Source organism: Halomarina ordinaria (assembly GCF_030553305.1).
GTDB lineage: Archaea > Halobacteriota > Halobacteria > Halobacteriales > Haloarculaceae > Halomarina > Halomarina ordinaria.
In genome coordinates this window covers 2079859-2134103 of the sequence record NZ_JARRAH010000001.1, presented here as the reverse complement: position 1 = coordinate 2134103, position 54245 = coordinate 2079859, and the positions used below count along the sequence as shown (strand labels likewise).

The 54245-nt window shown below is 69.8% G+C and carries 58 protein-coding genes (1 of these 58 running past the window's edge); 36 read left to right on the top strand and 22 right to left on the bottom strand.

Annotated features, from left to right (window positions below; genetic code table 11):
- The first annotated feature begins 70 nt into the window (after window positions 1-70).
- Complete coding sequence (locus tag P1Y20_RS11495) at window positions 71-1075, top strand: AAA family ATPase (RefSeq protein ID WP_304448799.1); 1005 nt, start codon at window positions 71-73, stop codon at window positions 1073-1075.
- A gap of 37 nt (window positions 1076-1112) precedes the next feature.
- Here P1Y20_RS11495 and P1Y20_RS11490 read toward each other — a convergent pair whose 3' ends face one another.
- Window positions 1113-1241 carry a rubrerythrin-like domain-containing protein gene (locus P1Y20_RS11490; protein ID WP_304448798.1) on the bottom strand — a complete coding sequence of 43 codons (129 nt, stop codon included), beginning with the start codon at window positions 1239-1241 and terminating at the stop codon, window positions 1113-1115.
- Window positions 1242-1321: 80 nt separating this feature from the next.
- On the bottom strand, window positions 1322-2293 hold the full coding sequence (locus P1Y20_RS11485) for a methyltransferase domain-containing protein (protein WP_304448797.1): 972 nt from the start codon (window positions 2291-2293) through the stop codon (window positions 1322-1324).
- Between the two features lie 121 nt (window positions 2294-2414).
- Between P1Y20_RS11485 and P1Y20_RS11480 the strand changes: the two genes are divergently transcribed.
- Both P1Y20_RS11480 and P1Y20_RS11475 read left to right on the top strand, forming a co-directional pair.
- Window positions 2415-2975 (top strand): TATA-box-binding protein, encoded by a 561-nt coding sequence (locus P1Y20_RS11480; protein ID WP_304448796.1) that lies wholly within the window; start codon window positions 2415-2417, stop codon window positions 2973-2975.
- Between the two features lie 6 nt (window positions 2976-2981).
- Complete coding sequence (locus P1Y20_RS11475; RefSeq protein WP_304448795.1) at window positions 2982-3377, top strand: DUF7473 family protein; 396 nt, start codon at window positions 2982-2984, stop codon at window positions 3375-3377.
- A gap of 3 nt (window positions 3378-3380) precedes the next feature.
- Here P1Y20_RS11475 and hisG read toward each other — a convergent pair whose 3' ends face one another.
- Window positions 3381-4226 (bottom strand): ATP phosphoribosyltransferase, encoded by an 846-nt coding sequence (gene hisG / locus P1Y20_RS11470; RefSeq protein WP_304448794.1) that lies wholly within the window; start codon window positions 4224-4226, stop codon window positions 3381-3383.
- A 49-nt stretch (window positions 4227-4275) separates the two neighbouring features.
- Entirely contained in the window at window positions 4276-4437 is a 162-nt protein-coding gene (locus P1Y20_RS11465) for a DUF1059 domain-containing protein (protein WP_304448793.1), read from the bottom strand.
- Window positions 4438-4530: 93 nt separating this feature from the next.
- Between P1Y20_RS11465 and P1Y20_RS11460 the strand changes: the two genes are divergently transcribed.
- From P1Y20_RS11460 to hjc, 4 genes are all read left to right on the top strand, one after another.
- Window positions 4531-5823, top strand: coding sequence for an amidohydrolase (locus tag P1Y20_RS11460; protein WP_304448792.1), 1293 nt, complete (start codon window positions 4531-4533; stop codon window positions 5821-5823).
- Between the two features lie 114 nt (window positions 5824-5937).
- Window positions 5938-6666 carry a hypothetical protein gene (locus P1Y20_RS11455; protein ID WP_304448791.1) on the top strand — a complete coding sequence of 243 codons (729 nt, stop codon included), beginning with the start codon at window positions 5938-5940 and terminating at the stop codon, window positions 6664-6666.
- Window positions 6667-6752: 86 nt separating this feature from the next.
- Window positions 6753-8114, top strand: a complete 1362-nt coding sequence (locus P1Y20_RS11450; protein WP_304448790.1) for an adenosylhomocysteinase — start codon at window positions 6753-6755, stop codon at window positions 8112-8114.
- Between the two features lie 159 nt (window positions 8115-8273).
- The gene (gene hjc, locus P1Y20_RS11445) at window positions 8274-8699 is read left to right on the top strand and encodes a Holliday junction resolvase Hjc (RefSeq protein WP_304448789.1); all 426 of its coding nucleotides are present in this window, start codon (window positions 8274-8276) and stop codon (window positions 8697-8699) included.
- Between the two features lie 26 nt (window positions 8700-8725).
- Here hjc and P1Y20_RS11440 read toward each other — a convergent pair whose 3' ends face one another.
- Window positions 8726-9421 (bottom strand): SWIM zinc finger family protein, encoded by a 696-nt coding sequence (locus P1Y20_RS11440; protein ID WP_304448788.1) that lies wholly within the window; start codon window positions 9419-9421, stop codon window positions 8726-8728.
- A 141-nt stretch (window positions 9422-9562) separates the two neighbouring features.
- Here P1Y20_RS11440 and P1Y20_RS11435 point away from each other — a divergent pair, with 141 nt between their 5' ends.
- Window positions 9563-9775, top strand: a complete 213-nt coding sequence (locus P1Y20_RS11435; protein ID WP_304448787.1) for a DUF7472 family protein — start codon at window positions 9563-9565, stop codon at window positions 9773-9775.
- Window positions 9776-9778: 3 nt separating this feature from the next.
- Here the strand turns inward: P1Y20_RS11435 and P1Y20_RS11430 are convergent, their stop codons facing one another.
- A complete protein-coding gene (locus P1Y20_RS11430) occupies window positions 9779-10759 on the bottom strand; it encodes a DNA primase (RefSeq protein ID WP_304448786.1) in 981 nt (326 codons plus the stop codon).
- 219 nt (window positions 10760-10978) lie between these two features.
- Between P1Y20_RS11430 and P1Y20_RS11425 the strand changes: the two genes are divergently transcribed.
- The gene (locus tag P1Y20_RS11425) at window positions 10979-11647 is read left to right on the top strand and encodes a helix-turn-helix domain-containing protein (RefSeq protein WP_304448785.1); all 669 of its coding nucleotides are present in this window, start codon (window positions 10979-10981) and stop codon (window positions 11645-11647) included.
- A gap of 380 nt (window positions 11648-12027) precedes the next feature.
- Entirely contained in the window at window positions 12028-12618 is a 591-nt protein-coding gene (locus P1Y20_RS11420; RefSeq protein ID WP_304448784.1) for a DUF7474 family protein, read from the top strand.
- Here the strand turns inward: P1Y20_RS11420 and P1Y20_RS11415 are convergent.
- Together P1Y20_RS11415 and P1Y20_RS11410 are read right to left on the bottom strand one after the other, a co-directional pair.
- A complete protein-coding gene (locus tag P1Y20_RS11415) occupies window positions 12615-12851 on the bottom strand; it encodes a hypothetical protein (RefSeq protein ID WP_304448783.1) in 237 nt (78 codons plus the stop codon). The two genes, P1Y20_RS11420 and P1Y20_RS11415, sit on opposite strands and share 4 nt — an antisense overlap.
- A 150-nt stretch (window positions 12852-13001) precedes the next feature.
- A complete protein-coding gene (locus tag P1Y20_RS11410; protein ID WP_304448782.1) occupies window positions 13002-13745 on the bottom strand; it encodes a DNA polymerase sliding clamp in 744 nt (247 codons plus the stop codon).
- Window positions 13746-13885: 140 nt separating this feature from the next.
- On the opposite strand from P1Y20_RS11410, the gene P1Y20_RS11405 reads away from it, so the two are divergent.
- Window positions 13886-14656 (top strand): RlmE family RNA methyltransferase, encoded by a 771-nt coding sequence (locus tag P1Y20_RS11405; RefSeq protein ID WP_304448781.1) that lies wholly within the window; start codon window positions 13886-13888, stop codon window positions 14654-14656.
- Between the two features lies 1 nt (window position 14657).
- On the opposite strand, the gene P1Y20_RS11400 is transcribed toward P1Y20_RS11405, so the two are convergent.
- The 4 genes from P1Y20_RS11400 to tatC (P1Y20_RS11385) all read right to left on the bottom strand — a co-directional run bounded on the left by P1Y20_RS11400 (window position 14658) and on the right by tatC (P1Y20_RS11385) (window position 18382).
- Window positions 14658-15392: a queuosine precursor transporter gene (locus P1Y20_RS11400; protein WP_304448780.1), complete on the bottom strand. Its 735-nt coding sequence runs from the start codon at window positions 15390-15392 to the stop codon at window positions 14658-14660.
- Window positions 15385-15564 (bottom strand): ribbon-helix-helix domain-containing protein, encoded by a 180-nt coding sequence (locus tag P1Y20_RS11395; protein WP_304448779.1) that lies wholly within the window; start codon window positions 15562-15564, stop codon window positions 15385-15387. Before P1Y20_RS11395 ends, P1Y20_RS11400 begins: the two co-directional genes overlap by 8 nt.
- Window positions 15565-15609: 45 nt before the next feature.
- On the bottom strand, window positions 15610-16008 hold the full coding sequence (locus P1Y20_RS11390) for a hypothetical protein (protein ID WP_304448778.1): 399 nt from the start codon (window positions 16006-16008) through the stop codon (window positions 15610-15612).
- A gap of 193 nt (window positions 16009-16201) precedes the next feature.
- Window positions 16202-18382 carry a Sec-independent protein translocase TatC gene (tatC, locus tag P1Y20_RS11385; protein WP_304448777.1) on the bottom strand — a complete coding sequence of 727 codons (2181 nt, stop codon included), beginning with the start codon at window positions 18380-18382 and terminating at the stop codon, window positions 16202-16204.
- Between the two features lie 88 nt (window positions 18383-18470).
- On the opposite strand from tatC (P1Y20_RS11385), the gene tatC (P1Y20_RS11380) reads away from it, so the two are divergent.
- Both tatC (P1Y20_RS11380) and P1Y20_RS11375 read left to right on the top strand, forming a co-directional pair.
- A complete protein-coding gene (gene tatC / locus P1Y20_RS11380; protein ID WP_304448776.1) occupies window positions 18471-19535 on the top strand; it encodes a twin-arginine translocase subunit TatC in 1065 nt (354 codons plus the stop codon).
- Between the two features lie 61 nt (window positions 19536-19596).
- Window positions 19597-20250, top strand: coding sequence for a histidine phosphatase family protein (locus P1Y20_RS11375; RefSeq protein WP_304448775.1), 654 nt, complete (start codon window positions 19597-19599; stop codon window positions 20248-20250).
- A 4-nt stretch (window positions 20251-20254) separates the two neighbouring features.
- Here the strand turns inward: P1Y20_RS11375 and larE are convergent, their stop codons facing one another.
- On the bottom strand, window positions 20255-21103 hold the full coding sequence (larE, locus tag P1Y20_RS11370; RefSeq protein WP_304448774.1) for an ATP-dependent sacrificial sulfur transferase LarE: 849 nt from the start codon (window positions 21101-21103) through the stop codon (window positions 20255-20257).
- A gap of 112 nt (window positions 21104-21215) precedes the next feature.
- Here larE and P1Y20_RS11365 point away from each other — a divergent pair, with 112 nt between their 5' ends.
- A complete protein-coding gene (locus P1Y20_RS11365; RefSeq protein ID WP_304448773.1) occupies window positions 21216-23189 on the top strand; it encodes a MutS-related protein in 1974 nt (657 codons plus the stop codon).
- Window positions 23190-23261: 72 nt separating this feature from the next.
- Window positions 23262-24383 carry an ORC1-type DNA replication protein gene (locus P1Y20_RS11360; RefSeq protein WP_304448772.1) on the top strand — a complete coding sequence of 374 codons (1122 nt, stop codon included), beginning with the start codon at window positions 23262-23264 and terminating at the stop codon, window positions 24381-24383.
- A 272-nt stretch (window positions 24384-24655) separates the two neighbouring features.
- On the opposite strand, the gene P1Y20_RS11355 is transcribed toward P1Y20_RS11360, so the two are convergent.
- The gene (locus P1Y20_RS11355; RefSeq protein WP_304448771.1) at window positions 24656-25195 is read right to left on the bottom strand and encodes a CDP-2,3-bis-(O-geranylgeranyl)-sn-glycerol synthase; all 540 of its coding nucleotides are present in this window, start codon (window positions 25193-25195) and stop codon (window positions 24656-24658) included.
- 97 nt (window positions 25196-25292) lie between these two features.
- On the opposite strand from P1Y20_RS11355, the gene P1Y20_RS11350 reads away from it, so the two are divergent.
- On the top strand, window positions 25293-26132 hold the full coding sequence (locus P1Y20_RS11350; protein WP_304448770.1) for a proline dehydrogenase family protein: 840 nt from the start codon (window positions 25293-25295) through the stop codon (window positions 26130-26132).
- A 3-nt stretch (window positions 26133-26135) separates the two neighbouring features.
- Here P1Y20_RS11350 and P1Y20_RS11345 read toward each other — a convergent pair whose 3' ends face one another.
- Window positions 26136-26783: a DUF502 domain-containing protein gene (locus P1Y20_RS11345; protein WP_304448769.1), complete on the bottom strand. Its 648-nt coding sequence runs from the start codon at window positions 26781-26783 to the stop codon at window positions 26136-26138.
- 50 nt (window positions 26784-26833) lie between these two features.
- A complete protein-coding gene (locus tag P1Y20_RS11340) occupies window positions 26834-26992 on the bottom strand; it encodes a DUF7556 family protein (protein WP_304448768.1) in 159 nt (52 codons plus the stop codon).
- A gap of 317 nt (window positions 26993-27309) precedes the next feature.
- Between P1Y20_RS11340 and P1Y20_RS11335 the strand changes: the two genes are divergently transcribed.
- The 10 genes from P1Y20_RS11335 (at window position 27310) to P1Y20_RS11290 (ending at window position 39222) form a co-directional block, all read left to right on the top strand.
- Window positions 27310-29202 carry an ABC transporter substrate-binding protein gene (locus P1Y20_RS11335; protein ID WP_304448767.1) on the top strand — a complete coding sequence of 631 codons (1893 nt, stop codon included), beginning with the start codon at window positions 27310-27312 and terminating at the stop codon, window positions 29200-29202.
- A 165-nt stretch (window positions 29203-29367) separates the two neighbouring features.
- Window positions 29368-30438: an ABC transporter permease gene (locus P1Y20_RS11330; RefSeq protein ID WP_304448766.1), complete on the top strand. Its 1071-nt coding sequence runs from the start codon at window positions 29368-29370 to the stop codon at window positions 30436-30438.
- Between the two features lies 1 nt (window position 30439).
- Entirely contained in the window at window positions 30440-31942 is a 1503-nt protein-coding gene (locus P1Y20_RS11325) for an ABC transporter permease (RefSeq protein ID WP_304448765.1), read from the top strand.
- Window positions 31939-33288, top strand: a complete 1350-nt coding sequence (locus P1Y20_RS11320) for an ABC transporter ATP-binding protein (RefSeq protein ID WP_304448764.1) — start codon at window positions 31939-31941, stop codon at window positions 33286-33288. Before P1Y20_RS11325 ends, P1Y20_RS11320 begins: the two co-directional genes overlap by 4 nt.
- A complete protein-coding gene (locus P1Y20_RS11315; RefSeq protein ID WP_304448763.1) occupies window positions 33281-34858 on the top strand; it encodes an ABC transporter ATP-binding protein in 1578 nt (525 codons plus the stop codon). The genes P1Y20_RS11320 and P1Y20_RS11315 overlap by 8 nt, the downstream gene beginning before the upstream one ends.
- Window positions 34859-35314 carry a DUF7555 family protein gene (locus tag P1Y20_RS11310; protein ID WP_304448762.1) on the top strand — a complete coding sequence of 152 codons (456 nt, stop codon included), beginning with the start codon at window positions 34859-34861 and terminating at the stop codon, window positions 35312-35314.
- 53 nt (window positions 35315-35367) lie between these two features.
- Window positions 35368-35961: a DUF7529 family protein gene (locus tag P1Y20_RS11305; protein ID WP_304448761.1), complete on the top strand. Its 594-nt coding sequence runs from the start codon at window positions 35368-35370 to the stop codon at window positions 35959-35961.
- A gap of 67 nt (window positions 35962-36028) precedes the next feature.
- Window positions 36029-36877: a CBS domain-containing protein gene (locus tag P1Y20_RS11300; RefSeq protein WP_304448760.1), complete on the top strand. Its 849-nt coding sequence runs from the start codon at window positions 36029-36031 to the stop codon at window positions 36875-36877.
- Window positions 36874-38646: a glycine--tRNA ligase gene (gene glyS, locus P1Y20_RS11295; protein ID WP_304448759.1), complete on the top strand. Its 1773-nt coding sequence runs from the start codon at window positions 36874-36876 to the stop codon at window positions 38644-38646. The genes P1Y20_RS11300 and glyS overlap by 4 nt, the downstream gene beginning before the upstream one ends.
- 3 nt (window positions 38647-38649) lie before the next feature.
- Window positions 38650-39222, top strand: coding sequence for a diacylglycerol/polyprenol kinase family protein (locus P1Y20_RS11290; RefSeq protein ID WP_304448758.1), 573 nt, complete (start codon window positions 38650-38652; stop codon window positions 39220-39222).
- Window positions 39223-39231: 9 nt separating this feature from the next.
- Here the strand turns inward: P1Y20_RS11290 and P1Y20_RS11285 are convergent, their stop codons facing one another.
- The gene (locus P1Y20_RS11285) at window positions 39232-40011 is read right to left on the bottom strand and encodes an SDR family oxidoreductase (protein WP_304448757.1); all 780 of its coding nucleotides are present in this window, start codon (window positions 40009-40011) and stop codon (window positions 39232-39234) included.
- Between the two features lie 130 nt (window positions 40012-40141).
- Between P1Y20_RS11285 and P1Y20_RS11280 the strand changes: the two genes are divergently transcribed.
- The 4 genes from P1Y20_RS11280 to P1Y20_RS11265 all read left to right on the top strand — a co-directional run bounded on the left by P1Y20_RS11280 (window position 40142) and on the right by P1Y20_RS11265 (window position 45266).
- On the top strand, window positions 40142-40642 hold the full coding sequence (locus P1Y20_RS11280; protein WP_304448756.1) for a cation:proton antiporter regulatory subunit: 501 nt from the start codon (window positions 40142-40144) through the stop codon (window positions 40640-40642).
- Window positions 40635-41819, top strand: coding sequence for a cation:proton antiporter (locus P1Y20_RS11275; protein ID WP_304448755.1), 1185 nt, complete (start codon window positions 40635-40637; stop codon window positions 41817-41819). Before P1Y20_RS11280 ends, P1Y20_RS11275 begins: the two co-directional genes overlap by 8 nt.
- Window positions 41820-41867: 48 nt before the next feature.
- Complete coding sequence (locus P1Y20_RS11270) at window positions 41868-42776, top strand: AEC family transporter (protein ID WP_304448754.1); 909 nt, start codon at window positions 41868-41870, stop codon at window positions 42774-42776.
- Window positions 42777-42842: 66 nt separating this feature from the next.
- Window positions 42843-45266 carry a DEAD/DEAH box helicase gene (locus P1Y20_RS11265; RefSeq protein WP_304448753.1) on the top strand — a complete coding sequence of 808 codons (2424 nt, stop codon included), beginning with the start codon at window positions 42843-42845 and terminating at the stop codon, window positions 45264-45266.
- Between the two features lie 9 nt (window positions 45267-45275).
- Here the strand turns inward: P1Y20_RS11265 and P1Y20_RS11260 are convergent, their stop codons facing one another.
- Entirely contained in the window at window positions 45276-45881 is a 606-nt protein-coding gene (locus tag P1Y20_RS11260) for an Sjogren's syndrome/scleroderma autoantigen 1 family protein (RefSeq protein WP_304448752.1), read from the bottom strand.
- Between the two features lie 158 nt (window positions 45882-46039).
- Here P1Y20_RS11260 and mdh point away from each other — a divergent pair, with 158 nt between their 5' ends.
- Complete coding sequence (mdh, locus tag P1Y20_RS11255; protein WP_304448751.1) at window positions 46040-46954, top strand: malate dehydrogenase; 915 nt, start codon at window positions 46040-46042, stop codon at window positions 46952-46954.
- A 25-nt stretch (window positions 46955-46979) separates the two neighbouring features.
- Here mdh and P1Y20_RS11250 read toward each other — a convergent pair whose 3' ends face one another.
- Both P1Y20_RS11250 and P1Y20_RS11245 read right to left on the bottom strand, forming a co-directional pair.
- Window positions 46980-48047 carry a Brp/Blh family beta-carotene 15,15'-dioxygenase gene (locus P1Y20_RS11250; RefSeq protein ID WP_304448750.1) on the bottom strand — a complete coding sequence of 356 codons (1068 nt, stop codon included), beginning with the start codon at window positions 48045-48047 and terminating at the stop codon, window positions 46980-46982.
- Window positions 48038-48799: a lycopene cyclase domain-containing protein gene (locus P1Y20_RS11245; RefSeq protein WP_304448749.1), complete on the bottom strand. Its 762-nt coding sequence runs from the start codon at window positions 48797-48799 to the stop codon at window positions 48038-48040. Before P1Y20_RS11245 ends, P1Y20_RS11250 begins: the two co-directional genes overlap by 10 nt.
- Window positions 48800-48984: 185 nt before the next feature.
- Between P1Y20_RS11245 and P1Y20_RS11240 the strand changes: the two genes are divergently transcribed.
- Window positions 48985-49809: a bacteriorhodopsin gene (locus P1Y20_RS11240; RefSeq protein ID WP_304448748.1), complete on the top strand. Its 825-nt coding sequence runs from the start codon at window positions 48985-48987 to the stop codon at window positions 49807-49809.
- A gap of 35 nt (window positions 49810-49844) precedes the next feature.
- On the opposite strand, the gene P1Y20_RS11235 is transcribed toward P1Y20_RS11240, so the two are convergent.
- Window positions 49845-50096, bottom strand: a complete 252-nt coding sequence (locus P1Y20_RS11235) for a ferredoxin (RefSeq protein WP_304448747.1) — start codon at window positions 50094-50096, stop codon at window positions 49845-49847.
- 128 nt (window positions 50097-50224) lie between these two features.
- Between P1Y20_RS11235 and P1Y20_RS11230 the strand changes: the two genes are divergently transcribed.
- Complete coding sequence (locus P1Y20_RS11230; RefSeq protein WP_304448746.1) at window positions 50225-52477, top strand: ATP-dependent DNA helicase; 2253 nt, start codon at window positions 50225-50227, stop codon at window positions 52475-52477.
- The gene (cgi121, locus tag P1Y20_RS11225; protein ID WP_304448745.1) at window positions 52477-52968 is read left to right on the top strand and encodes a KEOPS complex subunit Cgi121; all 492 of its coding nucleotides are present in this window, start codon (window positions 52477-52479) and stop codon (window positions 52966-52968) included. The genes P1Y20_RS11230 and cgi121 overlap by 1 nt, the downstream gene beginning before the upstream one ends.
- 48 nt (window positions 52969-53016) lie before the next feature.
- Here the strand turns inward: cgi121 and P1Y20_RS11220 are convergent, their stop codons facing one another.
- Window positions 53017-53634: a MaoC family dehydratase gene (locus P1Y20_RS11220; protein ID WP_304448744.1), complete on the bottom strand. Its 618-nt coding sequence runs from the start codon at window positions 53632-53634 to the stop codon at window positions 53017-53019.
- A gap of 183 nt (window positions 53635-53817) precedes the next feature.
- Between P1Y20_RS11220 and P1Y20_RS11215 the strand changes: the two genes are divergently transcribed.
- Window positions 53818-54126, top strand: coding sequence for an AbrB/MazE/SpoVT family DNA-binding domain-containing protein (locus P1Y20_RS11215; protein WP_304448743.1), 309 nt, complete (start codon window positions 53818-53820; stop codon window positions 54124-54126).
- Window positions 54119-54245, top strand: partial view of a hypothetical protein gene (locus P1Y20_RS11210; protein WP_304448742.1) — the beginning only. The gene runs 518 nt beyond the window's last position; the window shows 127 of its 645 coding nt (coding positions 1-127); its start codon is at window positions 54119-54121; its stop codon lies off the right edge, out of view. The genes P1Y20_RS11215 and P1Y20_RS11210 overlap by 8 nt, the downstream gene beginning before the upstream one ends.

Genomic DNA, 54245 nt, shown 5'->3' with positions numbered 1-54245 from the left:
CACGTCCGCCGGGAAGCGTCCCACGGTCGACGACCGACCGATTCATAGCCGTCGGGCGGCCAGGTCGGGTATGGACGGCCCGCTGTGGACCGAGACGCACGCGCCGACGCTCGAGGAGCTCCCGCAGGCGGAGGTGCGCGACGCGGTCGGGCGGGCGGTCGACGAGCCGATGAACCTCGTGTGCTACGGGCCGCAGGGCGCCGGCAAGACCGCCGCCGTCCGCGCGCTGGCGCGGGAGGCCCACGACGACACGGACAACGACCTCGTCGAGTTGAACGTCGACGACTTCTTCTCCCGGACGAAGACGGAGGTGAAGAACGACCCGCGCTTCGCGTCGTTCCTCGTCGGGCGCTCGCGCATGTCGAAGCGCGACATGATACACCACGTCCTCAAGGAGTCGGCGGCCTACGCGCCCGTCTCGGGGTCGTACAAGACCCTCCTGCTCGACAACGCGGAGACCATCCGCGAGGACTTCCAGCAGGCGCTGCGCCGGGTGATGGAGCGCCACCACCGCACCACGCAGTTCGTCATCGCCACCCGTCAACCCTCGAAGCTCATCCCGCCGCTCCGCTCGCGCTGTTTCAGCGTCCCCGTGCGGGCGCCGACGCACGACGAGGTGGTGTCGGTGCTCCGGACCGTCGTCGAGCGCGAGGACGTCGAGCACGACGACGACGGCCTGGAGTACGTCGCGGGCTACGCGAACGGCGACCTCAGGCGGGCGATACTCGCGGCGCAGACGACCGCCGAGACGGCGGACGCGGTGACGATGAACGCGGCCTACGAGGCCCTCGGCGACGTCGGCCTCACGGGGACCGTCGAGGAGATGCTCGCCGACGCCGAGGCGGGCGAGTTCTCCGCGGCTCGGAACACGCTCGACACCCTCCTCGTCGACGAGGGCTACAGCGGGCAGGAGATACTGAGCGACGTGCTGCGGGTCGCCCGCTCCCGGCACTCGGGAGCGGAGCTCGCGCGCCTGCACCGCCTCGCCGGCGAGGTCGACCTCGACCTCGCGGAGGGGGCGAGCGACCGCATCCACCTCGCGCACCTGCTCGCCGAACTCGGACGCTCGGCCTGAGAGGGAGCGCGGAGGAGCGGGGAAGTCGAACGCGTCGTTACTCGTTTCGCGGGACCGCGAGGTTCCGCAGGTAGCCGCCACAGCCCGGACAGCGCCGGCCGTGGTCGTCGGTCCGGTAGCGCTTCAGGCACCCCTGACACTCGTAGTAGGGCTGGTCACTGCTCATGCAACGGGGTAGACGTTCGAGGTGTGTTAACACTTGCTGTACCCCACCGCGTGGCCGACAGTCACGGCCGGCGACGACAGTCAGGGAGCGTCGCGAGAGAGGACGAGCACGTGGCGGTCGAGCGAGCGGTGGACCCGACGGCTGAAGCGCGCCTCGACGGCCCAGCCGGCGGTCTCGGCCGCCTCGCACCAGGAGCGGTCGGCGACGAGGACGCATCGCGGGGCGACCCGGCGCGCCTCGGCGAGGGCCTCGCCGACCAGTTCGTCGAGGCCGCCGACGACCTTCGACTGCCGACCGTAGGGGGCGTCGAAGACGACGGCGTCGACGCTGTCGTCGCGGAGGGGGAGGTGCGTGGCGTCCCCCTGAAGGGTCCGGGCGCGGTCGGCGCCGAGGTAGTGCGCCAGGTTCTCGCGGGCACCGCGGGTCATCTTCGCCTGAGCGTCGAGGCCGAGGACGTCGGCGCCGACGAGTCCCGCCTCGACGAGGACGCCGCCGGTGCCGCACATCGGGTCGAGGAGGCGAGTCCCGGGGCGAGCGCCGGCGAGGTTGACCAGCGCCCGGGCGAACATCGGGTCCATGCTCCCCGGCTGGAAGAAGGGGCGGTCGGTGGGGCGCCGGGCGCTGAAGTCGCGGGGCGTCTCGACCGCGAGCCACCCCAGCGCGCAGGTGTCGCCCGCGAAGTACGCCCGGAGTTCGTGGTCGGGGGCGTCGAGGTCGACGGCGAACCCGCGGGCGACGAGGACGCTCCCGAGTTCGCGCTCGGCGCGCCGGGTGTCCACCTCGCACCCCCGGAGCGCGCTCGCGCGGACGGCGACCGTCCCCTCCCTGTCGATGCCGGCGGCGTCGAGCAGGGCGCGGGCGCTCTCGACGCTCGCGTCGGTCGTCCCGACGAGGTCACAGACCCGGCGGGTGTACGCGAGCGACGCGACCCGGTCGGCACAGCCCCGGGCGGTGGCGAGGGCGGGCGCGAGCGACCGGACGTCGGAGCAGGCGCTCGCGGCCTCGGCGCGCGCGAAGGCGTCGTCCTCGCCGACGAGTTCGAGCAGGTACACGGAGGGGAGTCGCCGACGCGGTCGCTTGAGCGTACCGGATGCCCGAAGGTTCCATCCTCGACCTGTCAGGACATCCCCCTCATATTTATAAAGGTTAAATACGTGTTTTAAGTCGAAACACATGACCGACCCCAAGGAAACCATCAACATCGAGAACGTGGTGGCCTCGACCGGCATCGGCCAGGAGCTGGACCTTCAGAGCGTCGCGATGGACCTCGAAGGGGCCGATTACGACCCCGAGCAGTTCCCCGGCCTCGTCTACCGGACCCAGGAGCCGAAGTCCGCCGCGCTCATCTTCCGGTCGGGGAAAATCGTCTGTACGGGGGCGAAGAGCACCGACGACGTCCACGAGAGCCTCCGCATCGTCTTCGACAAGCTCCGCGACCTCGAGATTCAGGTCGACGAGGACCCCGAAATCGTCGTCCAGAACATCGTCACGAGCGCCGACCTCGGGCGCACGCTCAACCTCAACGCCATCGCCATCGGGCTCGGTCTGGAGAACATCGAGTACGAGCCGGAGCAGTTCCCCGGCCTCGTCTACCGCCTCGACGACCCCGACGTGGTCGCGCTGCTGTTCGGTTCCGGGAAGCTGGTCATCACGGGGGGGAAACAGCCCGTCGACGCCGAACATGCCGTCGACAAGATCGTCTCGCGTCTCGAGGACCTCGGCCTGCTCGAGTAAGCGAGCATGACACTTTCTGGTGCGGTCGGCGCGCCGGTACTCCAGGACGTAGTGCCGACCGCGGGCGGCCCGCTCGCGGTGCTGGGGACGTTCGTCGTCCTCACCCTCCTGTTCGCGCTCACCGCCCACATCGCCGCCCGGTACGTCCTCGGCGACGTCCCGTACTCGCGGGCGCTGCTGGTCGGTCCCGTCCCCGCGGGAGTGACGCTCCTGCTCCAGCAGTACCCCACGTGGGCGATGATACTCGTCGGACTGGTCGGCGACTTCCTCGCCATCCGCCTCGTCTACCGCGTCCGGGCGAAACTCGGGACGCTCATCACCGTCGTCCACTACGCCGTGACGGTCATCCTGAGCCTCACCGTCACGAACCTGCTGTTCATCCTGTCGAGCGCACCCGGGTGACCGTCACTCCACGAGACGTTCGATTTCGGTCACGAGGATGCCGCTCGCGCCCTGCTCGCGGAGCTTCGAGATGGTCTCGAAGACGTCGCGCTCGTCGACGACGACGTGGACCGCGAGCATGTCGTCGCCGGCGATGTCCATCACCGTCGGCCCGCCGAGACCGGGGATGACCGCCTTCACGTTGTCGAGGCGGTCGCGGGGGACGTTCATCATCAGGTAGCGCTTGCCGGCGGCGGCGAGCACCGACTCGAGGGCGGTGCGGACCTGCCGGACCTTCTCGCTCTCGACGGCGTCGGGGTGGGCGAACAGGCGGACGGAACTGGCCATCACCTCGCTGACGACACCGAGTCGGTTCATCCGGAGGGTCGTCCCCGTGCTCGTGATGTCGACGATGGCGTCGGCGATGTCGACGTGGGGGGTGAGCTCCGTCGCCCCGGAGACCTCCGCGACCGACACCTCGACGCCGCGCTCGGCGAAGAACTCGCGGGTGATGCGGGGGAACTCGGTGGCGACGGTGCCCCCGTCGAGGTCGGCGACCGACTCGACGGCGTCGTCCTCGGGGGCGGCGAGGACGAGGCGGCACTGGCCGAACCCGAGGTCCAGCAGGTCGACGAGGTCCGTGCCGGACTCGCGCTGCATGTCGAGACCCGTGACGCCGACGGCTGCGGCACCGTCGGCGACGTACTCCGGGATGTCGGCGGCGCGCGCGAAGAGGACGGTGACGTCGGGGTCGACCGTCTCGGCGTACAGTTTCCGGTCCGCGCCGTCGACGAGGTGGAGGCCGGCGCGTTCGAGGAGGTCGATGGTCGGGTCGTGCAGGCGGCCCTTGTTGGGCACGGCGATTCGCATACCCTCCGTCTCGCGGGCGCCGGGGAACTGTCTTTCCCTCGCTCGACGCTCAGACCGTCCGGATACCGTTTCGGACGCGCTGGGCGTCGAGGTCCGTCTCGGGGTGCTCGCGCTGCGTGTGGTCCTCGATGCTGTTCAGCACCTCGCTCTCCGTGGCTCCCTGCGCGGTGAACGAACAGCCGTCGACGGCGCAGTCGAACTGGTAGGCCATACCCCGACGGACGTCAGTGGCCGGGGAAAGCGTCCTGCCTGCCCATCCAGGTCGCTTCGGTGGATTGACGCCCCGCCCCCGGATAGTCGAGGTATGACGACCCTCGGAATCACCGACGGCCGCGTCCTCCGACCCGACCTGTCCGTCGAGGAGGCGGACGTCCTCGTCGACCGGGAGGGGGGCGAGGTACTCGACGTCGGCCCCGACGCCGGCCGGGACGCCGACGAGCGGTTGGACGCGAGCGGCGGCCTCGTCGTCCCCGGCCTCGTCAACGCCCACACCCACGCCGCGATGACGCTCCTGCGGGGGTACGCCGACGACAAGCCCCTCGAGTCGTGGCTCCGCGAGGACGTCTGGCCAGCCGAGGCCGAACTGACGCTCGACGACATCGCCGCCGGCACCCGACTCGCCGCCCTCGAGATGATTCGCTCGGGGACGACTGGCTTCGCCGACATGTACTTCCACGTCCCCCGGGTGGCCGAGGTGGTCGAGACGGCGGGCCTGCGCGCGCGCCTCGGGCACGGCGTCGTCACCGTCGGGAAGGACGAGGCGGCGGCCTGGGCCGACGTCGAGGAGAGTCTCGACGTCGCCGAGACGGTCCGCGAGACCAGCGACCGCATCGAGACGGCGTTCATGCCCCACAGCCTCACCACCGTCGGCGAGGAGTACCTGCGCGAGGGCGTCGCGCGCGCTCGCGACCTCGACGTCCCGGTCCACATCCACGCCAACGAGACGCGCGGCGAGGTCGACCCACTCGTCGAGGAACACGGCGTGCGTCCCCTGGAGTACGCCCGCGAGGTCGGCCTCCTCGAACCCGAGGACTTCCTCGCCCACGGCGTCCACGTCGACGAGACCGAAGTCGAACTGCTGGCGGAGACCGGCGCGAGCGTGGTCCACTGCCCGGCGTCGAACATGAAACTCGCGAGCGGGATGGCGCCGGTCCAGCGCCTGCTCGACGCCGGCGTCGGCGTCGGCCTCGGGACCGACGGGGCGGCCTCGAACAACGACCTCAGCCTCCTCGGCGAACTGCGCGACGCGGCCATGCTCGGCAAACTCGCCGCGGACGACGCGAGCGCCGTCGCCGCGCCGGACGCCGTCCGGATGGCGACCGCCGGGAGCGCCGACGCCCTCTCCCTCCCGGGTGGACGCATCGCGCCCGGCGAGGCGGCCGACTGCATCGTCGTCGACCTCGACGCGGCCCACCTCACGCCGGTCCACGACCCCGTCAGCCACCTCGCCTACGCCGCCGCCGCGAGCGACGTCCGCCACACGGTCTGCGACGGGCGCGTCCTGATGCGCGACCGGGAGGTCCTGACGCTCGACGCCGACGCGGTCCGCGCCGAGGCCGCCGACCGCGCACGCGACCTCGTCACCCGCGCGAATTGAACGTCGAGAGGCGTTCGTAAACGATATAAACGACGCTCGGAGCGTCCCGTCGGCTCGTGAACGCAACGAACGACACCACCTATTTATCTCCGTGACTGTCATCGAATCTCTCGTATGTCAGAAGACAAGACGCGGTTCGTGCTCACGGTGACGCTGCTGCTCGTGCTCTCGGTGGTCGCACCGGGCGTCGCGGCGGCGGAGTCGGAGGAAATCGACGTGACCGTCTCGCAGGACGAGGCGGTCACGGTGACCGTGACGGAGAACGGGAGCGCGGTCGAGAACGCGACGATCGTCGTCGCGCTCGACGGGAACGCGACCGCGAACGAGACGGACGGAAACGAGACGGACGGAAACGAGACGGACGGAAACGAGACGGACGGAAACGAGAGCGTCGACGCGGACGCGGAGGCTTACGCGGGCACGGGCGAGTACCGGACCGACGCGAACGGGTCGGTCGACCTGCCGACCCCGGAGACGGACGTCGTCGTGACGGTGACGGCGACGGCGGGCGACGCCACGGCGACGGAGCGCGTCACGCTGCGAGCGACGGAAGAACCCGAGTCGAACGCCTTCGGTCAGCGCGTCGCGCAGTTCGTCCACCACCTGCAGGAACGCTACGGGGACGGCGGCGACGAGGACCGCTCGTTCGGCGCCATCGTCTCGGAGTTCGTCACGGCGAACAACCCGAGCCACGACAACCGGCCCGACCACGCCGGCCCGCCCCACGCCGACGACCGGCGTGGTGGGGAGGACCGTGAAGGCGACGAACGAGGGGAGGACGCCGACCGCCGCGGTCCGCCCGCCGACCGCCCCGGGAACGGTCAGGGGCCGCCCGGTCGCTGACACTCGGAGTCGAAGCGGCCGACCAACCACGACTTTTCCGAGGACGACCCGGTAGGGTTTTCCCCGCCGTATTCGACGTATCGAGCATGTCCTATCCGTGCATCAGCGAGCAACTCGACGACGTCGAGGGCGCTCGCGAGGAGGGCCGACGGAAGATCGATTGGGCGAGACAGCACATGCCCATCCTCGCGGCGCTCCGCGAGGAGTTCGAGGACCTGCGCCCCTTCGAGGGCCAGCGCATCGCCATGGCGATGCACGTCGAGGCGAAGACGGCCGCGCTGACGGAGACGCTCGCCGCCGGCGGCGCCGACGTCGCCATCACCGGCTGCAACCCGCTCTCGACGCACGACGACGTGAGCGCCGCCCTCGACGCCAACGAGAACATCACCTCCTACGCCAAGCGCGGTGTCGACGACGAGGCGTACTACGAGGCCATCGAGGCGACCATCGACCTCGACCCGACCATCACCGTCGACGACGGCGGCGACCTCGTCTTCCGTATCCACGAGGAACACCCCGACCTCGTCGACGGCATCATCGGCGGCTGTGAGGAGACGACCACGGGCGTCCACCGCCTGCGTGCGATGGACCGCGACGGCGCGCTCGACTACCCGGTGTTCGCCGTCAACGACACGCCGATGAAGCGACTGTTCGACAACGTCCACGGCACCGGCGAGTCCGCGCTGGCGAACATCGCCATGACGACCAACCTCTCGTACGCGGGCAAGACGGTCGTCGTCGCCGGCTTCGGCGACTGCGGACGCGGCGTCGCGAAGAAGGCCGCGGGGCAGAACGCCCACGTCGTCGTCACGGAGGTCGACCCCCGGCGCGCGCTGGAGGCGCACATGGAGGGCTACGAGGTCCTGCCGATGGTCGAGGCCGCCGAGAAGGGCGACGTGTTCATCACCGTCACGGGCAACCGCGACGTGGTGTCGCGCGAGCACTTCGAGCGGATGCAGGACGGCGTCCTGCTGGCCAACGCCGGCCACTTCGACGTCGAGGTGAACCTCGACGACCTCTCGGACCTCGCCGCGGACGTCCGGGAGGTCCGCGACGGCGTGATGGAGTACGAACTGGACGACGGCCGCCGTCTCAACGTGCTCGCGGAGGGCCGTCTCGTCAACCTCGCCGGGCCGCTCGGCCTCGGCCACCCCGTCGAGGTGATGGACCAGAGCTTCGGCGTGCAGGCGGTCTGCGTGCGCGAACTCGTGGCCGCCCACAGCGGCGGTCTGCGCGACCGCCTCGCGGAGACGCTCCGCGAACGCCTCGGGCGTGCCGACCGCCTCGAGGCGGTCGGCGAGGACACCTACGGTCCCGGCCTCCACGCGGTTCCCGACGCCCTCGACCGCGAGGTGGCCACCGTGAAACTCGACGCCGAGGGCATCGACATCGACGACCTCAGCGACGAGCAGACGGAGTACATGGACGACTGGCGCCACGGGACGTAAGGTACCCGAGGCGCGCCGACCCGGGTCGACTCGACCGGCGGCGGCCCCACCGGGTGCAGGGGCGATACCACCGACCCGGTCGCCGAAATCGCGGGCGAGCGGCCGCGTGCTCGCCCTGAGTCGACTGATTTATCCGCGGTGCGGGGCGAATGAGAGCAAATGTCGAACTCGAAGGGGAACCGGCGCGAGCGCGAACTCGTCAACCTCCTCGACGACCGGGGCTTCGCCGTCATGCGCGCGCCCGCCAGCGGGAGCGCGACGACCCGCGAACTGCCCGACGTCCTCGCCGGCAACGGCGACGTGTTCTACGCCATCGAGGCGAAGGCGTCGGCGGGGCGGCCCATCTACCTCACCGGCGAGGAAGTCGAGGCGCTGGTCTACTTCGCGCGGAACTTCGGCGCGAAACCCCGCATCGCCGTCCGCTTCGACCGCGAGGACTGGTACTTCTTCCACCCCGCGGACCTCCACGTGACCGACGGCGGCAACTACCGCGTGAAGAAGGAGACGGCGCTCTCCGAGGGGACGGACGTCGAGGAACTCACGGGCGGACCGGCGCAGACCCGACTCGTGGACGGCGAGGAGTAGCGAAGTAAGTCGAAGCTGCCGGGCGCTCAGACCGTGAGCGCCGGCGGGGCGCGCTCGCGCGGGGCGACCCGTTCGAGGCGCGACAGCGGGAACGAGTAGCGCTGGAGGTCCTCGAACTCGCCGTCGGCGGGTCCCGAGAACGGGTAGACGACGCGGACGACGGGGTCGTCGGCCGGGTAGCGCTCGTTGCCGGGGTAGTCCGCGACGGTCGTCTCGACGGTCGGCAGGTCCCGCGCCACCTCGTCGAGGGTGGTCTGTCGGAGCGGAACGGGCGACTCGTCGGCCGGCACGTCCGAGGGTTCGACGACGACGACGAGCGCGTCGGTCTCGCGGTCGCGGACGGTCGTGCCGGGCGGGAGGTAGCAGTCGTCGCAGAGCGCGGGCCGTTCCTCGCGGACGAACGCCTCCCGGCCACAGCCGCGACAGGTGACGGCGCGGTAGCCCGGGGCAGGGACGCGACCCCCCGTTATTTCGAGTGCAACTCGGCGGATGTGTTTGCAGCGCTCCTCGCGGTACTGGTTGTCGGGACACGAGCAGACGCCGTCGACGAGGTCGACGGTGTAGGTGTGCCCGCTCTGGCTGTACACGTCGTAGACGCCGCCACCACGGACGCTGACGGCCATCCGCTCGGTCCACGCCCGCGCGGCTCTCGGGTCGAGTCGGCGGGTGTCGGGGGCGAGTGCGGTCCGCGGTGACGCTGGTGTGATTTCGGTTGGCGTCATGGTTTTCGGCTCCGGAGCGAGCGAATCGCTCCACGGGAAACGTAGGTCGCGCAGACGTATGAGTCGCTCGCCCGCCGGCGCAAGCCGAGTCGATTGGTCCGCTTCGAAGCGCTTTTGCTCCGGCCGTCGAAACCGCGGGATATGGCTCTCGAACGGGAGGCGTTGCTCGAAATCGCCGTCTCCATCGTCGCCGTCGGGCTGTTCATCGCCGTCATCGTCGGCATCGGCGTGACCTACAACGGGTCGACCGGCCTCTCGAACGAGGGCGCCATCGCGCTCATCGCCAGCATCGGCGGGTTCGTCCTCGTGATGTCGCTCGTCGGCTACTTCCTCGCCGGTCGGACCGGGCGATAACGGTTACAGTTCCTCCGCGTAGTACTCGAGCGGGTGCGAGATGGTCGCACAGAGGTCGTCCGGATTCACGCAGTCGCCGAGCGCCTGCATCGTCGCGCAACTCGGCGGGGCGTAGGTCCCGCCCTCGCTCGCCAGGCGTTCGAGGGCGTAGCCGAACGCCTCCCCGTCGCGACCGGTCAGCGCACGTATCTCCTCGTCGCTCATCCCGACGCGCGCGAGGAACGACACCAGCGCGAACGTGGAGTGCGCCGGGAGGTCATCGTCGTCGCGGGCGGCCGCGAGGAGGTGTTCGATACAGGGCGGGAACGCCTCGCTCGTTGGGTCGGCGTCGAACGACCGCGGGTAGTTGCGACTCGACAGCGCGCGCTCGACGTCGCGGGCGGTCGAGTCGAGCGCCGACGCGATGGGGTCGGGGACGTCGAGCGGGAGGCCGGCGGCGACCCGTTCCTCGACCGCCCGCCGGAGGAGTTCGTGGAGTTCGGCGCGCGTGACGCCGACGGTCCCCGACGCGAGGTCGCGGCGCACGAGCGCCCACCCCTCGCCGCCGGGCGCGAGGCGGAGGTAGGTGCCGACGCGCACGCGGTAGCCGTCGGCCGCCTCCCTGACCTCGTCATCGAGGCCGAACTCGCCGAGGAGGTCGGGGAGCGCGAGCGTCGCCCCGCCGGGGCGGGTCCCGGAGAACTCCTCGGAGAGGCGCTCGTAGGCGGTCGCCGCCTCGGCGGCGGCGTACTTCTCGACGGCGCCGGGGACCTCGAGCAGCGAGACGAGGACGCGCGCGACGGGGTACGAGAGCACCTCGACGCGCGGGGTGACCCGGCGGTCGGTCTCGACGGTCCCCGCGACGAGGGCGCGCTCGACGCGCTCGCGGCCGCGGTCGACCGCGGGGTGGTCCTCCTGGACGAGCGAGAGGAGGTCGACGCCCGCCGCGCCGACGGCCTCGCGGGCGGCGTCGAGAAACGGGTAGCGGGCGTGCGACGCGTCCATACCCCCCATCACCGGACGCGGCCGGTTAAGCGCTCTGAAGCCGCGGTCGACCGCCCGGGGGCGGCGGTAGAGGTTTACGTTCGGGTCGTCAATCGGGTCGGGTGAGTAACGACGTATGACCACGACCTGCTGTCTCCGGTCTCGGGAGACCCTCGACCGGACGACAGCGCCGGTATCACTCGCTCCGGACGACGCCGCTCGCCGCGGGCGTGGCCGCCGATGAGCGTCATCGCGGAGCTCCGCATCCCCGCGACGGCCTTCGAACTGGGTCGGACGCTCGACGTGCGCTCGGGGACCGCCCTCGAACTCGAATCCGTCGTTCCACTCGGCGACAGTGCCGTTCCCTTCGTCTGGATGTACCGCGTCGACGACCGGACGGGCGCGGCCGAGCGGGGGAGCGCAGTCTCCCGCGACGACGACTGCCTCGAACCGGTCGACGTCTACGACGACCGGGCGCTCTACGCCGTCGAGTGGAACCTCGACACCGACGACGTCTTCAGCGCGGTCCGCGCCGAGGAGGGCCACGTCCTGCGCGCGACGGCGGTCCCCGACCGCTGGACGTTCAAGTTCCGGTTCCCCGACCACGAGTCGCTCTCGGCGTTCAGGCGTCACTGCCGGAGCGAGCGGATACCGCTGGAGGTGCTGCGCGTGCGCTCGCCGGAGACCCCCGGCCGCCCGCGGTTCGGCCTGACCGACCGCCAGCGCGAGACGCTCTCGCTCGCCGTCCAGCGGGGGTACTACGCCATCCCGCGACAGTGTACCACCATCGAACTCGCCGAGACGCTCGGCATCTCCGACCAGGCGGTCACCGAGCGCCTGCGGCGCGCCATCGTCGCGCTCGTCGAGGACACCCTCGGGGCCGACGAACGCGACGGGTGGCGTGACTGACACCGGGGCTGGTGTACCATGCTCAACCCTGATTTGACCGTCACGTGTGGTCACGAGTACCCGGCGGGCGACAGACGGCCGCATTCGGTGTTCCAACGCGGTGACCGTCCCTCGCATCCAGCGGTCACCCGAATCGCTTGTGGCTGGTCGCCCTCCGGGGACCACGCGGCGCGTCGCCGGCCGACGGCGACACCGTGAGTCCGCCAGCTCACCGGCCGCGTGGTGGACACGACCACACGGTCGCTCGCGTTCCGCGGCGACCATCACCGCCGACCGCGCGGCTGTCGGGGTGGTTCTCGACTGCACCCCCAGCCGTCCGGTTCGTGAGGTGTGTCCGCCGAGTCGAACACGCTATTACGCTCGCTGACCACGTACGGTCCGTGCCGCGGTTTCGCTATCCCTGTCCGGACTGTCGCTCCACGAACAGCCTGCACGACCCCGACTGCCGGTTCGACGGGACCGCGTGGGAGGACATCGAGCGGGCGTACGTGAGCATCCTCGGCGTGCTCTCGACGGGCGCGACGCGGGAGGGCCGACTCAGGGAGGCGGTCGACGGTCCGTGGGACCGGGTCCACTCGGCCGCGCTGAGTCGCCTGCGCCACGACCAGCGCGTCCAGGAGACGCCCGGCGGTGCCCTCGAACTCCTCTCGCCCGCCGAGTACAGGGAGGAGGTCGCCGTCCCCTCCGAGGACTCCCTCCAGACCATCTACGAACACGGGAGCGTCCCCGGCTGTCACGACCACGCCGTCTTCTCGCTGGTCGCGTACTACCGGAGCGTCGGCTTCTCGTGGCAGGAGACCCGCGAGCGGGTCGTCGACTGGCTGGAGGAGAGCGGGACGTGGGCGCGAGGGGGGTTCGACGAGGCCAGTCCCGGCGAGGTGGTCGACTCGAAGCGACACGTCTACGCGCAGGCGTACGGCTGGCGACAGGCCGCCCGGGAGGCCGCCGCCGTCGTCGAACGGAGCGTCTAACGCGGGGGGCGCCACGCCCACCGCGTCGCCCGGACGCCCGCGACGGCCGAGGCGGTGCCGACGACCAGAAAGAGCAGCGACCGGGCGGCGGCGTCGGCGTCCTTCCCGCAGGCCGGAATCGCGGTCACCGTCGTGAGACACCCGAGCGCGAACACCGTCCCGACGACGAGCAGGGAGACCCCGAGGCCGAGGCCGAACGTACCGCCGAGGAACCGGGCGTGCGGTGAGGCCATAGTGGCAGAGTGCGCCAGCCGACGCTTAAGCGCCGTGGCCGTCGTCTGACGGAGAGCGGACGTCCGTCCTACGACGTGCGCCACGGGACGGCCCGACGGCTCCGGAGGTCGGGTCGGTCGGAGAAGTGGAGCGTCGGGGGACGGGTCGCGTCAGTCGCTCTGGATGCGCGGGGCGAGCATGTAGGTGACCTGTCCCTGCCCCTCGGCGATTTCGAGGTGGAGTTTGACGGGGAACTCCTGGCCGAGTTCGATGGTGATCTCGCCGTCCTTCGGGAGCGCCTTGTTCATCTCCTTCAGGTAGTCGAGGCTGAACAGCGAGCGCGCCTCGCCCGCCGAGAGGTCGATGAGGTCCTCGCGGTCGAGTTCGAAGTGGACGTCGTCGGTGTCGCCCTCCGCGTCCACGTAGAACACCTCCTCGTCGACGTCGACGCCGAGGGCGATGTGGTCGCTCACCATGTCGGCGGCCTTCACCGCGCGGTCGATGTCGCGTCCCTCGACGACCACCGTCGCCGGGAGGTCGAGGTCGGGCAGGTCCGGTTCCTGACGGATGGAGTCGGGGTCGATGAGCGCGAGGGTGTACTCGAGGCCCTCGATCTGGATGTGGAGCTTTCGCGTCTCCTCGTCGAGTTCGAACTGGACGAGCTGGTCGGCGTCGGCCATCTTGGCGATGTCCTCCAGCCGCGTGAGGTTGACGCCGATGACGCCGCCGTCGGCCTCGTAGGACTCGAACGCCGCCGCCGACAGCGAGAGGTCGACCATCCCGACGTTGGCGGGGTCGACGGCCCGAATCGTGAGCTCGTCTTCCTCCAGTCGTATCTTGCACTCGTCTACCAGCACGCTCACCGAGTCGAGCGCGGCCCGGAGCGTCCCCGAACTCACGATAGCCTTGAACATGAACGCGGATTACGGCGACGGCATAAAAACATGAACGGTTCACGCGCGTGCGTGCGACGGTGCCCCCCGCTCGAAGCTACCCTCACCGGCTCGCACGTCGAGACGAAGCGCGTATCCGGCGGCCTCGCGTACCCGCCGGCATGGCTCGCAAGGACGAGTACTACAACCGCGCGAAACAGCAGGGCTATCGCTCGCGCGCGGCCTACAAGCTCGAACAGTTGAACGAGACGGCGGGGCTCGTCCAGTCGGGCGACACGGTCGTCGACCTCGGCGCCGCCCCCGGCGGGTGGCTCCAGGTGGCGCACGAACTCGCCGGGGAGGGGGGCACCGTCGTCGGCGTCGACCTCCAGCGCATCAAACCGCTGGAGGGCGTCGAGACGGTTCGCGGCGACATGACCGAGGAGGAGACCAGAGAGCGCATCAAACACGCGCTCGACGGCGAGGAGGCGGACGTCGTCGTCTCGGACATGGCGCCGAACATGAGCGGGGAGTACTCGCTCGACCACGCCCGCTCGGTGTACCTCGCGCGGATGGCCTTCGAGACGGCCTGCGAACTGCTCGGGCCGGGCGGCGACTTCGTCGCCAAGGTGTTCGACGGCCCCGACCTGAACGACCTGAAGCGCGACGTGGAGCGCGAGTTCGACTACGTCCGCGAGGTGCGCCCCGAGGCCTCCCGCAAGGAGTCCTCCGAACTGTACCTCGTCGCCAAGCGACGGCTCACCGCGCCGGTGCGCGTCGGGGATAAACTCGACGTCGAAATCGAGGACGTCGGGAACGAGGGCGACGGCATCGCCAAGGTGGAGGGGTTCACGCTGTTCGTTCCCGACACCGAGGCCGGCGACAGCCTCAGGGTGCGCGTCACGGACGTGAAGCCGCGCTTCGCGTTCGCGACGCGCGCCGACGGGGAGTAGGTCAGTCGCCGAGCGTCGGCGTCCCGTCCGTCCGCCGCCCGCGGACCGTCCCGACGACGGCGTAGACGAACGGCGTGTCGGCGACGGCGATGGCGAGTTTCAGGAGGTACTGGCCGACGGCGAGCGACGCGAGCACCGCGCCAGGGAGGGGGTCGCCGCCGAGGACCGTCGGCGCGGCCCAGAAGGCGACGCCGACGAAGATGACGGTGTCGAGCAGCTGGCTCGTCGCGGTCGACCCGACGTTCCGCAGCCAGAGCGCCTCGCCGCCGGTGGCCTCGCGCAGGCGGTGGAAGACGAGCACGTCCCAGTTCTGGCTGACGAGGTACGCGAGCAGGCTCCCGGCGACGATGTTCGTGCTCGCGCCGAGGACGGTGGCGAACTGGTCGGCCGGGACGCTCGTCGGCGCGGCGGGCGCGAGGATGGTCGACCAGACGAGCGCCAGCAGGACGAGGTTCATGACGAAACCGACGTTGACCATCGCCTGCGCGGTGCGCTTGCCGTACAGTTCGGCGACGCAGTCGCTGGCGAAGAACGTCAGCGCGTAGGCGAGCGCCGCCCCCGGGAGGACGAGCGCGTCGCCGGTGACGGGCAGCGCGACCGGGAGCGCGAACTGGAGCACCTTCGAGGCGGTCAACTGCGCCGTCACGAGCGCCGTCACGAACAGCGCGACGAGCGCGAGTGCGGCCAGCGGGACCGCGAGGGCGTGGTCCGGGTCGGTGGCGCGCCGGCTACTCATCGTCCCCGTCGAGTCGACCGTGGCGGGCGTCGATGTCGTCGAGGATGTCGAGCGTCTTGCGGATGGACGACCGGATGGCGTCGCTCCGGTTGACGAACTTCCCCTCGTCGCCGACGTGGTCGTCGAGGTCGTCGAGCAGTTCCTGCGGTATCTCGACGCTTATCTTGGGCATACCCGGAGAACACTCCGAGAGTACGAAACGCCATCGGTACGCCTGCTACCCCTGGAACAGTCGCAGGAGGTCGCGGGCCGCGTAGCCGACCGCGAACCCGGTGACGCTCCCGGCGAGACAGACGCCAGCCACGAGCGCGCTCCCGACGAGCGGGTCGTCGGCCGGAGCGAAGAACACGAACGCCGCGAACAGCACCGCCGGCAGCAGGCCGATGACGAGGCTGGCGGCGAGGCCGCCGCCGCGGAGGGTCGCCAGCGCCGCGACGACCGGCGGCGTCCCGACGAGGAGCCACGGGAGCGTCGCACCGTAGAGCGCGTCGCCGACGACGAGGCGAGACCCCGCGACCAGGGCGGCGGCGGCGACGAGGCCGGCCGCGTACGTCGCCGCGACGGCCCACCCTCGGCGGTCACCCTCCCTGGGGGTGACGTCGAACTCGGGCGTCATCGGACGCCACCACACGGGGACGGACGCGACGTGCGCGCCGGTGGGACGGTGGCGTCGGACGGCGTGAAGTCGAGCATGGCCCTACCTTCCAACGTCCTGACCCATAAGGTTTCAGTGACGTCGCCGAACGCCTCGTGGCCGTCGAGCGGCGCTCTCGAACCGTCAGACGGCCGTATCCGGCCGAAACGTACAATCACCCGACACGTTGACCGCGGGGGCGACCGCCGCGGCGACCGCCGAGGGTGTAGAGCCAGAGCAGCGCGAGGCCGACGAAGTACGCGATGGCGATGGGGATGGTGAACAGGAACATGGCGAACACGCCGCCGGGCGTCGCGAGCGCCGTCAGGGTGAGGACGGCGACGACCACCTCGCGCCACCGACCGCGCATGACCCGGAAGGGGACCAGCCCGGCGCGGTGGAGGAGGAACATCGACGAGGGGATGCTCGCGAGGAGGCCGACGCCGATGGTCGTGAAGAAGACGAGCCACCCGGCGCTGTTGATGCGGTACCGGATGATCATGTTCGAGTCGATGGCGTCCCACGCGAGCCACGAGATGACGTTCGGCGCGACGACGAAGTAGCCGAGCGCGCTCCCGGCGACGAGCGCGACGGCCGTCGTCGTCGCCCACGTGAACAGCGCCCCGCGAGAGCCGGTGACGACGCCGCGCTCCTTCAGCGCGGGCCACGCGTAGTAGAGCAACAGCGGGAGCGTCGCGATGGCGCCGAGGATGGTCGCCACCTTGATCTCGAAGATGAGCGCCTCGACGGGGTGGAGCGTCACGACGCTCACCTCCGGGCGCACCACCTCGGGGATGCGCGCGAGGAAGTTGTCCCGCAACTGGCCGATACCCTCGGTGTAGAACCAGAGGAACGTTCCGGCCATCACGACGAGGAACACCGCGACGAGACGGAAGGACTTCGAGAGGAGCGTGCCGGCGACGAACTGGATGTCGTAGAAGTAGCCGCCGATGTCGTCCTCGTCGCGCTCCTCCTCGGAGAAGGCGTTGAACATCCCGGTTGTCGTCCGCGTGACGACGCCGGCGTCCTCCTCCTCCGCTTCCCGGTCCGCTTCGGTCTCCGCTTCCGCCTCGCGGGCCGTCTCCGCGTCGTCGAAGCGGTCGAGGATGGCCTGGGCCTTCTCGCCGTCGTCGGCCGCCATGGCGGCGCGGGCGTGCTCCAGGGTCTCGTCCTCGCTCAACTCCGCGAAGACCTCCGGCGGGGCCGCCCGGACGCCGGCGGCGTCGAGGGTCGCGAGGTCGATGGCGGTCGGGTCGCCCATCGCCCCGACGGGGCCGGTCTCGGCGGTGAGCCGCTTGAGCGCGGCCGACAGGTGGACGAAGAAGACGACGAGCGCGGCGACGCTCCCGACGGCGACGGCGGCGACGACGAGCGCCTGCTCGCGCGGGAGGCCGAGGACCGTCTCGATGGGCAGGAAGGCGAAGGCGTAGTCGGCGGGGAGCGACAGGGTGTACTCGTTGACGGCCTCGCGAACGCCCGTCTGCAGGCCGTAGTAGGTGACCGCGCCGGCGAGCACCGCCGACCCGAGGACGGTGTGCCAGTGCGCGCGAAAGAGTCGCCGGAAGCCGACCGAGTCGCGGGAGTGCTTCAGCGTGACCACGACCTTCGTGAACCAGAGGCTGAGGACGTAGAGGAACAGCAGCGGCACCGCCCACATGATCTGCGTGAAGGGGTCCGGCGGGGAGAACAGGGCGCCGAAGACGAAGATGGCGACGACGGCGTAGCGCCACTTCTCGCGGAACGTCTCGTAGCGGACGACCCCCGAGTACGCGAGGCCGCTCATCGCGAGCGGGAGCTGGGCGGCGAGGCCGAACGAGAGCGTGAGGACGAGGACGAACTCCGCCCACTTGACGATGGAGTACGTCGGCTCGAAGCCGGCGGCGGAGGCGTTGTTCGAGAGGAACTCGAACATGATGGGGAAGAAGAGGAAGTAGCCGTAGGCGACGCCGAGGGCGAACAGCCCGAGCGAGAAGGACCCGAGGATAACACCCTTCCAGACCGGTATCTTCCCCTCGGGCCACCAGCCGCGCTTCCTGAAGGCGTCGCGAGAGAAGTACAGCAACAGCGGGAGCGCGAGGAGGACGCCGACGACGAGCCCGATTTTCACCTGCAGGAGGATGACGTCGAAGGGGGTGACGGCGACGATGATGGTGTCCTCGCTCGACCGGGCGAGGAGGTCCGCCTTCAGCATCGTCCAGCCCCACTCCTGGAGGTAGTAGATGGTCCCCATGAGCCCGACGACGAAGAGGATGAACACCTTCTGGAGGTGCTTCTGGGCCGCTCGCAGGACCGCCCCGAGCGCCGCCCTCCCGTCGTCGATAGCCCGTGCGGTGTCCTCGTTGACTACGCTCGACACACCGGACCTAGCAAACTTGCGGTTATCAATCTTTTCTGTCGCCGGAGGTGAGAAGGCTTACAACCGCCGGGATACCTACGAACGGGTAATGACCGGCGACGGGCGTCCCGGCCCGGGACGGGACGCGACCGAGGACCCGCCCGCCACCGACGGGGACAGCGGTCGCTACCGCGCCGACGGCGGGTCGTCCGAGGAGACGGACGGGGACGCGGAGCGCGCCGACCCGGTGGACGGCGACGCGAACGAGGACATCGACGCGAACGAGGACATCGACGCGAACGAGGACATCGATGCGGCGGGGGGAGAAGCCGACGACGAGCACCTCCCGGCCGACGCGGCGGCCTCCGACGGCGGCACGAACGTCGCCGACGGCGAGGCGGGCGCGGGGAGCGGGTACGCGCCGGCGGACGACGACCCGCTGTTCGACGGTCCCGAGAGCGACCAGGAGATGCCGCTGGCCGAGCACATCGAGGAGATGATAAACCGCCTCGGCATCGTCGCCGTCGCCATGGCGCTGGTCGCAGTCGTCGTCCTCCCGTTCTCCGACCAGTTCATCAACGTCATCTGGAACGGCATCCTGGGCCGGGTCCAGGAGGACGTGGCCCGTCCGCACGTCTACCAGCCGCTGGCGCTGTTGCTCGCGCGGCTGAAGGTGGCGTCGCTCGCGGGGTTCGTCATCGCGCTCCCCGTCTTCGTCTACGAGACGTACCTGTTCATGCGCCCCGGCCTCTACCGCCACGAGCGGCGCTACTACCTCGCGGCGGTGCCGACGAGCCTCGTGCTCGCCGTCATCGGCGTCGGCTTCGCGTTCTTCCTCGTCCTCCCGGCCATCTTCATCTACTTCGTCAGCTACACCGACGTGGCGGCGAACGTCGCCTTCGGCCTGACCGAGACGTTCAACCTCATGCTGTTGATGATGGGCTTCTTCGCCGCCGTCTTCCAGATTCCCCTGCTCATCATGCTCGCGGTGATGATGAACCTCACCAGCCGCGAGTGGCTGGCGCGCCGTCGCCTCTACTTCTGGGGTGGCTTCCTCGGCGTCGCGCTCCTGTTCAGCCCCGACCCCACCGGGATGGCGCCCATCATCGTCGCCGTGACGATGGTGACGCTGTTCGAGGGGACGCTCCTCATCCTGCGCTGGGCGAAGCGCTGAGCGACGCCACCGGCCGACGCCAACGCACATATCGCCCGCCCGCGAACCCCCTTCTGACCCGATGGCGACGGTGATACTCATGCGACACGGCGAGACGACGTGGAACCGCGACCGACGGATGCAGGGGTGGGCGCCCGTCCCGCTCACCGACCGCGGACGCGAACAGGCGCGGGCGGCCGGCGCGCACGTCGCCGAGCAGTACGACGTCGACCGCGTCGTCGTCTCCGACCTCCACCGGACGGTCGAGACGGCACGGCACGTCAACGAGGTGGGCGGCCTCGACGACGTCCCCCGCTCGTTCACCGACGACTGGCGCGAGCGCGGCGTCGGCGTCTACCAGGGGCTCGACTACGACACCATGCGCGAGCGCTTCCCGAACTTCGCGCTCGGCGAGGAGGCGGCGTACGCCCACGACGAGACGCCGGAGGGCGGCGAGAGCCTCGCCGGGATGCGCGAGCGGGTGCTCGACGGCTGGGACGCGGTCGCGGGGGGAGCGGGGACGACGCTCGTCGTCACCCACGGCGGCCCCATCCAGATGGTCCTCGGCCACCTGAAGGGGATGGACCTCCCCGAGTCGGTGCTCACGCACCACCTCGACAACTGCTGTCTGAACGAGATACGGGTCGACGAGGAGGCCAGGTTGCAGTACGAGAACGCGACGCCGTGGACCGACGAGGAGCCGTCGGTGGGGGGCCGACGGGACGGCCACGCCTGAGCCGTCAGTCGGAGGTGGGGTACTCGGCGTCGAAGACGGAGACGCCCCCCTCGGCGGGGCTGACGCTCCCCGTCCGGTAGCCCTCGAGGTCGAGGGTGACGTGGTCGAAGCCGGCCTCGCGGAGGTGGGTGCGAGCCGCCCGGACGAAGTCGGCGTCGAGCGCCCGGTCGAGTTCGTCGTGTCCCACCTCGATGCGCGCGAGGCCGTCGTGGTCGCGCACGCGGAACTGCGTGAACCCCCACGCCCGCAGGAGGCCCTCCGCGCGCTCGACGCGCGAGAGGCGTTCCTCGGTCACCTCGATACCGGTCGGAATGCGCGAGGAGAGACACGCCATCGAGGGCTTGTCGGCCACCGAGAGGTCGTAGTCGCCGGCCAGTTCGCGCACCTCGGACTTGGCGATACCGTGGGCGAGCAGGGGCGAGAACACCTCCAGTTCCTCGACGGCGCGCAGGCCGGGGCGGTGACCCTCGCCGGGGTCGCTCGCGTTCGTCCCGTCACAGACCGTCTCGATGCCGAGGTCGCGGGCCTGCTCGAACATCTTCCCGAGGCGCATCGTCCGGCAGTGGTAGCAGCGGTCGCCGTCGTTCTCGACGAAGTCCGGGTTGTCCAGTTCGGAGAACTCGACTTCGACGTGGCGGATGCCGATTTCGTCTGCGACGCGGCGGGCGTCGTCCAGTTCCTCGGCGGGGAGCGTCTCGCTCCGGGCGGTGCAGGCGACCGCCCGGTCGCCGAGCGCCTCGTGGGCGAGGGCGGCGACGAGGCTCGAGTCGACGCCGCCGGAGAAGGCGACGAGGACGCCGTCGCGCTCGGAGAGCGCGTCCAGCGCGGCAGCACGTTTGTCCGCGACGTTCATGCCCGGCGTTCGGCGGGGGGAGAGAAAAGCGCGTTGTGTGCGCCGCGGTGGGGCGTCGTCGAACCGTGTCGGGAACGTTGCAGTTTTGCCACGTCACCGCAACGGGCCGGGTATGGACCTGGAGGCCATCCCGGGCGTCGGCGCGAAGACGGCCGAGCGACTGGCCGCCCTCGACGACGCCGAGCGCGCCCTCACGGACGGCGACGTGGCGGCGCTCGCCCGCGCGCCGGGCATCACCGAGGGGCAGGCCGCCCGCATCGCCCGGGGTGCCATCCGCGAACGCCACGGCGACACGAGTCGCTTCCTGCGCACCGACCGGGCGCGCGAACTGTACGACGACGCGCTCGCACTGCTGCAGGAGCGCGCCGTCACCGACTACGCGAAGCGCCGCGTCGAGACGTTCTACCCGAGCGCGTCGGCCGACCGCATCGAGGAGGTGCGCGCGTTCGTCACCGAGGCGATGGCGCGCGACGCCGACCCCACGGTCGTGGAGGCGCTCTCGGGCGTCGCGCCGCTCGCCGACCCGGGCGGCCTCCGGGTGCGCGAACGCTGTCTGGCCACGAGCGAGGCGGAGACCTACGCCCGCGCCGAGCGCGCGTTCCCCGAACTGAGCGTCGAACTCGTCGAGGACACGCAGGACCTCGCGGAACTCGCGCGGGGGTACGCCACCGTCGTCGCGCTCGACGAGTCGTTCGCCGGCCTCGACCTCCCCGGCGACGTGCGCGTCGTCCCCGACCCCGAGGCGCGCGTCGACGAGGTGCTCCCCGAGCGTCTGCTCGCGTTCTTCGCGGAGAACCGCGCGCGCCTGCTCGCCGCCGCCGACGCCCACGAGGCGGCGGACCTCGACGCACCCTGCGACCTCGACGCCCTCCGCGACGGCCTCGACCGCCTCGACGCGGACGGGACGGTGAAGGGCGACGCGGAACTCGGGCGCCTACAGGACGCCGCCGCCGACGTCGACGCCGCCGTCTCGACGGGCGAGAGCGTCGCCAACGACCGCCTCCGCGAGGTCATCCAGGCACGGGACGTGACCATCGAGGGGGCGGACCTCCTCTCGCTGGTCGAGCAGGGCGCGCGCGTCGACACGCTGCTCGACCGCGAACTCGCCGACGAGTTCGACGAGGCAGTCGCGGCCGCCCGCGAGCACGTCGTCGACGCCCTCCGGTTGGACGACCACGCCGACCTCGCGGAGGGAGTGTTCCGCGACGACCCCCACTTCCCCGTCGAGCGCGACGAGGCGGCCGTCTCCCGGCTCCAGTCGGAACTCGACGCCGCGCGGGACCGCCGCGCCGCCCGGCTGAAGGCGGACCTCGCGTCGGACCTGAACGCGCTGCGCGACCCGGTCGAGGCGCTCGTCAGCGCGGCGCTGGAACTCGACGTGGAACTCGCCGTCGCGCGGTTCGCCCGCGACTTCGAGTGCGTCCTCCCGACGTTCGAGGGGCGGGGCGTCGACCTCGAGGGCGGACGCTCGCCCCTGCTCGACGTCGAGTTCGCCGAGGTCGACCCCGTCGACTACCGGGTCGAGGGGGTCGCGCTCCTCTCGGGGGTCAACAGCGGAGGGAAGACGTCGACCATCGACCTCGTCGGCCTCACGGTCGTCCTGGCGCAGATGGGCCTGCCCGTGCCCGCAGAGCGCGTCCGTCTGGAGCGGTTCGACGCGCTGCACTACCAGGCCAAGAGCCAGGGCACCCTCGACGCCGGCGCGTTCGAGTCCACGCTCCGGGAGTTCGGCGGCCTCGTCACCGACGAGGGCAACAGACTGGTGCTGGTCGACGAACTGGAGAGCATCACCGAACCCGGCGCGAGCGCGAAGATAATCGCCGGCATCCTCGAATCGCTCGACGAGCAGGGCGCGACGGCCGTCTTCGTCTCGCACCTCGCCGGCGAGATACGCGAGGCGACGGGCTTCGACGTGCAGGTCGACGGCATCGAGGCCGTTGGACTGGTCGACGGGGAGTTGCAGGTGAACCGCTCGCCCGTGAAGGGTCGACTCGCGCGCTCGACGCCGGAACTCATCGTCGAGAAACTGGCGACCGCCGAGGACGACGCCTTCTACGACCGGTTGCTCGGGAAGTTCGCGGAGTGAGCGGCCGCGCGTTCTCCCGCCGTGCGAGACCGGACGAAGGATTAAGTACTCCGGGGAGTCTGGTGAAAGTGAATGGCGGACGATGAGATGTTGTCGTGGGACGAGTCGGTCTTCCGCGACGAGCACGTCTTCGAGATAGACTACCTCCCCGAGACGTTCCGCCACCGCGAGGAGCAGATGCGGAGCCTGAAGTACGCCCTCCGGCCGGCCGTCCGCGGGTCGCGCCCGCTGAACGTGATGGCGCGCGGGCCGCCGGGGACGGGCAAGACGACGGCCGTCCAGAAGCTCTTCGGCGAACTGGAGGCCGTCTCCGACGTGAACGTCGCGCGCGTGAACTGCCAGGTCGACTCGACGCGCTACGCGGTGTTCTCGCGGCTCTTCGAGGAGATGTTCGAGTACGAACCGCCCACGAGCGGCATCTCGTTCAAGAAGCTCTTCGGCCAGATTACCGACAGACTGGTCGAGGAGGACGAGGTGCTCGTCGTCGCGCTCGACGACGTGAACTACCTCTTCTACGAAGGGGAGGCGAGCGACACGCTCTACTCGCTGCTCCGGGCGCACGAGGCGCACTCCGGCGCGAAGATCGGCGTCATCATCGTCTCCTCGGACCTCGACCTCGACATCGTCGAGGAACTGGACGAGCGCGTCCAGAGCGTCTTCCGCCCCGAGGAGGTGTTCTTCCCCCGCTACGACGAGGCCGAGATAGCCACGATCCTCAACGAACGGGTCGAGCGTGGGTTCCGCACGGGCGTGACCGGCCCCGACGTGCTCGACCGGGTGGCCGAACTCACCGCGAGCACCGGTGGCGACCTCCGGGTGGGCATCGACCTGTTGCGCCGCGCGGGCCTCACCGCCGAGATGCGCGCCAGCCCGACCGTCGAGGCGGAGGACGTCGAGACGGCCTACAGCAAGTCGAAGTACGTCCACCTCTCGCGGCACCTCCAGGGGCTCGCGGAGTCGGAGGTCGACCTGGTCCGGGTCGTCGCCGAGCACGAGGGGGCCCGCGCCGGCGACGTCTACGAGGCGTTCGAGGCGGCGACCGGTCTCGGCTACACGCGCTACTCCGAACTCATCAACAAGCTCGACCAGCTCGGCATCATCGAGGCCCGCTACACCAGCGTCGAGGGACGCGGCCGCTCGCGGGAACTCTCGCTGGCCTACGACGCCGAGGCCGTCCTCGACCGCCTCGACTGAAGGGTACCTCTTCGACTGGAGACCACCCCACGTGAGAGCGATTCACGTGCAACCGAACACCGGCGTGCACGGGAAACACACCACGGGAGGGCTCGGGAGGGCACGGTACGTGACAGGGAACGCAGGAAGGGCGGTCTCCCCCTGTACCGTGCCGCGAGCGAGTGAGCGTAGCGACCGAGCGAGCGGACGCCCCGAACCTCCGAAGGAGGTGAGGGGCGGTTTTAGTCCAGGTTTTGCCAGCGGGCGGCCGCCCGCGCGGCAAAACGTGGGGGCTAGTAGGGCTCGTCCTTCAGCCCCAGTCCGTAGGCGATGGCGTTGGTGAGGACGTGGAGCAGCGGCGTGAGCAGGAGGACGACGGCCACGGTGGGGCGGGTGAACGTCCGGGCGAACCAGCGCGGCGAGCAGGCGCGGGCGAGCGCGAGCGCGCCCGCCACGAAGTCGAGCTGGTCGAGGCCGAGGGCCATCTCGCCGCGCGCGAGGCCGGTCCGGCGCTTGAAGAACGAGCCCGCGATGTCGCCGGCCATCGCGCCGAACGCGAGGGCGACGCCCGACCGGAGCGAGAACCGGGGGAGCGACCAGTCGGTCCGCGCCTCGGCGGCGGGCGCGAGGCGGTTCAGGAGGACCGAGAGGGCCGTCCCGACGAGGGTGCCGGCGAGGGTGCCGCGCCAGGTCTTGCCGTCGCCGAGGAGCCGACGGCCCCCCCACTCCCGGCCACCGTCGATGGGGCGGCCGCCGCCGAAGAGGACGGCGGCGTTGTTCGGAACGTACGCGGGGAGCATCGCCCAGACGGCGCGGGCCACGGCCTCTAACATGGCCCACACTCCGCCGAGCGAGAGTATAAAGCAGGGTGGAACGACCGGCGTTCGTGAAAGGGAGTTCTCAAGTGAGCGCCGGCGAAATTTACCACCGATGATCCCCCCCATCGCGCGCCGGTTCGTCGCCGGCGAGACCCCCGCGGAGGTGCTCGAACACGCCCGGCAGTTGCGGGCCGACGGCGTCAAGAGCATCGTCAACCTGCTCGGCGAGCACTACCACGACCCCGAGCCGGCCGCCGAGGACGCGGCCGCCTACCGCCGGCTGGTCGCCGACATCGCGCAGGCCGACGTCGACGGGTGTATCTCGGTGAAGCCCTCACAGGTCGGACTCGGCGTCGACGCCGAGACGTTCGAGGCGAACCTCGGGGACATCGTCGCGACGGCCCGCGACGAGGGGGTGTTCGTCTGGGTGGACATGGAGGACCACACGACGACCGACGCGACGCTCGACGCCTTCGAGCGCCTCGTCTCCGAGTATCCGCGGATGGGGGTGTGTGTACAGGCGAACCTGAAGCGCACCCGCGACGACCTGGAACGCCTCGTCGACCTGCCGGGGAAGGTCCGCCTCGTCAAGGGTGCCTACGACGAACCGGCCGACATCTCGCTGAAGGGACGGCAGGCGGTCAACGAGGCCTACGAGGAACATCTGGAGTACCTCTTCCGGGAGGATGGGGGCACCGTCGCGGTGGGGAGTCACGACCCGCGGATGATCGAGCGTGCTATCGACCTCCACGGCGCGTACGGGACGGACTTCGAGATACAGATGTTGATGGGGGTGCGGGAGGACGCGCAGGTCGAACTGGCGCGCGACTACGAGGTGTACCAGTACGTCCCCTACGGTGACCGGTGGCTCTCGTACTTCTCGCGGCGGGTGATGGAGCGAAAGGAGAACCTCGTGTTCGCGCTCCGGGCGGTCGCCTCCGCCGGCGTCTGAGCCTCAGTTCAGCGTCCGGCGTTCGGCCTCTTCCTCGTTGACCACGATGGGGATGCCGTCGTGCTTGTTGTCGCCGAAGCCGGCGGAGAGGACGCGCGTGAGGGCGTCCTCGACCGTCTCGCCGGTCTCCTCGTACTCCCCCGGTTCGCACTCGACGACGAACCCGGTGGTGATGTTCGGCGAGGTGGGGATGAAGAGGAGTTCGCGCCCGTCGTCGGCGACCTTGCCCGTCTTGAAGGCGGTCATCCGGAGGCCGTTCCACGTCTCCAGTTTGACCGGGCTCTGGAGGTCTTCGGGGCCGGAGACGGCCGTCTCGACGGCCATCTTCGAGGCGTTGTAGACGACCCGGAGCCCGGGCAACTGGTTCATCGTGGCGTCGATGCCTCCCTCGACGACGTCGCCGAACGTCGTCCGCATCATGTACCCGATGGAGAAGGTGAGCAGGACGAAGACGGTGAGCAGGAGGGCGACCTCGATGAAGGGGACGGCCCCCCTGGTGCCCGCCGGGAGCAGCGTGGGGTCGATTTCGATGAGACCCAGCGCCGCGACCCTGACGAACAGCCACCGGAGGATGTAGAGGGTGACCAACAGTGGCGCGAGCACGATGACGCCGCTGGCGAAGTCACGCTTCCACGAACCGGAGAGGGCCATTGGGAGCGTAAAAACACCAGTCTGTTATCAGTCTTCCCTCTGAGAGGGAGTCACTGATAGTCGTCGAGTGAGAGGGCCTGCGAGAGCGGAAGGGCGACCCACGCGTCGTCGCGGCTGACGTCGGCGATGACGAGCGTTCCGTCGTCCACAGCCGCCATCACCTCGTACTCGGCGTCCGACCCGGACGTGGTCGCCGTGTTGGGCTCCATGACTGGCAATAGCTAACATCCCATAATAAACGTGTCGGAACGAACGTCGTGTTGTCACGAGTCGAAGCGCGGGTATAGGCCGGGAGAGAGCGCTAGACAGCGTATTACGGCCGATTCGCCGAACCGACACGGGTTGGTAAAACGCGCATTTCACAATACGGAGTATATATGCGGGAACGACCGATATGTCCTCCTTGTGTGGACGCATGTCACACGGAACCGGGAGAACAACTGAAAGAAACTGGCGGGCCGATTCAACGGCTGAACCGCGCGACAACGCCAAGCTTATAAACCATTAACAAATACGAGGTTTTGGAATGACAGACAGTAACGGACTTTCGAGGAGGCGATTCCTGCAGGCGACCGGTGGTGCGGCGGCGGCCGCGGCGCTCGCAGGGTGTACCGGGGAACCGAGCGGCAACGACAGCGACGGGAACGGGAACGGTTCCGGCGACGACGACAGCGACATGGAGCCCCAGGAGGGTGGTACCTACCGGAAGATCAACTCCACCATCTCCACGTTCGACCCCGTCGCGGCCGACGACACGGCCTCCGGGCAGGTCGTCCAGCAGGTCTTCGACGGCCTGATGAACTACCCGAACGGCGAGACGGAGGTCACGGAGGGACTCGCCGAGGGCTACGAGACGAACGACGACTTCACCGAGTACACGTTCACCCTCAAGGAGGCGACGTTCCACAACGGCGATAGCGTCACCGCCCAGGACTTCGTCTACTCGTTCAACCGCCTCGCGGGCTCCCCGCACTCGGTCCGGACGTACTTCATCCTCGACTCGCTCGGCGTCACCCACGAAACCGACGACGAGGACACCTACTCCGACGGTTCGCTCGGCGTCGAGGCCGAGGACGACCAGACGCTCGTCATCACCCTCGACCGCGCGTTCCACGCGTCGCTCCAGATGCTCGCGTACTCCTCGTTCGCGGTCGTTCCCGACGGCATCGTCGGAAGCCTCGACGACGAGGGCGCCCCGGACGACCCGAGCGACGACTACCAGACCTTCTCGGAGAGCGAACCCATCGGTGCGGGGCCGTTCGTCTTCGACAGCTGGGAGAAGGGCACCTCCGCCGCGGCCACCCGCTTCGACGACTACCACGGCGAGACGGCCTACGTCGAGGGCGTCCAGTGGCAGGTCATCGAGGACACGCAGGCGGCGTACAACTACGCGATGGAGAAGAACGTCGACACGTTCGGTGTCCCCACCGCGGAGTTCCAGCAGTCGAACATCACCAACGCCGAGGACGACGAACAGGGTCGGACCAGCGGTCAGTACGACAGCGTCAGCAACGGCGAGGTCGTCGACTACCTGAAGGTCCCCGAGGTGTCGACGTACTACTTCGGGTTCAACACCCGGGAGGTCCCCAAGCCGGTCCGTCAGGCCGTCGCCTACGCGACCAACCAGAACCAGCTGGCGAACGAGGTGTACAAGGGCCGCGTCTCGCCCGGCTACCACCTCACGCCGCCGCTCGTCTACCCCGGCGAGGGCGAGGCGTACAACAGCCACGTCGAGGACGCCTACCCCTACGGGCAGGAGTCCGACATCGCGAGCGCAAAGGAGGTCATGGAGGAGGCGGGCTACAGTGAGGACGACCGCTTCTCGTTCACCTTCACGCACTACGTCTCCGACACGTGGAGCCAGATCGCCCAGATCCTCCAGGGGCAGCTCCGCGAGGCGTACATCGACATGGACATCGAGTCCGCCGAGTTCGCGACGCTGCTCGACCAGGGTGAACAGGGGAGCCTGCAGGCGTACACCCTCGGGTGGATCGCCGACTGGCCGGAGCCGGACAACTTCCTCCAGCTCATCAACCCCGAGGACACCTACACGGGCGAGACCGGTGTCCTGACGTACACCAACTGGGGCCGCGAGGAGGAGACCGAGGCGTCGCAGGCGGCCACCGAGGCGTGGCAGACCATCAGCGACAACCTCGAACCGACCGACGAGGCGGAGGAGGCCCGCAACGAGGCCTACATCCAGATGGAGGAGGCCAACTGGGAGGACGTCGTCCTCGTGAACGTCTTCCACGGCGCCACCGAACGCTTCAGCTACGACTACTTCCACGCGCCGAAGTTCGGCGCGATGGGTCCCTCGCGCCAGAAGTACAACACCTTCTGGCTCGAGCAGGACGTCGAGGACCGCCCCGACGAGGCCGCCGACCCGAACGAGACGACGGGCAACGAGAGCGGCGAGTAACCCCGTCTCCGGCGGTTCGATTTTTGACGGTAAGCAAAGGGATAGAAAGACATAATTGCCGCAACGAAAAATCAGGTCATACGCTACAATGAATCACACCTGCAGCGACGGCGGTACCCCGTACCACCGCCGCGCGTGCCAGCGAGTCGACAGCGGTGGGGTACCATGAGCCGGTGGAGTTACTTCCTCCGGCGGCTGGTACTCGCGATACCCATCCTGTTGTTCTCGATGTCGCTCGCCTTCCTCATACTGCGAGTTGGACCGACCGACCCCGTCTCGGCCGTCGTCGGGACGAACAACGACCCGGCGTACCGGCTCGCCGTCGCCAAGAGTATCGGTATCGTCGACGCCCAGGGGAACCAGATTCCCCTGTGGGAGCAGTACATCGACTTCATGATTGGTCTGCTGACGTTCGAACTGGGCCAGTCGTGGGTCATCAGCCGCGGGACGAGCGTCACCGACCTCATCGCCAGTCGTGCGCCGCGCACCATCTGGCTCGGGTTCTGGTCGGTGCTCATCGCGCTGTTCATCGGCATCCCGCTCGGCTTCTACGCCGGGCTGAACCCCAACACGTTCTCGGACTACTCCGCCTCCTTCGGCGGCATCGTCTGGCGGGCCATGCCGAACTTCTGGCTCGGCATCATCCTCGCCGAGATACTCATCAACTCCGGGTCGCTGACGAACGGGGCGTTCGCGTGGAACGACTTCGTCGTCAGTACGGACGTCATCACCGCCCCGCCGCTCGGGAACCTGAGTCCCGTCGCGTTCGACGGCATCGTCCCGACGTACGACGCCGAGGGGTGGAACGCGTTGCTCGTCGCCATCAAGCAGATCATGCCGGCCGCGCTCGTGCTCGGGTCGGCGTCGATGGGCAACGAGATGCGTATCGGGCGGACCGCGGTGCTCGAGACCATCAACTCGAACTACGTCGAGACGGCCCGGGCGAAGGGCCTCTCCGAGCGCGTCATCGTCTGGAAGCACGTCTTCCGCAACGCCCTCATCCCACTCGTGCCGGTCATCACCGCCGAGGCGTTCCTGCTCATCGGCGGGTCCGTCGTCGTCGAGTCGGTGTTCGGCATCAACGGGCTGGGGAAGTTGTTCTTCGACGCGACGATACAGGGCGACCTCCCGGTCGCGGGGTCGCTGCTGTTCGTCTTCGTCCTCATCACCCTCAGCGTGAACATCATTCAGGACTTCCTGTACACCGTCATCGACCCACGGATCGGGTACGAATAACATGAGTCAGACACAGTACACCCAGGAACTCCCGCTTCGAAAGCGGATTCAGGAGAACCCGCGCCCCGCGCTCGTCTGGGGCGGGGTGTTCGCGCTGTTGCTCCTCGTGGAGTTCGGCGCGCTCATCGGCATGGCACTCGCGACCCTCGAGTTCTTCGTCCAGGTCGTCGGGGGCATCTTGAACGGCATCGTCGACCTGACCGGCCTCATCGCGTCCGCGGAGAGCGCCATCGACAGCGCCCGCACCGCCGCCGGGCAGATACCGACGCTGCTCTCGCGCGACGTCGTCCCGAACCAGGGCCACCGGACGGCGGCCGGCGGGTGGGAAGGGACGTTCCTCGGCCTCTCGCCGGGCGTCTCCTGGTCCATCCGGTTCGTGCTCGTCTACGCCTACCTGTTCTTCTTCGTCTACTGGCTCTGGAAGGGCTACGACGTCTTCGTCAGACACTACCGCTACGCCGACTGGACGCCGCGCGACGACGTCGTCGAGCGCCTCCGCGACCACCGCTGGGGACAGTTCGGCTTCGTCGTCGTCCTGCTGTTCATCGGCCTCGCGATGTTCGCGCCGACGCTGGCGCCCATCACCTACCAGGACGACACCATCAGGCCGTACGGTGCCTCCTTCGAGTACTACGACGAGGGGTCGGGCGAGGTCCTCGAGACCAACCACGGGACGGCCAACCTCGCGTCGGCCTCCTCGGGCGGGAGCAACCCCGAGAACACGGTCTCCATCGGCGAGTACGACGACTACGGTCGGTTCCACCCGCTCGGGACGTTACCGACGCCGGGAGGTGACCTGTTCACCTCCCTCGCCTACGGCGCGCGCGTCTCGCTGTTCGTCGGCCTGCTCGCCATCGGCATCAGCGGCTTCATCGCCGTCTTCCTCGGCCTGCTGACGGCCTACTACAAGGGCCTGGCCGACCTCACGGCGGTGGTGGTGAGCGACTCGATTCAGGCCATCCCGGCCATCCTGTTGCTCATCCTCATGTCGGTGGTGTTCTCCGACCACTGGATAGCGGACTTCTACAACGGCGGGTTGCTCATCGCGCTGGTGTTCGGCTTCCTCTACTGGCCGGGCATCTGGCGCGCCATCCGCGGCCCCGCGATGCAGGTCTCCGAGCAGGAGTGGGTCGACGCCGCCCGGAGCTACGGGCAGCGCTCGACCGTCACCATGCGCAAGCACATGCTCCCCTACGTGGTCGGTTACCTGCTCGTCTACGCCTCGATGACCATCGGCGGCATCATCATCACCACGTCGGCGCTGTCGTACCTCGGCATCGGCATCAACCCGCCGACGCCGGAGTGGGGACAGATCGTCGCCAACGGCCGGTCGTACGTCACGACCGCCTCCTGGCACATCGCGCTCATCCCGGGGGTCCTCATCGTGCTCGTGGTGACGGCGTTCAACGCCCTCGGCGACGGCATCCGCGACGCCATCGACCCGCAGAGCGACACCGGCGGCGAGGCGGCGTCTGAGGCCGCCGCGACCGGAGGTGGCGGATGAGCATCCAGCTCAACCGCGAGCCGGTGCTGGCCGTCGAGCACCTGCAGACGACGTTCTTCACGGACAAGGAGACCATTCGCGCGGTCGACGACATCTCCTACACCATCCGCGAGGGCGAGACCGTCGGCATCGTCGGCGAGAGCGGGTCGGGCAAGTCCGTCACCGCTCGCTCCATCATGGGGCTGGTCGACTCGCCGGGGCGCATCATGGGCGGGAGCATCCGCTTCAGCGACCCGGAGACCGTCGAGCGACTCGCCGGCCGCTTCCCGAAGCGGACGGTCGACGTCGACGACCTGCGACAGAACCACGACGTCGTCACGCTCGTCGAGCGCCTGTTCGACGACGGCGTCACGCCGGAGGAACTCACCGACGGCGAGTACGACGTCCACGACGCGAAACTGCTCGTCAGGGAGGGCGACGTCGACATGCGTCGCCTCGTCGAGCGTGGGTACACCACCCGCCTCGGCGTCACCGACGAGGAGGCCTTCGTCGTCCGGGACGGCACCGGCGGGTACGTCGAGGTGACGAACGCCTCGAAGCCCGCCCTGCGGGCGCTCCGCGGGAAGGGCATCGCGATGATCTTCCAGGACCCGCTGACGTCGCTCAACCCCGTCTACACCGTCGGCAACCAGATCAAGGAGGCCGTGCGCCTCCACCAGGGCAAGACGGGGCAGGCGGCGACCGACGAGGCCATCCGCCTGCTCGAAGCCGTCTCCATCCCGGACGCCCGACGTCGCATCGACGAGTACCCCCACCAGTTCTCCGGGGGGATGCGCCAGCGCGCCGTCATCGCGATGGCGCTCGCGTGCAAGCCGAAGCTGCTCATCTGCGACGAGCCGACGACGGCGCTCGACGTCACCATCCAGGCACAGATCCTCGAACTGCTCGATGACATCCAGGCGGAACGCGACCTCGCCATCATGTTCATCACCCACGACATGGGCGTCATCGCGGAGGTGGCCGACCGGGTGAACGTGATGTACTCCGGCGAACTCGTCGAGAGCGCGCCGGTCGAGGAGCTGTTCGCGTCGCCGAAACACCCCTACACGCGGGGGTTACTGGAGTCCATCCCCGGCCGGAACGTGGGCGAGGAACGCCTGCGAACCATCGAGGGGGACGTGCCGACGCCGAACGAGCAGCCGACGTACTGTCGCTTCGCGCCACGCTGTCCCGAGGCGTTCGACGCCTGCGACGTCGTCCACCCGGTGAACGTCGACGTGAGCGACGAGCGAGAACACACCGCGGCGTGTCTCCTCTACCCCGAGGAGCTGACGCGGGAGGACGCGGTGGCGTACCACCGCGCGCAGGGCGACGGTGCGCAGACGGAGGTGACCCACGATGAGTGAGGAGCTACTCGCCGAACGACAGCGAACCGCGGACCGGCGCGACGCGCTGGTCGAAGTGAACGGCCTCAAGACCTACTACGAGGGGGGCGGACTGCTGAGTTCGACCCCCGTCAAGGCCGTCGACGGCGTCGACTTCCAGATACAGCACGGCGAGACGCTGGGACTCGTCGGCGAGTCCGGTTGCGGGAAGACGACCCTCGGGCGGACGCTCGTCCGCCTCGAGGAGGCCACCGACGGCGAGGTGCTGTTCGACGGCGAGGACATCACGACGTTCTCGGGGAAGACGCTCAAGCGCTGGCGGCGCGACGCCCAGATCGTCTTTCAGGACCCCGAGTCCAGCCTCAACGACCGGATGACGGTCGGCGAGATAATCCAGGAACCGCTCGACGTCCACGACTGGCCGGAGTTCTCCGTCCGCGTCGAGGGGGCCGGCGACCGGACCGTGCGCGTCTCCGGTGACGGTACCCCCGTCGAGGAGGACGGGACCGCGGACATCGTCGTCACGCTCACCGGGGACTCGGCGCAGGCGTCGGTGCGCGACGCCATCCCGCTCCCGGACGAGCAGGTGTCGGTCTCGGTCGACGACGCCGGCGACACCGTCGACGTGACCGTGACCGTCCACGTCGCGAAGCTGCGCGTGCGCCGCGCGTACGTCCGGCAGTTGCTGGAGACCGTCGGCCTGCGCGAGGAGCACTTCTATCGCTACCCCCACCAGTTCTCCGGCGGCCAGCGCCAGCGCATCGGCATCGCCCGCGCGCTCGCGCTCGAACCGGAGTTCGTCGTCCTCGACGAACCGGTGAGCGCGCTCGACGTGAGCGTCCAGGCGAAGATACTGAACCTCCTCGACGACCTCCAGGACGAGTTCGGCCTCACCTACCTCTTCATCGCCCACGACCTCTCCGTGGTTCGCCACATCTGCGACCGGGTCGCCGTGATGTACCTCGGGCACGTCATGGAGATCGGCGACACCGAGGAGCTGTTCGAGAACCCGAAGAACCCCTACACCTACTCGCTGCTGTCGGCGATTCCGGACGCGGACCCGACGGTGACGCGCCAGCGCGTCACGCTCCGGGGGACGCCGCCGAGCCCCCGCGACCCGCCGGTCGGCTGTCCGTTCAGCACGCGCTGTCCGGTGAAGATACGCCCCGAGGAGTACCGCGACGTCGACGACGGGGTGTGGGAGGGTATCGAGTTGCTCCGGGAGATCCTCCGCGAGCGCGAACGGACCGACCGGAGCCTCGGCGAACGCGCTCGGGCGGCGCTCGGGATGGAGACGCGGTTCTCCGACATCGACGAGATACGCCACGAGGTGTTCGGCGACCACGACGTCCCCGACGAGGTGCGCCGCCACGTCGAGCAGGCCGTGGAGTACGTCCGCGACGGCGACGAGGCGCGCGCGCGCGAGTACATGGCCGAGGAGTTCGGCAGCGTCTGTGACGAGGAGCGACCCGCCCACCACCCGGTGAGCGAGAGCGGACGGACGAGCTTCTGTCACCGCCACGACGCGGCGTACGAGGAGCCCGAACCGGTGTTCGACGACCTCCTCGCGAACCGGTCGCGGAGCCGGTAGATGGCCGACGGCGAGCGCGGGCGGTACGCCCGGGAGTTCGGCGAGGAGTTCGTCCCGCCGCGGCGCCTCCGCGTGCTCGACGCGGTGGCGTACGCGCTCGTCCTGACCCTCCTCGTCGCCACCCTCGCGGTGCTCGTCACGTTCGGCCTCGGCGTCGCCCGGCCGCTCCTCGGGGTGAAGTACCTCCTGTTCGTCGTCGGGTTCCTGCTGTTCGGCGTCGGGAGCGTGAAGGTGCGCCCGAACCCGCCGTACAAAGAGCGGAGGATACTCCCGCCGAACAGCGAGGAGGAGACGGGGTTCCAGGCGCTCGTCCAGCGCGTCGTCGGCCTCCTGGGCGAGGAGTACCGCCTCGGGCCGGACGAGCGCTACTCCGACGCCGCCAAACTGCTGCTCGCGGCCGTCGTCATGCTCGGGTGCTCGGCGGCGCTGGAGTTCGGGTTCGGCGTCGCCGTCTGAGACGTGCCTCATCGAACAACAGGTTTTACCGGCTCACCGACAGAGGTGCGCGTATGCCCGATATCGGAGAGGACACCGACTACGCCGACCGTCTCGCGGCGAACGCGGACGCGCTGAAGGGGGCGTGGGAGGCGACCATCGAGGAGATGCGCGCCATCGAGGCCGAACTCGAGGCCGACGGCTGGGACGTCGCCGCCGTCGCGGCGGGCCACACCGCGCCGAAACACCCCGACATCGGCGACGACGACCGCTTCGGGTTCGTCTACGTCATCCCGGACAACTACGCCGACGACTTCCGGACCGCCTTCGAGCGCGGAACGGGCGGTGCCGAGGACGAACCCGAGGACGGCGAGGTGCGCGAACTCGACGGGTTCGACCGCTACGAGGTGTTCCGCAACGAGACCGGCGGGAGCGTCTTCCAGGTGACGGTGCTGTACGCCGAGGAGGCAGGGGTGGCCATCGTCATCGCGGGGTCCTACGAGCGGGCGTTCGCGGGGGGGCTGGTCCGGACGGCCGTCGAGCGCGACGAGATGTACACCCACGTCCAGACGCTCGACCGCACCCACCTCGGGAGCTTCCGGCACGAGGACTGGGAACTGTTCTTCCCGGACGGACGCGCGCGCGCCGCGGACGGGTCCGACGAGTAGCCCGTCGGCGTGGGAATCGCCGGCACGGATGTGAAGGGGTTTAGTACGCGGGAGGTGACGATGTGTTATGAACGTCGCAGACGCCATGACGCCGCGCGAGGACGTGGTGACGGTGTCGCTTCCCGGGACCCGAGACGACGCCCTCGAATACCTCCGAGCGGGGGAGTTCTCCTCCGTCGCGGTGGTGAAAGGCGAGGCCGACGAGGAGGTCTTTCGCGGCCTGGTGTCGCGCCAGGCGCTCATCGAACGGCCCGACGAGGACCAGCTCGCGCTGCTCGTCGAGGAGGGCCTGACGACGGCGGCCGACGCCACGCTCGAAGACCTCGCCGCGCGCATGCACGAGACGGGCGCCCGGCGCGTCCCCGTCGTCGACGGTGACCGGCTGACGGGTATCATCACCATCACCGACGTCGTGCGCGCCATCGCGAGCGGGGACGCCGACGGCGACGCCGAGGTCGGTCCCCTCGCCACCGTCGAGGTGAACTGCCTCTACGCCGAGACGCCCCTGCGCGTCGCGGAGCGCGAACTCTCCTACGCCGACGTCCCCTACGGCATCGTCCTCGACGACGAGGGCGAGGTCTGTGGCATCCTCACGGAGGCCGACCTCATCGAGGTGGCCGAGATCGTCGAGGGCGAGGGCGAGACCGGCGAGTCCATCGCCAACCAGGACGACGAGTGGATGTGGGAGGGCATCAAGGCGGTCGGGAACCGCTACGTCCCCACGCGCGACGTGGTCTTCCCCGAGGGGACCGTCCGCGAGTACATGACCGAGGACCTCGTGACGGTGTCGCGGACGAAGTCCGCCCAGCACGTCGCCCGGCAGATGCTCTCGAACGACATCGAACAGGTCCCGATGGCCAGCGGCGGCGACCTCGTCGGCATCGTCCGCGACATGGACCTCCTGAAGGCGCTATGAGCGGGACCGACCTCGTCGAGCTGGCGAAGCGCCGGGGGTACTTCTTCCAGGGGAGCGAAGCCTACGGCGGCGTCGCCGGCTTCTACGTCTACGGCCCGCAGGGGGCGGCGCTCAAGCGCAACCTCGAGGACGCGTGGCGCGACCGCTTCCTCACCCGCGAGGGCCACGTCGAGATAGAGGCGCCGACGGTGATGCCGGAGGCCGTCTTCGAGGCGTCGGGCCACCTCGACGGCTTCGACGACATGATCGTCGAGTGCCCGGAGTGCGGGACGAGCCACCGGGCCGACCACCTCGTCGAGGACGCCACCGACGTCGAGGACGCGGAGAGCCTCCCGACCGTGGAGGTCGAGACGCTCATCGCGGAACACGACATCGCCTGTCCGGCCTGCGGAGCACCCCTCACGGGCGTCGAGGTGTCGGCGTTCAACCTCATGTTCGCGACGAACATCGGCCCCGGCAGCGGCGCGCCCGGCTACCTCCGCCCCGAGACCGCACAGGGCATCTTCGTGGAGTTCCCGCGGCTGAAGGAGTACGCCCGCGGCAAACTCCCCTTCGGCGTCGGGCAGATCGGGACCGCCTACCGCAACGAGATCAGCCCCCGCCGGTCGCTCATCCGCGTCCGGGAGTTCACGCAGGCCGAACTGGAACACTTCGTCGACCCCGAGCGCGACGAGCCACCCCTGGAGCGGGTCGCGGACGTGGAGGTCCCGCTCTACTCGGCGCCCGCCCAGGAGGGCGACGGCGACGTCGAGACGACGACCATCGGCGACGCGGTTGAGGCGGGCGTCATCGGCAGTCCGTGGGTCGCCTACTACCTCGGCGTCGCGACGGGCTGGTACGAGCGCATCGGCGTGGACATGGACCGGTTCCGCTACCGCCAGCACCTCGCGGGCGAGCGCGCGCACTACGCGAGCGACTGCTGGGACGCGGAGGCGGAACTCGACGGCAACTGGGTCGAGATAACCGGCTTCGCCTACCGGGGGGACTACGACCTCTCGAAGCACGGCGAGTACGCCGACGACGACTTCACCGTCTTCCGAGCGTACGACGACCCCGTCACCGTCGAGCGCGCCACCGTCGACCCCGACATGAGCGTCCTCGGTCCCGAGTTCGGGAGCGCGGCCGCCGACATCGCGGACGAACTCGAACGGCTGGCGGCGGCCGACGAGTCGGCCTTCGAGGGCGAGTCGGTCACCGTCGAAGTGGACGGCGAGGAGTACACCGTCCCGACCGACGCGGTGGGCTTCAGCGTCGAGGAGGTGACGGAGTCGGGCGAGCACATCACGCCGCACGTCGTCGAACCCTCCTTCGGCGTCGACCGCCTGTTCTACACCGTCCTCGACCACGCGCTGCGCGAGGACGAGGTGGACGGCGAGGCGCGAAGCTACCTCGACCTCCCGGCGGCGCTCGCGCCGACGACGGTGGGCGTCCTCCCCCTGATGAGCAAGGACGGCCTCGACGACCGCGCGCGCGCCATCGTCGAGGACCTCCGGGCGGCGGGCATCACCGTCGCCTACGACGACTCGGGCACCATCGGGCGGCGCTACCGCCGGCAGGACGAGGTCGGAACGCCCTACTGCGTCACCGTCGACTACGAGTCGCTGGCGGACGACACCGTCACCCTCCGCGACCGCGACTCGACCGAGCAGGTGCGCATCCCGACCGACGCCCTGGCCGAGCGCATCGCGGCGCTGCGCGTCGGCGCGTCGTTCGACACCCTCGCGGCGGAGTACCCCGACGCGACCGCGACCGAGGAGTCGCAGGGCTGAGCGATGGTCGCCCCCGAGGTCGAACGGCGGCTGGTCCACGCCAGCGGCGCGAGCGTCCCCATCGCCTACACGTTCGGCCTCGTCCCGTGGACGTGGGTGCAGGCCGTCTTCGTCGGCGGGGCACTGCTCGCGCTCGGCTTCGAGGCGCTGCGCCTCACGGGGACCGTCGACCTCTGGGCCTTCGAGAAACTCACCCGCGAGTACGAACAGGACAACCTCGCGGGCTACGCGCTGTACATGCTGAGCATGGGTGCGGCGACGCTGCTGTTCGACCCGCAGGTAGCCGTCCCCTCGATGCTGATGCTCGCGCTCGCGGACCCCGTCAGCGGCCTGCTCGGCTCCGGCGAACTCCGGGCGGTCAAGAGCGCGTCCGTCCTGTTCGTGATGTTCGCGGTCTGCGCGCTCATCGCCTGGCCGTTCGTCTCCTCGCCCGTCGCCATCGTCCTCGGAGCGCTGGCGGCGACGCTCGCCGACGGCGTCAAACCCGTCTTCCGGGGGTACGTCATCGACGACAACCTCACCATCCCGCTGGCGGCGGGCGCGGCGATGACCGCCGCCCTCGCGCTCGCGCTCTGAGCGCCGCGCTCAGGCGGTGTTGACCATCCCGCCGTCGACGACGAGCGACTCCGCCGTGACGTAGCTCGCGAGGTCGCTGGCGAGGAAGACCGCCGCGTTGGCGACGTCCTCCGGCTGGCCGTATCGCTGGAGGGGGAGCGTCTCGCGTATCGCCTCGCCCTCCTGGGTGCCGATCATCGGCATGTCGTCGGTGGTCATCGCCGTCTCGATGACGCCGGGGTGGATGGCGTTGACCCGTATCCCGTACTGGCCGAGGTCGGCCGCGAGCGCGTACGTCAGGAGTCGGACGGCGCCCTTCGCCGCGGAGTAGGGCGTGATGTCGCCGTATCCGTCGATGCCGGCGACGCTCGACATGTTGACGATACTGCCACCCTCGTCGCGCTCTTTCAGCCGCCGGGCGGCGACCTGCGCGCCGAAGTAGACGCCGTCGAGGTTCACGGCCATCAGTCCCCGGTAGTCGTCGGGGTCGACGTCGGTCACCTCGGCGACGGGGCCGACGATGCCCGCGTTGTTCACCATCACGTCGAGACCGCCGAACTCGTCTGCGGCCTCCACGGCCCGTTCGAGGTCGTCCCTGCTGGTGACGTCGCACTCGACGTAGGTGGCGCTCGCGTCCGTCTCCGTGGGTACGAGTTCGTGGGTCGGTTCGCCCCCCTCGCGGGGGTCCGACTGGACGTCGGCGACGACCACGTTGCACCCCTCCTCCGCGAAGCGTCGCGCGATGGCCCGCCCGTTCCCGCTCGACGCGCCCGTGACGACCGCCGTCTTCCCCGTGAGAAGTTCTGGCATGGCGGTTCGGGATTTCGTGTCACCGAGCGTAACTGTTTGGTCGGGCGGCGTGACCGTGTTCGAGGACGAGACGTCGCGGTCGAGTGGCAGGCAGCGAAGCGACTTTGCCGCCGGCCACGCTTTCTCCGGTATGACTGTCTACGAGGCGGACTTGCCAGGGGTCGGCAAGAAGTTCGAGGTGGAACTCGAGGGCGAGTCACGGCTCGTCATCGTCATCCACAACACGGGGAAGCGAGAGCTGTTCATCCGGCCGGAGGAGGGCGCGGACTCGGAGAAGCTGTTCGAACTGTCCGACCGGCTGGCGCGACAGGTCGGCACCATCATGGAGGGGGCGTACTTCCAGCCGATTCGCACCGAGACCATCGACACGGTGCTGGCCGACGACACGCTCATCGAGTGGGCGAAGGTACAGTCGGGGTCGTCGCTGGCGGGCAAGACGCTCGCGGAGGCGCGCCTTCGCCAGGAGCTCGGCGTCTCGGTCATCGCCATCCAGCGCGGCGAGGAGACGCTGACGAACCCCGGCGCGGAGACGGAGATTCACGCCGGCGACACGCTCGTCGTCCTCGGCTCGCAGGCGGCGTGTCGGGAACTCGATTCGGTGGTCGGAGAGGACGCAGGTATCGATGGCTGAGGGGACGGCCCTGCTTGAGGCCGGAGCGATGTTCGCCGCGCTCGCGCTCGCGGGGGCGGGCGCGCGACGCCTCGGCGTCTCGGTCATCCCCCTCTACGTCGTCGCCGGCATCCTCGGAAACGAGTACGTCGCGGGAGCGGCGGGGCTGCCCGCGATTCGGGACGGCGAGTTCGTCACCGTCGTCGCCGAACTGGGTATCGTCTTCCTGCTGTTCTTCCTCGGCCTCGAGTTCAGCATCGACCGTCTGCTGGAGGGCCGCGACCGGATGACGCGGGCGGGGCTGCTCGACCTCGGCGTGAACTTCCCGGTCGGCGTCGCCATCGGCTTCCTCGTGGGCTGGTCGCCCATCGAGGCGTTCGTCCTCGGCGGCGTCGTCTACATCTCCTCCAGCGCGGTCATCACGAAGTCGCTCATCGACCTCGGCTGGATCGCCAACGCCGAGAGCGAGCCGATGCTCGGGACGCTCGTCTTCGAGGACCTCGCCATCGCCCTCTACCTCGCGGTGCTGTCGGCGGTGGTCCTCGGCGGCGGCGACCTCGCCTCGGCGGCGACGAACGTCGGCGTGGCCATGGGGTTCCTGCTCGTCCTCGTCGCGGGCGTGGCGAAGGGCGAGGTGCTGTTCGAACGCTACCTGCGCGTGGACTCGAACGAACTGTTCGTCATCCGCGCGGTGGCCGTCACCACCCTCGTCGCGGGGGCGGCGCTCGCCCTCGGCGTGAGCGAGGCCGTCGCCGCCTTCTTCATCGGGATGGGCTTCAGCAGCACCGACCACGTCGAGAAACTCGAACGCCTGCTGGTCCCGCTGCGCGACACCTTCGCCGCCGTCTTCTTCTTCTGGATCGGCCTGACGACCGACCCGCGACTGGTCGCCGGCACGGTCGGGTTGCTCGCGGTCGCCGTCGTGGCGACGACGCCCACCAAACTCCTCACGGGGTACCTGACCGGGGCGCGCATCTACGGGCTCGACGCGCGGCGGTCGACGCGCGTCGCCTGCGGGATGGTCACCCGCGGGGAGTTCTCGCTCATCATCGCGGCGCTCGTCGGCGGCGCGGCGAGCCCCGTCCTCTCGGAGACCATCCCCGCCTTCGCCGTCGGCTACGTCCTCGTCATGAGCATCCTCGGGACGCTCCTGATGCAGTCGGCGGACGCGCTGGCGCGGTTCGCGCCCGGGTCCTAGCCGACGCGGACCGCAACACCGAACTCGCTTCCAACGAACGGACGGCCAGTGAGCGTCGTCTCGAACCTCCTCTACCTGCTCGTCGTCCTCGCGCTCGGCGTCGCCGGGCGGTCCGTCGGCCTCCTCGACGACGCCCGGACGCGCCTGCTGACGGCCGGCGCGTTCTACGTCGCGCTCCCGGCGCTGGTGTTCACCTCGACCTCGACCCAGCGGCTGGATGAGGTGCTCGAACCGCGTCTCGTCGTCGGGTTCTGGACGGTGCTGTTCGTCGTCGCCGGCCTCGGCTGGGTCGTCCACCGGGGGGAGTCCTCGCCCGCGGTGCGGAGCGTCGCCGTCGTCCAGTCGTACCACTGCAACCTCGGCTTCCTCGGCCTCCCCATCGTCGCCGCGACGTTCGGCGGCGTCGTGACCGCGAAGGCGAGCCTCGTCCTCGGCGTCGGCGTGCTGACGCAGGTGCCCCTGACCGTCGCGGTGTTCGCGTTCGTCACCGAGGCCGAGGCCGACATCCACGGGGCGCTTCGTGATATCCTCACCAACCCGGTCCTGCTGGCGCTCGTCGCCGGCCTCGCCGCCGCCGCGGTGGGCGTGACCGTCCCCGCCGTCGTCTCGGACGGCCTCGGCCGCGTCGCCGACCTCGCGCTCCCGCTCGCGCTCCTCGCCGTCGGCGCGTCGCTGTCGTTCGACCGGGGGACGGTCGACCCCGGGACGGTCGGGTCGGTCCTCGCGCTCAAGATGCTCGTGATGCCCGTCGTCGCGCTCGCCACCTTCTGGGCGCTCTCGGCGGACCTCTCGACGACGCGGGCGGGGGTGTTGATGCTCGCGATGCCGACGGCCGTCTCGACGTTCGTCTACGCGACCGAACTCGGCGGCGACCCGGACCTCGCCTCCGCCAACGTCTTCGCGACCACCGTCGCGTCCGTCGGGACGGTCCTGCTCGTCCTCCGGTTCGTCGGCTGAGCCGGACCGTTCACTTTCACCCCGATACGCGAACCCTTATTCGAGAAGGCGCGGAACGGGTGCTCAATGGCGGCCACCAGCGAGTCCGACGCCGAGACCATCGACGGCCCCCTGCTCACGCCGGGGGTGCTCCAGCGCCGGGAGTACCAGGTCGAACTCGCCGAGGCCGCGCTCCGCGGCCAGACGCTCGTCTGCCTCCCCACCGGACTGGGGAAGACGGCGGTGAGCCTGCTCGTGACCGCCCGACGGCTCCACGAGGCGGGGGGGAAGTCGCTCCTGCTCGCGCCGACGAAACCGCTCGTCCAGCAGCACGCCGACTTCTACCGCGAGGCGCTGACGGTACCGGACGACGAGGTGGTGGTGTTCACCGGCGAGGTGCGCCCGGCCGACCGGGCCGACCTGTGGGCGGACGCGCGGGTCGTCGTCGCCACCCCGCAGGTCGTCGAGAACGACCTCGTCGGCAACCGAATCTCCCTCCGGGACGTGACCCACCTCACCTTCGACGAGTGCCACCGCGCGACCGGCGACTACGCCTACTGCTACATCGCCGAGCGCTACCACGAGGACGCCGCCGACCCGCTCGTCACCGGCATGAGCGCCTCGCCCGGCGGCGACGAGGAGGAGATACTCACCGTCTGTGAGAACCTCGGCCTGCGGGAGGTGGAGGTGATGACGGAGGCCGACTCCGACGTGAGCGAGTTCACCCACAAGACGGACATCGAGTGGGAGCGCGTCGAGTTGCCCGAGGCGGTCGTCGAGATACGCGACGCGCTGAACGAGGTCATCACCGACCGACTGGAGCGCCTGAAGCGCCTCGGGGTGACGAACTCGACGAACCCGGAGCTCTCCCAGCGCGACCTCAACGAGATACGCGGGAAGCTCCAGCGGATGATAAACAACGACCAGGGGGACGGCTACAAGGGCATGTCCGCGCACGCGGAGATAATGAAGCTCCGGCGGGCCGTCGAACTGGTCGAGACGCAGTCCGTGGAGTCGCTGCGCCGCTACTTCGAGCGCCAGCGCAACGCCGCGCGCTCCTCGGGCGCCTCGAAGGCCGCCCAGCGCTTCGTGAGCGACCCCCGCGTCCAGGAGGCGATGCGCCGCGCCGAGGCCTACGACGACCTCCACCCGAAGTTCCGCCGGGCGCGCATCCTCCTCGCCCAGACCCTCGGCATCGAGGGGGGCCAGCGCGTCATCGTCTTCACCGAGTCGAGGGACACCGCGGAGACCCTCACGGAGTTCTTCTCGAACCACTTCGAGACGCACAAGTTCGTCGGACAGGGCGACAAGGAGGGGTCGGACGGCATGACCCAGAAACAGCAACAGGAGACGCTCGACGCCTTTCGCGCCGGCGAGTTCCAGGTGCTGGTCTCGACGAGCGTCGCCGAGGAGGGGCTGGACGTCCCCGAAGTGGACCTGGTGCTGTTCTACGAACCCGTCCCGAAGGGCATCCGGGCCATCCAGCGCAAGGGGCGGACGGGCAGGCAGAGCGAGGGGAAGGTCCACGTCCTGCTGGCGGAGGACACCCGCGACGAGGCGTACTTCTGGATATCCCGGCGCGAGCAGAAGCGCATGCGCGAGGAGTTGCGCTCGCTGAAGGGCGTCGCGAACGAGGTGAACGAGGAACTCGGACAGGGGAACCTCGACGAGTTCGCCGACGCTGGAGCCGAGCACGGGGAGGCGCCCGAGCGTGACGGGGGCGATACCGAGGGTGACGACGGACGCGAAGGCGCCGGCCAGTCCGGCCTCGACGCCTTCGCGCCCGACCCGGACGGCGAGGACGAGACGGGCCACGACGCGGACCCGGAGGGCGTCGTCGCCACCGCCGAGGGCGACGAGGAGGCGGTCGAGATCGTCGCCGACCAGCGCGAACTGGACGCGACCATCGCCCGCGACCTCTCGACGCGCGACGGCGTCACCACCCGCCTGGAGACGCTCGCCGTCGGCGACTACGTCCTCTCGGACCGCGTCGTGGTCGAGCGCAAGTCCGTCTCGGACTTCCTCGACACGCTCGTCGGCGGCGACCGCTCGCTGTTCGAGCAGGTGAAGGACGCCGCGCGTCACTACTCGCGGCCGGTCGTCGTCATCGAGGGCGAGGACCTCTACGGCGCGCGCAACGTCCACCCGAACGCGATTCGGGGCGCGCTCGCCTCCCTCGCGGTCGACTTCGGCGCGAGCGTCCTCCGAACGGAGGACGAGAAGGACACCGCCGACCTGCTCGAAGTCGTCGCCCGGCGCGAGCAGGAGACCCGCGGCCGTGAGGTGAGCGTCCACGGCGAGAAGGCGGCGAAGACGCTCGCCGAGCAACAGGAGTACGTCGTGAGCGCCATCGCGGACATCGGCCCGGTCACCGCCCGCGCGCTCTTAGAGGAGTTCGGTACCGTCGAGGCCGTGATGACCGCCCGCGAGGACGACCTCCTGGAGGTGGCGGGCGTCGGCAGCGTCACCGCCGAGCGCATCCGCGAGGTCGTCGGCAGCGACTACGAGTGAGTCGGGACGTCAGCGCTCGGCGCGTCGGACGGCCGCGAGGGCGTCGGCCGCGTCGCCGACCGCCCCGAGGAACTCCCGGGCGCGTGCGAGGTCGTCCGCGTCCTCGGCCTCGCGCGCGAACCGGGTGACGGTCCGGGCGAGCGACTCGCGGGCCGCGGCGAGGTCGGCGTACTGGCCGGCCGGACGGTCGGGGGCGTCGGACGCTGGCTCGGCGGACGGCCGGGCCGGCGCAGCGGCCCCGTCGACGCGCTCGGTCCGTGGACGGGGCGCGTCGGGCGTCCCCGTCGCGTCGTCGGACGGGTCCGGCGTCTCGACGGGGACTTCGTTGGCGGTGGCTTCGTCGGGCGTGGGTCCTTCGTCGGGGGCGGTCGCCTCGGCCCCCTGTTCGGCGGTCGCGCGCTGCTGGGCCTCCTGTGCCGACGAACAGGTCGGACAGAACGCCTCGCCCTGCCAGCGGAAGACCGGGTCGCCGCAGGTGTCGCAGTGCTTGTTCGTCATCGTCGCCCCCTTGAGCAGGAGTTCGCTCATGCGCTGGGTGCCGGCGCGGCGGCGCTCGTCCTCCGCGAACTGCTCCCGGAGCTTCTCGCGCTCCGCTTCCTTGTCGAAGTCGCTCATGGGAGATGGGAGGGTAGCGAGGCCGAAAAACGTGGCCCTCTCCGGAGCGCCGGGCGGTGCCGGCGGTACGACGATAGTCGAACCCAATGTCGGCGCAAGACGCACTAACACCGGGATTCGACGCCTTTAACGGTCGCGCAGGAGCAGAGGTACGTGGTATGACGAAAGTTAGCGTAGTGGGGGCCGCCGGGACGGTCGGAGCCGCCGCCGGGTACAACATCGCACTCCGCGACGTCGCGGACGAGGTCGTCTTCGTGGACATCCCGGACAAGGAAGACGAGACGGTCGGCCAGGCGGCGGACGTCAACCACGGCGTCGCCTACGACTCGAACACGGTCGTCCGACAGGGGGGGTACGAGGCGACGGCCGGGTCCGACGTCGTCGTCATCACGGCGGGCATCCCGCGCAAGCCGGGCCAGACCCGCATCGACCTCGCGGGCGACAACGCGCCCATCATGGAGAACATCGGCTCGTCGCTCGCGGAGTACAACGACGACTTCGTCTCCATCACCACGTCGAACCCGGTCGACCTCCTCAACCGCCACCTCTACGAGGCCGGCGACCGCGCCCGCCAGCAGGTCATCGGCTTCGGCGGTCGACTGGACTCCGCGCGCTTCCGGTACGTCCTCGCCCGGGAGTTCGACGCGCCCGTCCGGAACGTCGAGGCGACCATCCTCGGGGAACACGGCGACGCGCAGGTGCCGGTCTTCTCGAAGGTCCGCGTCAACGGCCGCGACCCCGAGTTCTCCGGGGAGGAACGCGACCGCATCCTCTCGGACCTCCAGGAGTCGGCGATGGAGGTCATCGAACGCAAGGGAGCGACCGAGTGGGGGCCGGCGACGGGCGTCGGCGACATGGTCGAGGCCGTCCTCCGCGACACGGGCCGGGTGCTGCCCGGGTCGCTCGTCCTCGACGGCGAGTACGGACTGGACGACGTCGGCCTCGGCGTCCCGGTCGAACTCGGCGCGAACGGCGTCGAGGAGGTCGTCGAGTGGGACCTCTCGGGGACCGAGCGCGACCAGCTCGACGACGCGGCGGAGAAACTCTCCGAGCAGTACTCGAAGATAGCGTAACCGGACTGTTCTCGTCGCTGCCCCGTCAGGCGGACCCCGGCCGCCAGACGCCCTGCGTGCGGTCGAGGAGCGTCACGACGACGACGTGCGGCAGTGTCAACAGCGAGAGGAAGACGAGGTAGACGCCGAGGAGTGTCGACGCCGACCCCGTCGGACGGAACGCGGCGAGCGCGACGAACAGACAGAGCGCGACGGCGGTGAGCGGGACGGCGTCGCGCGAGAACCGGCCGAACGCCGGGAGCGACCGACTGGCGGCGAGCGCGTCGCGCGCCCGCGCGTCGAGGAGTTCGAGGCGGACGACGTGGCGCAGGGAGTGCCACAGACAGAAGTAGAGTCCGACGGCGAGTATCGGCGGGACGAGGAGGAAGTACGCCCAGAGCAGCCCCGTCTCCAGCGCGTCGAGACGCCAGGCGGGGCGTGTGCGGGGGGCGCGCCGGGAGCCGACGGCGAGCGCGACCACCGAGAGCGCGAGGAGGCCCGTCCCCGCGACGAGCCGGGTCGTCGGGGTGAAGAGGGGGTCGAGCGCCGCCGCCGCACCGGGGTCGACGGTGGCGACGGCGCTCGCGGCGACCCGGCGGTACTGCTCGGGGGCGGCGACCAGCGGGACGACCATCGGGAGGCCGCCGCGCACCGAGAGCGCGAGCGCCCGCTGGGCGCGCGTCCGGAGGTGCGTCTCCTCGACGAGCGACACGAGGACGTAGAGGTCGCCCTGTCCCCAGTGGAACCAGGTCAGCGCGACGAACAGGCAGAACGAGGCGGCGGGCGCGAGTAGCCACCCGACGAGGTAGACGCCGCCGAGGACGAAGTAGAGGACACCGACGGCCGCGAGCGCGTCGCGCGTCTCGCCGTGGAGGAGGTGCCACAGCCCTCCCTCGGCCGTCGCGCCGCGAGCGCGGAGGAGCGTGAGGTGGTCGACGGCGCCGTGGGGGAGGCCGAGGACGAGGAGGCTGAGGGCGAACGGGAGGTAGAGCAGGAGCGTCGGCACGGGCGGGCCGAGCGCCACCAGGGCGGTGACCGCGGCGAGGGCGACCCAGACGGGTCGCGTCGTCGTCCGCCGGACGGTCCGTCTCGCGGTCCGGGAGCTCACCGCCATCGCACCCCCCGACCGGCGAGCGCGAGTCGCCGACGAGAGCGCTCGCCGGTCGCCAGTCGGGCGAGCACCCAGTGAAAGAGCAGGAGTCCGTTGACGAGCAGGACGTTGGTCAGCAGGAAGAAGACGGCCTCCTCGACGGGCAACCCGAGTATCGACAGCCCCGTGGAGGAGGCCGGCGAGATGGTCCAGAGGCCGAGCGAGATGGCGACGGCGTCGACGGTGCAGAGGTAGAGCGTCGGGCCACCGACGGCCAGCGCGACGGTCCGGCGGTGCGCCCACAGCGCCGGCCCGCCGACGGCCCACTGGAAGGCGACGACCGGGGCGGCCCACACGAGGATGGCGCCCAGGTAGAACCCCCGGGGGACCGTGAGCAGGGCCGCGCCCGCGAGGGTGACGCCGATCCAGCAGGCGACGCCGACGAGTCGGGTCCGACCGCGGCGACTCGGCGACCCCGAGAGCGGCGGCGCGACCCGGTGGAACCACAGCCCCGTCAGCAGCGGCTGGAGGACGAAGAAGAGGTACTCCTCGACGGGGACGGCGCCGAGGCGCGCGCTCACGACGCCCGGGCCGTAGCGCCAGACGCCGAGCGAGACGAGGTAGTCGTCCCACGGCGCGGTGTAGACGACGGCGACGGCCGCCATGAGCGCCAGACCGGACAGTTCCGTGCGCGAGAGGCGTTCGCTCGTCGCGGCGAGGAGTGCGATGGGAGGCAGGACGAACAGCAGGTGGAACTCGAGGTAGGTGAGCGACATCGGGGCGAGTGGACGACGGCCGTTCGACCACGTACGGTACTAGCGATTCGACAGTAAAAGGGTGTTGAGCGTACGTGATATCCCATATTTCGAGTAGAAACCAAACGTCTGTAAGTAGTGTTCGAGCTGCACCAAACATATGTAGAAATTAATAAATAGCGTCCGGCGCGTATCTGACGTGTAGTATGGGACCTACACTTGCAGAGATTGCACTCGGAGCGACGGCACCACTGCTCCAGCAGGGGGGTGGGGCGTACCAACCGGGGGGAGAGCGCCTCTGGTTGCTGCTCGGGACCATCGGGATGACCATCGGGACGCTCTACTTCGTCCAGCAGGGGCGGGGAGAACAGAATCCACGCAAACAGGAGTTCTACATCATCACGGTGTTCATCACCGCCATCGCCTCGGTGGCGTACCTCGCGATGGCGCTCGGCTTCGGCGTCACGACCATCCAGGTAGGCGGCGAGACGACGCCCATCTACTGGGCGCGCTACGCCGACTGGCTGTTCACGACGCCGTTGCTCCTGCTCGACCTCGCGCTGCTCGCGGGGGCGAACCGGAACACCATCGCGACGCTCGTCGGCCTCGACGTCGGGATGATACTGACGGGCCTCGTCGCCACGTTGACGACGCAGGGGGCGCTGGGGCTGAGCGCCGACGCGGTCCGCCTCGTCTGGTGGGGGGTCAGCACGGGCTTCTTCCTCGTGTTGCTCTACGTCCTGCTCGGCACGCTCTCGCGCAGCGCGAGCGACCGACCCAGTGAGGTCGAGGAACTGTTCAGCACGCTCAAGAACGTCATCATCGTCCTCTGGGCGGCCTACCCCGTCGTCTGGATTCTCGGGACCGAGGGGGTCGGACTGGTCGGCCTCGGCGTCGAGACGGCCGTGTTCATGGTCCTCGACCTGTCGGCGAAGGTCGGGTTCGGGGTCATCCTGCTCCGGAGTCGGAGCGTCCTCGACCAGGCCATCGGCGAGCGGACCCCCCCGAGGGGGTCCCCGGCCGACGACTGACCGCGGTCCGACACTCGCGGCTCTTCTTTCGAACGTTACGGTGACGGGACGAGCTGTTCGCCGTCGTCGTCGTAGACGGTGATGGCGTCGACAGGGCAGACCCGAGCGGCGAACTTCGCGTCGAACGCCGCGTCCTCGGGGACCTCGCGGACGAACAGCCCATCTTCGCGCTCCTCGCTGTCCGCGAGGTCGGCCTTCCCCTCGCTCTTGTTACGCTCGAAGGCGTCCCACTCGGCGACGCACTGGTACATCCCGATGCAGGTGTCGCGGTCGAACTCGACTCTCATAGAGGGAGTTCGAGGAACGAGGGGATAGCGGTGACGGTGGGCGCGTCCGTGCGCTCGTGCGCTCGCGCGTTCACTTCCGACGCGCCCTCTCCGACCCTTTAAATCGGGTGGCGCACAACCACCTCGCAATGAAGGTAGGAGACGTCCCGGCGGTGCCGGAGTGGCTGGCGGGACACCTCCGCGAGGACGGCATCGAGGAGCTCTACCCGCCGCAGGCGGCGGCGGTCGAGCGGGGCGTCACCGAGGGCGAGAGCCTCGTCGCCTCCATCCCGACGGCGAGCGGGAAGACGCTCATCGCGGAACTGGCGATGCTCGCGAGCGTCGCCCGGGGCGGGACGGCGCTGTACATCGTCCCCCTGCGGGCGCTCGCGAGCGAGAAACAGCGCGAGTTCGAGCAGTTCGAGGCGTACGGCCTCACCGTCGGCGTCTCGACGGGTAACTACGAGTCCGACGGCGACTGGCTGGCGACGTGTGACATCGTCGTCGCGACCAGCGAGAAGGTCGACTCGCTCGTGCGCAACGGTGCGGGCTGGCTCGACGACCTGGCGTGCGTCGTCGCCGACGAGGTCCACCTCGTCGACGACGCCCACCGGGGGCCAACCCTCGAGGTGACGCTCGCGAAACTCCGGCAGTTGAACCCCTCGCTCCAGACCGTCGCGCTGTCGGCGACCATCGGGAACGCCGCCGAGATAGCCGACTGGCTCGACGCCGAACTCGTCGACTCCGACTGGCGGCCCATCGACCTCCGGACGGGCGTCCACTACGGCCAGGCGCTGCACTTCGACGACGGCGACACCCGCGAACTCGCCGTGCGCAGTTCCGAGCGACCGACGGCCGCCATCGCCCGCGAGACCCTCGACGAGGGCGGGTCGACGCTCGTGTTCGTCAACTCCCGGCGGAACGCGGAGGCCGCCGCCAAACGTCTCGCGGGCGTGACCGGCGAGGCGCTCACGCCCGACGAGGAGGAACGTCTGGAGACGGTCGCCGAGGAGATACGCGAGGTGAGCGACACGGAGACGAGCGACGACCTGGCCGCCTGCGTCGAGCGGGGCGCGGCGTTCCACCACGCCGGCCTCGCGCGCGACCACCGCTCGCTGGTCGAGGGGGCCTTCCGCGACCGCCTCATCAAACTCGTCTCGGCGACGCCGACGCTCGCGGCGGGCGTCAACACCCCGTCGCGACGGGTGGTCGTCCGCGACTGGCGGCGCTACGACGGGACCGTCGGCGGGATGGCGCCGCTCTCGGTGCTCGAGGTCCACCAGATGTTCGGCCGGGCGGGACGACCGGGCCTCGACCCCTACGGCGAGGCGCTGTTGCTCGCCAACAGCCACGACGAACTCGACGAACTGTTCGAGCGGTACGTCTGGGCGGACCCCGAGGCGGTGCGCTCGAAACTCGCCGCCGAACCCGCCCTCCGGACGCACGTCCTCGCCACCGTCGCCTCGGGGTTCGCCGGGTCGCGCGAGGGCGTCCTCGAGTTCCTCGACCGGACGCTGTACGCCGCCCAGACGACCGAACCGGGGCGACTCGAACACGTCACGGACAACGTCATCGACTACCTCGTCGTCAACGACTTCCTCGAACGCACGGGCGACGACCTGACGGCGACCAGCCTCGGCCACACCGTCTCGCGGCTCTACCTCGACCCGATGAGCGCCGCCGAGATCGTCGACGGCCTCCGCGGCGCGAGCGCCCCCACCGCGATGGGGCTCTATCACCTCGTCTGCCGGACCCCCGACATGTACGAACTCTACCTGCGGTCGGGCGACCGCGAGGAGTACACGATGCTCGCTTACGAACGCGAGAGCGAGTTCCTCGGCGCGATGCCCTCGGAGTTCGAGGACGGCCGCTTCGAGGAGTGGCTCTCGGCGCTCAAGACCGCCCGGATGCTGGAGGACTGGGCGAGCGAGGTGGACGAGGAACGCATCGCCGAGCGCTACGGCGTCGGCCCCGGCGACGTGCGCGGGAAGGTCGACACCGCGGAGTGGTTGCTCGGGGCGGCCGAGCGCCTCGCGGGCGAACTCGACATGGGCGTCGCGCCCGCCGTCCGCGAGGCACGCGTCCGCGTCCAGCACGGCGTGAAGGAGGAGCTGATGGACCTCGCGGGCGTACGCGGCGTCGGTCGAAAGCGTGCCCGGCGGCTGTTCGACGCGGGCGTGGAGACGCGCGCCGACCTCCGGGCGGCGGAGAAACCGGTGGTCCTCGCGGCGCTGCGCGGCCGGCGGCGGACCGCCGAGACCGTCCTCGAGAACGCGGGACGCGAGGACGTCTCGATGGAGGGCGTCACTCCCGACCCGGACGCAGCGCCGGCGGAGTCGTCGCCGGCGCCCGCGGAGCGCGAGGGGACGGGGGAGGACCAGTCGAGCCTGGGTGACTTCTGATGCGACTGGTCGAGGGGACCGTCACCGTCGAGGACGTCGACGCGTTCGTCGCCGACCTCGCGGCGGTCGGCGAGGCCCACGGCTGTGCGGTACAGGCGTTCGACGCCCGGATGGTCGTCGGCGAGCGCCACCTCCGCCGGGCGGTCGAACTGGCGGCGCGCGCCCGCGAGCGCGGCGAGGCCATCGCACGCGACCGGGCCGTCGAGATACTGCTGTACGCCGCCGGACGCCGCCAGATAGACCAGGCGCTCGCCCTCGGTGTGAGCGAGGGCGAGGACCGACCGGTGGTCGTCGTCGTCGACGGGGAGGGTGAGGCGGACGCGGCGGCGGCCGTCGCCGACCGTCTCGCGAGCGCGTCGACCCTCGGCGGGTACGACGAGGAGCGCGTCGCGTCGTACTACGGTATCACGGCGGCGGAGCGCGAGGCGACCGACGCGGACCTGGAGGCGCTCGTCTGCGAGCGGGTCGCGCTGCTGGCCGTCGAGAAGTGACCGGGCGAGAACGAGCGTGACCGTACCACTGGGTCGCGCCGGCGTCGGTTACTCGGGGGCCGCGTCGATGAGGACGACCGCCTCGCCGTCGATGACCGCCTCCTCGTCCTCGTCGAGGACGCGGGTGGTGAGGCGGTAGCGGCCGTCGTCGAAGTCCTCCGCGACCTCGACGTCGGCGGTGACGCGGTCCCCGATGCGGACCGGTTTGAGGAACTGGACGTCCTGCGAGAGGTAGATGACGTTGCCCGGGAGCCGGGCGAGCGCCGCCGAGATGAGTCCGGAGACGAGGGTCCCGTGGGCGATGCGGCCGTCGAAGCGGGTCTTCGCGGCGTAGTCGGCGTCGAGGTGGATGCGGTTGGTGTCGCCGCTGGCGGCGGCGAAGCGCTCGATGTCGCGCTCGGTGAGCGTCTTGGAGAACCGGACGACGTCGCCGACCGAGAGGGCCTCGCGGGAGTCGGCGCTGACCTCGGAGTCCCACTCCGCGAGGTCCTCCCCGGGACGCAGTCGCCCCTCGGCGGTGGTGCCCTCGACGGCGGTGCCCTCGGCGTCGGCGACCGGCACTCCGAAGGCGGCCGCCGTGGCCCGGTTCGCGGCCAGTACGCTGTTGAGGAGCTGTTCGGAGGTGCGCGTCCAGGTGGTGAGGAACGGGTTCGAGGTCGTGCTCATCGTGACAGTGGTAGTAACACCCACGGGGTATAAAAAACGTACACACACGAGTCAACGAGCACGACGGACAGACACGCGACGCTGACGGTCGGCCGAATCGGCGCGTACCATCTGAAACCATCTGATGGTAACAGACGGTATTCAGGGCAAGATTTAAGCCCGTCAGGCCATTGAATGGTAGTGATGACCGACGAGCGCGATGGACCCATGTGGCCCCCGTCGATGTTTACCCGGGGGATGCAGGAAGCGAGCGAACAGGCGTTCGACCGCCAGCAGGAGTTCTTTCGACAGCTGCTCGGCGGGGACGTCGGTGGGTTCCCCTCGCAACTCGGAGCGATGAGTCAGACGGCGATGTTCAAGACGCGGGTCCAGAGCGGCGGGCGCATCAGCATTCCCGACGCCGAACGCGAAGCCCTCGACATCGAGGAGGGCGACATCGTCCAGACGGTCATCGTCCCGATAAAGCGGTCCCGAGGAGATTCAGATGACTGATTACACGACACCCATCAACACGGCCTTCGAACTGCAGCGGACGACCATCAAACAGAGCCAGCAGGCGTTCCAGCGTTCGCTGGAGTTCCAGCGCAACGTCAACGAGGCGGTCCTCGACA

What these genes read in the sequence shown, in the direction of transcription:
- P1Y20_RS11375 (WP_304448775.1), top strand. Translation starts at nt 19,597, where the DNA reads ATGGCGACGGTGATACTCATGCGACACGGCGAGACGACGTGGAACCGC.
- P1Y20_RS11325 (WP_304448765.1), top strand. Translation starts at nt 30,440, where the DNA reads ATGAGTCAGACACAGTACACCCAGGAACTCCCGCTTCGAAAGCGGATT.
- P1Y20_RS11310 (WP_304448762.1), top strand. Translation starts at nt 34,859, where the DNA reads ATGGCCGACGGCGAGCGCGGGCGGTACGCCCGGGAGTTCGGCGAGGAG.
- P1Y20_RS11275 (WP_304448755.1), top strand. Translation starts at nt 40,635, where the DNA reads ATGGCTGAGGGGACGGCCCTGCTTGAGGCCGGAGCGATGTTCGCCGCG.
- P1Y20_RS11215 (WP_304448743.1), top strand. Translation starts at nt 53,818, where the DNA reads ATGACCGACGAGCGCGATGGACCCATGTGGCCCCCGTCGATGTTTACC.
- P1Y20_RS11450 (WP_304448790.1), top strand. Translation starts at nt 6,753, where the DNA reads ATGTCCTATCCGTGCATCAGCGAGCAACTCGACGACGTCGAGGGCGCT.
- P1Y20_RS11400 (WP_304448780.1), bottom strand. Translation starts at nt 15,392, where the DNA reads ATGAGTAGCCGGCGCGCCACCGACCCGGACCACGCCCTCGCGGTCCCG.
- larE (WP_304448774.1), bottom strand. Translation starts at nt 21,103, where the DNA reads ATGAACGTCGCGGACAAACGTGCTGCCGCGCTGGACGCGCTCTCCGAG.
- P1Y20_RS11320 (WP_304448764.1), top strand. Translation starts at nt 31,939, where the DNA reads ATGAGCATCCAGCTCAACCGCGAGCCGGTGCTGGCCGTCGAGCACCTG.
- P1Y20_RS11430 (WP_304448786.1), bottom strand. Translation starts at nt 10,759, where the DNA reads ATGGACGCGTCGCACGCCCGCTACCCGTTTCTCGACGCCGCCCGCGAG.
- hisG (WP_304448794.1), bottom strand. Translation starts at nt 4,226, where the DNA reads ATGCGAATCGCCGTGCCCAACAAGGGCCGCCTGCACGACCCGACCATC.
- P1Y20_RS11220 (WP_304448744.1), bottom strand. Translation starts at nt 53,634, where the DNA reads ATGAGCACGACCTCGAACCCGTTCCTCACCACCTGGACGCGCACCTCC.
- P1Y20_RS11415 (WP_304448783.1), bottom strand. Translation starts at nt 12,851, where the DNA reads ATGGCCTCACCGCACGCCCGGTTCCTCGGCGGTACGTTCGGCCTCGGC.
- P1Y20_RS11300 (WP_304448760.1), top strand. Translation starts at nt 36,029, where the DNA reads ATGAACGTCGCAGACGCCATGACGCCGCGCGAGGACGTGGTGACGGTG.
- P1Y20_RS11290 (WP_304448758.1), top strand. Translation starts at nt 38,650, where the DNA reads ATGGTCGCCCCCGAGGTCGAACGGCGGCTGGTCCACGCCAGCGGCGCG.
- P1Y20_RS11285 (WP_304448757.1), bottom strand. Translation starts at nt 40,011, where the DNA reads ATGCCAGAACTTCTCACGGGGAAGACGGCGGTCGTCACGGGCGCGTCG.
- P1Y20_RS11440 (WP_304448788.1), bottom strand. Translation starts at nt 9,421, where the DNA reads ATGACGCCAACCGAAATCACACCAGCGTCACCGCGGACCGCACTCGCC.
- P1Y20_RS11390 (WP_304448778.1), bottom strand. Translation starts at nt 16,008, where the DNA reads ATGACGCCCGAGTTCGACGTCACCCCCAGGGAGGGTGACCGCCGAGGG.
- P1Y20_RS11360 (WP_304448772.1), top strand. Translation starts at nt 23,262, where the DNA reads ATGGCGGACGATGAGATGTTGTCGTGGGACGAGTCGGTCTTCCGCGAC.
- P1Y20_RS11240 (WP_304448748.1), top strand. Translation starts at nt 48,985, where the DNA reads ATGGGACCTACACTTGCAGAGATTGCACTCGGAGCGACGGCACCACTG.
- P1Y20_RS11465 (WP_304448793.1), bottom strand. Translation starts at nt 4,437, where the DNA reads ATGGCCTACCAGTTCGACTGCGCCGTCGACGGCTGTTCGTTCACCGCG.
- mdh (WP_304448751.1), top strand. Translation starts at nt 46,040, where the DNA reads ATGACGAAAGTTAGCGTAGTGGGGGCCGCCGGGACGGTCGGAGCCGCC.
- P1Y20_RS11480 (WP_304448796.1), top strand. Translation starts at nt 2,415, where the DNA reads ATGACCGACCCCAAGGAAACCATCAACATCGAGAACGTGGTGGCCTCG.
- P1Y20_RS11355 (WP_304448771.1), bottom strand. Translation starts at nt 25,195, where the DNA reads ATGTTAGAGGCCGTGGCCCGCGCCGTCTGGGCGATGCTCCCCGCGTAC.
- P1Y20_RS11395 (WP_304448779.1), bottom strand. Translation starts at nt 15,564, where the DNA reads ATGCCCAAGATAAGCGTCGAGATACCGCAGGAACTGCTCGACGACCTC.
- P1Y20_RS11345 (WP_304448769.1), bottom strand. Translation starts at nt 26,783, where the DNA reads ATGGCCCTCTCCGGTTCGTGGAAGCGTGACTTCGCCAGCGGCGTCATC.
- P1Y20_RS11340 (WP_304448768.1), bottom strand. Translation starts at nt 26,992, where the DNA reads ATGGAGCCCAACACGGCGACCACGTCCGGGTCGGACGCCGAGTACGAG.
- P1Y20_RS11455 (WP_304448791.1), top strand. Translation starts at nt 5,938, where the DNA reads ATGTCAGAAGACAAGACGCGGTTCGTGCTCACGGTGACGCTGCTGCTC.
- P1Y20_RS11405 (WP_304448781.1), top strand. Translation starts at nt 13,886, where the DNA reads ATGGCTCGCAAGGACGAGTACTACAACCGCGCGAAACAGCAGGGCTAT.
- hjc (WP_304448789.1), top strand. Translation starts at nt 8,274, where the DNA reads ATGTCGAACTCGAAGGGGAACCGGCGCGAGCGCGAACTCGTCAACCTC.
- P1Y20_RS11475 (WP_304448795.1), top strand. Translation starts at nt 2,982, where the DNA reads ATGACACTTTCTGGTGCGGTCGGCGCGCCGGTACTCCAGGACGTAGTG.
- tatC (WP_304448776.1), top strand. Translation starts at nt 18,471, where the DNA reads ATGACCGGCGACGGGCGTCCCGGCCCGGGACGGGACGCGACCGAGGAC.
- P1Y20_RS11315 (WP_304448763.1), top strand. Translation starts at nt 33,281, where the DNA reads ATGAGTGAGGAGCTACTCGCCGAACGACAGCGAACCGCGGACCGGCGC.
- P1Y20_RS11260 (WP_304448752.1), bottom strand. Translation starts at nt 45,881, where the DNA reads ATGAGCGACTTCGACAAGGAAGCGGAGCGCGAGAAGCTCCGGGAGCAG.
- P1Y20_RS11265 (WP_304448753.1), top strand. Translation starts at nt 42,843, where the DNA reads ATGGCGGCCACCAGCGAGTCCGACGCCGAGACCATCGACGGCCCCCTG.
- P1Y20_RS11330 (WP_304448766.1), top strand. Translation starts at nt 29,368, where the DNA reads ATGAGCCGGTGGAGTTACTTCCTCCGGCGGCTGGTACTCGCGATACCC.
- P1Y20_RS11230 (WP_304448746.1), top strand. Translation starts at nt 50,225, where the DNA reads ATGAAGGTAGGAGACGTCCCGGCGGTGCCGGAGTGGCTGGCGGGACAC.
- glyS (WP_304448759.1), top strand. Translation starts at nt 36,874, where the DNA reads ATGAGCGGGACCGACCTCGTCGAGCTGGCGAAGCGCCGGGGGTACTTC.
- P1Y20_RS11365 (WP_304448773.1), top strand. Translation starts at nt 21,216, where the DNA reads ATGGACCTGGAGGCCATCCCGGGCGTCGGCGCGAAGACGGCCGAGCGA.
- P1Y20_RS11245 (WP_304448749.1), bottom strand. Translation starts at nt 48,799, where the DNA reads ATGTCGCTCACCTACCTCGAGTTCCACCTGCTGTTCGTCCTGCCTCCC.
- P1Y20_RS11435 (WP_304448787.1), top strand. Translation starts at nt 9,563, where the DNA reads ATGGCTCTCGAACGGGAGGCGTTGCTCGAAATCGCCGTCTCCATCGTC.
- P1Y20_RS11280 (WP_304448756.1), top strand. Translation starts at nt 40,142, where the DNA reads ATGACTGTCTACGAGGCGGACTTGCCAGGGGTCGGCAAGAAGTTCGAG.
- P1Y20_RS11235 (WP_304448747.1), bottom strand. Translation starts at nt 50,096, where the DNA reads ATGAGAGTCGAGTTCGACCGCGACACCTGCATCGGGATGTACCAGTGC.
- P1Y20_RS11305 (WP_304448761.1), top strand. Translation starts at nt 35,368, where the DNA reads ATGCCCGATATCGGAGAGGACACCGACTACGCCGACCGTCTCGCGGCG.
- cgi121 (WP_304448745.1), top strand. Translation starts at nt 52,477, where the DNA reads ATGCGACTGGTCGAGGGGACCGTCACCGTCGAGGACGTCGACGCGTTC.
- P1Y20_RS11495 (WP_304448799.1), top strand. Translation starts at nt 71, where the DNA reads ATGGACGGCCCGCTGTGGACCGAGACGCACGCGCCGACGCTCGAGGAG.
- P1Y20_RS11410 (WP_304448782.1), bottom strand. Translation starts at nt 13,745, where the DNA reads ATGTTCAAGGCTATCGTGAGTTCGGGGACGCTCCGGGCCGCGCTCGAC.
- P1Y20_RS11350 (WP_304448770.1), top strand. Translation starts at nt 25,293, where the DNA reads ATGATCCCCCCCATCGCGCGCCGGTTCGTCGCCGGCGAGACCCCCGCG.
- P1Y20_RS11250 (WP_304448750.1), bottom strand. Translation starts at nt 48,047, where the DNA reads ATGGCGGTGAGCTCCCGGACCGCGAGACGGACCGTCCGGCGGACGACG.
- P1Y20_RS11490 (WP_304448798.1), bottom strand. Translation starts at nt 1,241, where the DNA reads ATGAGCAGTGACCAGCCCTACTACGAGTGTCAGGGGTGCCTGAAGCGC.
- P1Y20_RS11460 (WP_304448792.1), top strand. Translation starts at nt 4,531, where the DNA reads ATGACGACCCTCGGAATCACCGACGGCCGCGTCCTCCGACCCGACCTG.
- P1Y20_RS11425 (WP_304448785.1), top strand. Translation starts at nt 10,979, where the DNA reads ATGAGCGTCATCGCGGAGCTCCGCATCCCCGCGACGGCCTTCGAACTG.
- P1Y20_RS11335 (WP_304448767.1), top strand. Translation starts at nt 27,310, where the DNA reads ATGACAGACAGTAACGGACTTTCGAGGAGGCGATTCCTGCAGGCGACC.